General features: G+C 71.1%; 51 protein-coding genes and 6 pseudogenes (1 of these 57 running past the window's edge). 27 read left to right on the top strand and 30 right to left on the bottom strand.

The features are described 5' to 3' along the window. A protein-coding gene (locus IG99_RS31880) for a diacylglycerol/lipid kinase family protein (RefSeq protein WP_051866140.1) crosses the window boundary here: on the top strand, window positions 1-74 show its 3' portion. It extends 1318 nt beyond the left edge of the window; only the last 74 of its 1392 coding nucleotides appear in the window; its start codon lies beyond the left edge, outside the window; its stop codon occupies window positions 72-74. 81 nt (window positions 75-155) lie between these two features. Here the strand turns inward: IG99_RS31880 and IG99_RS31885 are convergent, their stop codons facing one another. Further along, window positions 156-1220 carry a winged helix DNA-binding domain-containing protein gene (locus IG99_RS31885; protein ID WP_051866158.1) on the bottom strand — a complete coding sequence of 355 codons (1065 nt, stop codon included), beginning with the start codon at window positions 1218-1220 and terminating at the stop codon, window positions 156-158. A 129-nt stretch (window positions 1221-1349) separates the two neighbouring features. Then, window positions 1350-3203, bottom strand: coding sequence for a peroxidase family protein (locus IG99_RS31890; protein WP_037680107.1), 1854 nt, complete (start codon window positions 3201-3203; stop codon window positions 1350-1352). Between the two features lie 210 nt (window positions 3204-3413). Between IG99_RS31890 and IG99_RS51475 the strand changes: the two genes are divergently transcribed. The 5 genes and pseudogenes from IG99_RS51475 to IG99_RS50675 all read left to right on the top strand — a co-directional run bounded on the left by IG99_RS51475 (window position 3414) and on the right by IG99_RS50675 (window position 8523). Then, complete coding sequence (locus IG99_RS51475; protein WP_037680109.1) at window positions 3414-5708, top strand: FUSC family protein; 2295 nt, start codon at window positions 3414-3416, stop codon at window positions 5706-5708. A gap of 105 nt (window positions 5709-5813) precedes the next feature. Next, window positions 5814-6644 carry an SIR2 family NAD-dependent protein deacylase gene (locus IG99_RS31900; RefSeq protein WP_037680111.1) on the top strand — a complete coding sequence of 277 codons (831 nt, stop codon included), beginning with the start codon at window positions 5814-5816 and terminating at the stop codon, window positions 6642-6644. Window positions 6645-6677: 33 nt separating this feature from the next. Then, window positions 6678-7535 (top strand): SDR family oxidoreductase, encoded by an 858-nt coding sequence (locus IG99_RS31905; protein WP_037680243.1) that lies wholly within the window; start codon window positions 6678-6680, stop codon window positions 7533-7535. Window positions 7536-8086: 551 nt separating this feature from the next. Beyond that, a pseudogene (locus tag IG99_RS51480) lies at window positions 8087-8230 on the top strand (macro domain-containing protein); the annotation flags it as partial. A gap of 125 nt (window positions 8231-8355) precedes the next feature. Further along, the gene (locus IG99_RS50675; RefSeq protein WP_234312040.1) at window positions 8356-8523 is read left to right on the top strand and encodes a macro domain-containing protein; all 168 of its coding nucleotides are present in this window, start codon (window positions 8356-8358) and stop codon (window positions 8521-8523) included. Window positions 8524-8612: 89 nt separating this feature from the next. On the opposite strand, the pseudogene IG99_RS46300 reads toward IG99_RS50675, so the two are convergent. After that, a pseudogene (locus tag IG99_RS46300) lies at window positions 8613-8845 on the bottom strand (LacI family DNA-binding transcriptional regulator); the annotation flags it as partial. Window positions 8846-8955: 110 nt separating this feature from the next. Here IG99_RS46300 and IG99_RS31915 point away from each other — a divergent pair. The 5 genes from IG99_RS31915 (at window position 8956) to IG99_RS31935 (ending at window position 16003) form a co-directional block, all read left to right on the top strand. Then, a complete protein-coding gene (locus IG99_RS31915; RefSeq protein ID WP_037680113.1) occupies window positions 8956-10134 on the top strand; it encodes a phytanoyl-CoA dioxygenase family protein in 1179 nt (392 codons plus the stop codon). A gap of 88 nt (window positions 10135-10222) precedes the next feature. Next, window positions 10223-11263: a LacI family DNA-binding transcriptional regulator gene (locus IG99_RS31920; protein WP_051866159.1), complete on the top strand. Its 1041-nt coding sequence runs from the start codon at window positions 10223-10225 to the stop codon at window positions 11261-11263. Window positions 11264-11498: 235 nt separating this feature from the next. After that, complete coding sequence (locus tag IG99_RS31925) at window positions 11499-13964, top strand: CBM35 domain-containing protein (protein WP_037680117.1); 2466 nt, start codon at window positions 11499-11501, stop codon at window positions 13962-13964. Window positions 13965-14158: 194 nt separating this feature from the next. Continuing rightward, window positions 14159-14413 (top strand): EF-hand domain-containing protein, encoded by a 255-nt coding sequence (locus tag IG99_RS31930; RefSeq protein ID WP_037680119.1) that lies wholly within the window; start codon window positions 14159-14161, stop codon window positions 14411-14413. A gap of 111 nt (window positions 14414-14524) precedes the next feature. After that, window positions 14525-16003: a glutamate--cysteine ligase family protein gene (locus IG99_RS31935; protein WP_037680120.1), complete on the top strand. Its 1479-nt coding sequence runs from the start codon at window positions 14525-14527 to the stop codon at window positions 16001-16003. A gap of 299 nt (window positions 16004-16302) precedes the next feature. Here the strand turns inward: IG99_RS31935 and IG99_RS31940 are convergent, their stop codons facing one another. The 3 genes from IG99_RS31940 to IG99_RS31950 form a co-directional block, all read right to left on the bottom strand. Further along, window positions 16303-16902 (bottom strand): DUF998 domain-containing protein, encoded by a 600-nt coding sequence (locus tag IG99_RS31940; protein WP_037680123.1) that lies wholly within the window; start codon window positions 16900-16902, stop codon window positions 16303-16305. A 57-nt stretch (window positions 16903-16959) separates the two neighbouring features. Further along, window positions 16960-17808, bottom strand: coding sequence for a YhjD/YihY/BrkB family envelope integrity protein (locus tag IG99_RS31945; protein ID WP_234312030.1), 849 nt, complete (start codon window positions 17806-17808; stop codon window positions 16960-16962). Between the two features lie 290 nt (window positions 17809-18098). Further along, window positions 18099-18434 carry a hypothetical protein gene (locus IG99_RS31950; RefSeq protein ID WP_037680131.1) on the bottom strand — a complete coding sequence of 112 codons (336 nt, stop codon included), beginning with the start codon at window positions 18432-18434 and terminating at the stop codon, window positions 18099-18101. A gap of 66 nt (window positions 18435-18500) precedes the next feature. On the opposite strand from IG99_RS31950, the gene IG99_RS31955 reads away from it, so the two are divergent. Together IG99_RS31955 and IG99_RS31960 are read left to right on the top strand one after the other, a co-directional pair. After that, the gene (locus IG99_RS31955; protein ID WP_324606151.1) at window positions 18501-19139 is read left to right on the top strand and encodes a gluconokinase; all 639 of its coding nucleotides are present in this window, start codon (window positions 18501-18503) and stop codon (window positions 19137-19139) included. Window positions 19140-19277: 138 nt separating this feature from the next. Further along, window positions 19278-21116, top strand: coding sequence for a glycoside hydrolase family 15 protein (locus IG99_RS31960; RefSeq protein WP_037680134.1), 1839 nt, complete (start codon window positions 19278-19280; stop codon window positions 21114-21116). 39 nt (window positions 21117-21155) lie between these two features. Here IG99_RS31960 and IG99_RS31965 read toward each other — a convergent pair whose 3' ends face one another. The 4 genes from IG99_RS31965 to IG99_RS31975 form a co-directional block, all read right to left on the bottom strand. After that, the gene (locus IG99_RS31965) at window positions 21156-22106 is read right to left on the bottom strand and encodes a cyclase family protein (RefSeq protein ID WP_234312031.1); all 951 of its coding nucleotides are present in this window, start codon (window positions 22104-22106) and stop codon (window positions 21156-21158) included. 40 nt (window positions 22107-22146) lie between these two features. Then, window positions 22147-22368, bottom strand: a complete 222-nt coding sequence (locus tag IG99_RS52105; protein WP_394298056.1) for a hypothetical protein — start codon at window positions 22366-22368, stop codon at window positions 22147-22149. Between the two features lie 68 nt (window positions 22369-22436). Continuing rightward, a complete protein-coding gene (locus IG99_RS46305) occupies window positions 22437-23036 on the bottom strand; it encodes a chloride channel protein (protein WP_394298057.1) in 600 nt (199 codons plus the stop codon). A gap of 63 nt (window positions 23037-23099) precedes the next feature. After that, a complete protein-coding gene (locus tag IG99_RS31975; RefSeq protein WP_037680138.1) occupies window positions 23100-23387 on the bottom strand; it encodes an SHOCT domain-containing protein in 288 nt (95 codons plus the stop codon). A gap of 288 nt (window positions 23388-23675) precedes the next feature. Between IG99_RS31975 and IG99_RS31980 the strand changes: the two are divergent. Then, window positions 23676-24155: pseudogene (locus IG99_RS31980) on the top strand (ATP-binding cassette domain-containing protein); the annotation flags it as partial. Window positions 24156-24202: 47 nt separating this feature from the next. On the opposite strand, the gene IG99_RS31985 reads toward IG99_RS31980, so the two are convergent. The 5 genes and pseudogenes from IG99_RS31985 to IG99_RS32005 all read right to left on the bottom strand — a co-directional run bounded on the left by IG99_RS31985 (window position 24203) and on the right by IG99_RS32005 (window position 30109). Next, entirely contained in the window at window positions 24203-25960 is a 1758-nt protein-coding gene (locus IG99_RS31985) for an amylo-alpha-1,6-glucosidase (protein ID WP_037680145.1), read from the bottom strand. Window positions 25961-26012: 52 nt separating this feature from the next. Then, complete coding sequence (locus IG99_RS31990; protein WP_234312038.1) at window positions 26013-26774, bottom strand: carbohydrate ABC transporter permease; 762 nt, start codon at window positions 26772-26774, stop codon at window positions 26013-26015. Window positions 26775-26830: 56 nt separating this feature from the next. Continuing rightward, on the bottom strand, window positions 26831-27817 hold the full coding sequence (locus tag IG99_RS31995) for a carbohydrate ABC transporter permease (protein WP_037680249.1): 987 nt from the start codon (window positions 27815-27817) through the stop codon (window positions 26831-26833). Between the two features lie 10 nt (window positions 27818-27827). Continuing rightward, window positions 27828-29069, bottom strand: coding sequence for a sugar ABC transporter substrate-binding protein (locus IG99_RS32000; protein WP_037680150.1), 1242 nt, complete (start codon window positions 29067-29069; stop codon window positions 27828-27830). A gap of 121 nt (window positions 29070-29190) precedes the next feature. Further along, window positions 29191-30109, bottom strand: a pseudogene (locus tag IG99_RS32005) (LacI family DNA-binding transcriptional regulator). Between IG99_RS32005 and IG99_RS50680 the strand changes: the two are divergent. The 4 genes from IG99_RS50680 to IG99_RS49115 all read left to right on the top strand — a co-directional run bounded on the left by IG99_RS50680 (window position 30042) and on the right by IG99_RS49115 (window position 35388). Beyond that, window positions 30042-30236 (top strand): hypothetical protein, encoded by a 195-nt coding sequence (locus IG99_RS50680; RefSeq protein WP_234312041.1) that lies wholly within the window; start codon window positions 30042-30044, stop codon window positions 30234-30236. The pseudogene IG99_RS32005 and the gene IG99_RS50680 overlap by 68 nt on opposite strands. Before the next feature lie 303 nt (window positions 30237-30539). Further along, window positions 30540-33188, top strand: coding sequence for a carbohydrate-binding protein (locus IG99_RS32010; RefSeq protein ID WP_037680151.1), 2649 nt, complete (start codon window positions 30540-30542; stop codon window positions 33186-33188). A 32-nt stretch (window positions 33189-33220) separates the two neighbouring features. Further along, a complete protein-coding gene (locus IG99_RS32015) occupies window positions 33221-35041 on the top strand; it encodes an RICIN domain-containing protein (RefSeq protein WP_037680153.1) in 1821 nt (606 codons plus the stop codon). A 185-nt stretch (window positions 35042-35226) separates the two neighbouring features. Next, complete coding sequence (locus IG99_RS49115) at window positions 35227-35388, top strand: hypothetical protein (protein WP_158973280.1); 162 nt, start codon at window positions 35227-35229, stop codon at window positions 35386-35388. 72 nt (window positions 35389-35460) lie between these two features. Here IG99_RS49115 and IG99_RS32020 read toward each other — a convergent pair whose 3' ends face one another. Continuing rightward, on the bottom strand, window positions 35461-36816 hold the full coding sequence (locus IG99_RS32020; protein ID WP_078948025.1) for an alpha-L-fucosidase: 1356 nt from the start codon (window positions 36814-36816) through the stop codon (window positions 35461-35463). A gap of 282 nt (window positions 36817-37098) precedes the next feature. Here IG99_RS32020 and IG99_RS32025 point away from each other — a divergent pair, with 282 nt between their 5' ends. Further along, a complete protein-coding gene (locus IG99_RS32025) occupies window positions 37099-37374 on the top strand; it encodes a hypothetical protein (RefSeq protein ID WP_037680157.1) in 276 nt (91 codons plus the stop codon). Between the two features lie 78 nt (window positions 37375-37452). Here IG99_RS32025 and IG99_RS32030 read toward each other — a convergent pair whose 3' ends face one another. Together IG99_RS32030 and IG99_RS32035 are read right to left on the bottom strand one after the other, a co-directional pair. Then, entirely contained in the window at window positions 37453-37656 is a 204-nt protein-coding gene (locus tag IG99_RS32030) for a cold-shock protein (RefSeq protein WP_037680159.1), read from the bottom strand. Window positions 37657-37972: 316 nt separating this feature from the next. Then, window positions 37973-38413, bottom strand: a complete 441-nt coding sequence (locus IG99_RS32035) for a hypothetical protein (protein ID WP_037680162.1) — start codon at window positions 38411-38413, stop codon at window positions 37973-37975. Between the two features lie 68 nt (window positions 38414-38481). Between IG99_RS32035 and IG99_RS32040 the strand changes: the two genes are divergently transcribed. Beyond that, the gene (locus IG99_RS32040; RefSeq protein ID WP_051866147.1) at window positions 38482-39189 is read left to right on the top strand and encodes a helix-turn-helix transcriptional regulator; all 708 of its coding nucleotides are present in this window, start codon (window positions 38482-38484) and stop codon (window positions 39187-39189) included. Here IG99_RS32040 and IG99_RS46310 read toward each other — a convergent pair. The 5 genes and pseudogenes from IG99_RS46310 to IG99_RS32065 form a co-directional block, all read right to left on the bottom strand. Then, a pseudogene (locus IG99_RS46310) lies at window positions 39161-39486 on the bottom strand (hypothetical protein); the annotation flags it as partial. The gene IG99_RS32040 and the pseudogene IG99_RS46310 overlap by 29 nt on opposite strands. Before the next feature lie 4 nt (window positions 39487-39490). Continuing rightward, the gene (locus tag IG99_RS32050) at window positions 39491-41059 is read right to left on the bottom strand and encodes an MFS transporter (protein ID WP_078948026.1); all 1569 of its coding nucleotides are present in this window, start codon (window positions 41057-41059) and stop codon (window positions 39491-39493) included. 226 nt (window positions 41060-41285) lie between these two features. Further along, entirely contained in the window at window positions 41286-41816 is a 531-nt protein-coding gene (locus tag IG99_RS32055; RefSeq protein ID WP_037680165.1) for a cupin domain-containing protein, read from the bottom strand. A gap of 91 nt (window positions 41817-41907) precedes the next feature. Next, a complete protein-coding gene (locus tag IG99_RS32060; protein WP_234312032.1) occupies window positions 41908-42825 on the bottom strand; it encodes a phosphotransferase family protein in 918 nt (305 codons plus the stop codon). Between the two features lie 132 nt (window positions 42826-42957). Beyond that, window positions 42958-43257: an NAD(P)-dependent oxidoreductase gene (locus tag IG99_RS32065; RefSeq protein ID WP_037680167.1), complete on the bottom strand. Its 300-nt coding sequence runs from the start codon at window positions 43255-43257 to the stop codon at window positions 42958-42960. A 28-nt stretch (window positions 43258-43285) separates the two neighbouring features. Here IG99_RS32065 and IG99_RS32070 point away from each other — a divergent pair, with 28 nt between their 5' ends. After that, entirely contained in the window at window positions 43286-43924 is a 639-nt protein-coding gene (locus IG99_RS32070) for a zinc-binding dehydrogenase (RefSeq protein WP_037680171.1), read from the top strand. A gap of 107 nt (window positions 43925-44031) precedes the next feature. Continuing rightward, a complete protein-coding gene (locus IG99_RS32075; protein ID WP_037680174.1) occupies window positions 44032-44946 on the top strand; it encodes a LysR substrate-binding domain-containing protein in 915 nt (304 codons plus the stop codon). A 137-nt stretch (window positions 44947-45083) separates the two neighbouring features. Here the strand turns inward: IG99_RS32075 and IG99_RS32080 are convergent, their stop codons facing one another. The 4 genes from IG99_RS32080 to IG99_RS32095 all read right to left on the bottom strand — a co-directional run bounded on the left by IG99_RS32080 (window position 45084) and on the right by IG99_RS32095 (window position 49255). Further along, window positions 45084-46262 carry an acyl-CoA dehydrogenase family protein gene (locus IG99_RS32080; RefSeq protein WP_037680176.1) on the bottom strand — a complete coding sequence of 393 codons (1179 nt, stop codon included), beginning with the start codon at window positions 46260-46262 and terminating at the stop codon, window positions 45084-45086. After that, window positions 46259-47491, bottom strand: coding sequence for a CaiB/BaiF CoA transferase family protein (locus tag IG99_RS32085; RefSeq protein ID WP_051866149.1), 1233 nt, complete (start codon window positions 47489-47491; stop codon window positions 46259-46261). Before IG99_RS32085 ends, IG99_RS32080 begins: the two co-directional genes overlap by 4 nt. Next, window positions 47491-47880: a PhlB family protein gene (locus IG99_RS32090; protein ID WP_051866151.1), complete on the bottom strand. Its 390-nt coding sequence runs from the start codon at window positions 47878-47880 to the stop codon at window positions 47491-47493. Before IG99_RS32090 ends, IG99_RS32085 begins: the two co-directional genes overlap by 1 nt. A 193-nt stretch (window positions 47881-48073) precedes the next feature. Then, window positions 48074-49255, bottom strand: coding sequence for a substrate-binding domain-containing protein (locus tag IG99_RS32095; protein ID WP_234312033.1), 1182 nt, complete (start codon window positions 49253-49255; stop codon window positions 48074-48076). On the opposite strand from IG99_RS32095, the gene IG99_RS32100 reads away from it, so the two are divergent. Then, window positions 49212-49709: a TetR/AcrR family transcriptional regulator gene (locus IG99_RS32100; RefSeq protein WP_078948032.1), complete on the top strand. Its 498-nt coding sequence runs from the start codon at window positions 49212-49214 to the stop codon at window positions 49707-49709. The genes IG99_RS32095 and IG99_RS32100 overlap by 44 nt on opposite strands. A 51-nt stretch (window positions 49710-49760) precedes the next feature. Here the strand turns inward: IG99_RS32100 and IG99_RS32105 are convergent. After that, window positions 49761-50167: pseudogene (locus IG99_RS32105) on the bottom strand (hypothetical protein); the annotation flags it as partial. Between the two features lie 144 nt (window positions 50168-50311). On the opposite strand from IG99_RS32105, the gene modA reads away from it, so the two are divergent. Genes modA through IG99_RS32120 form a run of 3 tightly spaced genes read left to right on the top strand, consistent with a single transcriptional unit; the run spans window position 50312 to window position 53327 of the window. Next, a complete protein-coding gene (modA, locus tag IG99_RS32110) occupies window positions 50312-51142 on the top strand; it encodes a molybdate ABC transporter substrate-binding protein (RefSeq protein WP_037680178.1) in 831 nt (276 codons plus the stop codon). Next, window positions 51139-51999, top strand: coding sequence for a molybdate ABC transporter permease subunit (gene modB / locus IG99_RS32115; protein WP_037680179.1), 861 nt, complete (start codon window positions 51139-51141; stop codon window positions 51997-51999). Before modA ends, modB begins: the two co-directional genes overlap by 4 nt. Beyond that, window positions 51996-53327: an ABC transporter ATP-binding protein gene (locus IG99_RS32120; RefSeq protein ID WP_234312034.1), complete on the top strand. Its 1332-nt coding sequence runs from the start codon at window positions 51996-51998 to the stop codon at window positions 53325-53327. The genes modB and IG99_RS32120 overlap by 4 nt, the downstream gene beginning before the upstream one ends. Before the next feature lie 4 nt (window positions 53328-53331). Here the strand turns inward: IG99_RS32120 and IG99_RS44395 are convergent, their stop codons facing one another. Next, window positions 53332-53802 (bottom strand): hypothetical protein, encoded by a 471-nt coding sequence (locus tag IG99_RS44395; protein WP_051866153.1) that lies wholly within the window; start codon window positions 53800-53802, stop codon window positions 53332-53334. 91 nt (window positions 53803-53893) lie between these two features. Beyond that, complete coding sequence (locus tag IG99_RS32130) at window positions 53894-54346, bottom strand: hypothetical protein (protein WP_037680180.1); 453 nt, start codon at window positions 54344-54346, stop codon at window positions 53894-53896. A gap of 101 nt (window positions 54347-54447) precedes the next feature. Between IG99_RS32130 and IG99_RS32135 the strand changes: the two genes are divergently transcribed. Next, the gene (locus tag IG99_RS32135; protein ID WP_037680181.1) at window positions 54448-55053 is read left to right on the top strand and encodes a cadmium resistance transporter; all 606 of its coding nucleotides are present in this window, start codon (window positions 54448-54450) and stop codon (window positions 55051-55053) included. The last annotated feature ends 283 nt before the right edge of the window (window positions 55054-55336 follow it).

Raw genomic sequence — 55336 nt, forward strand, 5'->3', positions numbered from 1 at the left:
GTACGGCGGTGCCCGGACGTACGGCGGCCCTTCCCGCGCCTCCGCCACGGCAGGAGAGCGAGCCACAGCGGTGATACGGAGGGCCGGCCGCCGCCGGACGGAGTGAGGCCGCCGACCGTCACCGCCGGACGGACCGGAGTTCACCGCCCCTTCGGTCAGGAGGCGGACGCGGCGATGTGGACCCGGTGGCTGTCGCCGTCGGAGAGGAATGACGCCAGCGCCCGTGCCTCCTCGGCGACACAGGTGCGGTCGGCTCGTGACAGGGCGCGCAGCGGGGCGACCGTCACGGTGTCGTCCTTGACGTCCCAGGTCGCGGCGACCCGGCCGTCCACCAGGACGACACGGGCTCCGGTGACCGACAGGCCGCGGTGGGCGTCGTCGATGATCCGGCCGCGGTCGTGGTAGCCGAGGATCGCGTTGTCGAACGCCGGGAGGAACCGCACGGGTGCGGGGATTCCGGGGTCGGGTCGTGGCGCGTCGGGGAGGTCGAGCAGCTCCCGGCCTCGCTCGTCGCGGAAGGCCACCAGCTCCTCGCGTAGCGCGGCCACCGCGGCCGGCAGCCCGGCGAGCCCGCACCAGGCGCGCAGGTCGGCCGAGGCAGCGGGCCCGAACGCGGCCAGGTAGCGCCGGACCAGCGCCTGACCGACGGGATCCGAGCCGTCCGGGGACGGCGAGTCCACCTCGCGCCCGAGCCAGGACGAGAGCAGGACGTTGCGCACTCCCGCCCTCGTGCGCCACAGCCCGCGCGGCGGCAGCTGGGCCATGGGGAGGAGGGCGGCGATCACCACCTCCCCCAGCGCCTTCGGGCCGGGCGTCGGCCACCGTTCGGAGAGCGGCCGCACCAGTTCCGCCATCGTGCGCGGCTCGGCGTCGGCCATGACGGCAAGGGCCGCCGCGGCGAGTTCGTCGAGGTCGACCCCGGCCAGTTCGCGGCGGTAGGTGCCGAGTACCCGTTGGCGCAGCATGGGGTCGTGGCGGGCCCGCCAGGCCAGGGCGTCGTCCGCCGTGACGAGGTGGACCGTGCGGCGCATGAGATGCGTGCGCACCACCCGTCGTCCGGTCAGCAGGCCCGACAGCACCGACGGGTCGAACCCGCGCAGCCGCGACCAGAGCCCGACGAACGGCTCCTGCGGTTCCTGCGCCTGCAGCCCGCCCAGGCGCGCGACCGCGCCGAGGACGGGAACGTCGGCGCGGTCGAGCAGCAACTGCCGGGCGAGCATGGCGCGGTTGAGCGCCCGGGTGTCCAGAACGGTCTTGTTCCCTGTGTTCAGCACGAGCCGACCGTCGCAGGAGAAGCGGTCAGGACGTGTCCGCGTCCCGCGCCGACGGCGGCCAGCCCGCCTCGACGCTCAGCCGGTCGGCCGTCCCGCGGTGTTCCACGGCACGAAGGCGTTCGTCAGGCCGGCGAGTGCGGTGCGCAGCTCCGGATGGTGGCGCAGCAGCACGGTGACCATGCTGTTGTCGTCGATCCAGGCCATTCCTGCCTTGGAGTACACCTCGGGCGTGTAGTACTCGTTGAAGAAGCGGTCGCTGTTCAGCCGGCGCGAGGCCATCAGGATGAAGATGCGGAACGCCGTGTCGCTGAACGCGAATCCCTTGGGCAGCTTCTCCGCGTACAGCCCGACCATGAGGTCGACCTTCTCGATGTCGCCCTCGTAGAGCTGCTCGATCTCCTCGGCCCAGGCCCGGTTCCCCGTGAGTTCCAGGAAGTTCGCCGCGGGCTTGAGCCGCAACAGCCTGCGGAACTCGTTGTAGCGGGGGACGCCCAGTTCCCGGGTGCGCAGGATGTCGGTGGCGGCGAGGTCCTGGAAGTGTCCGTCGGGTCGCTGGAACTCCTGGAGGAACTTGGGGAAGTTGTGCAGGGTGACCAGTCCCGGGGGGAGCGTGCCGAAGCTGTAGAGCAGGTCGGTCATGTCCGTGGACTCCAGGAACTTCAGCGCTCCCGGGCCGGAGATGTCACGCAGGGTGCAGTGGCGCAGGGTCGCGTCGTCGTCGGCGGAGCGCAGATGCCACTCGTCGCGGATGAGCGGGTGCATGCGGTAGACGGCGACGAACTCCTCGGTGAGGGCGTAGGGGACGCCGTAGTGGTCCGTCTCGCCTCCGGGGATGCCGCTGATGACCTCGCTGTCGCTGATCCGGCCGAACAGCTTGTGGACGCGTTCGCCCGCGAGGCCCCACCAGTTGGCGCGCAGGCCGGTGACGGTGGTGGGGTGGCTGATCACGGCGGGGGTCCACTCCACGGTGTGGATCTTGGCGAGGAGTGCGGCGTTGACCAGGCGGGCGCGCTGGAAGAGCTCCTCGTCGTCCCAGGTGGGGTAAGCGGCGTGCAGATGGTCGCAGATGGCGTTGTGCTCCCGCGCGAACAGGTCGTGCATCATGGCGAGGCCCAGCCAGAAACCGGGGACCTTCGAGGGGTCGCGGGAGGGGTCGGAGGGGACCGGGGACTGGTGGCCGTCCCACAGGCGCAGCTTGCCCAGCTCGCCGGTGCGCGCCTGGAGCTGCTCGGTCTCGTTCGACCCGTAGATCTGCGAGGCGTCCCACCAGTGGGAGGACGTGTTGACTCGGGTGTCGGGCGTTCCGGCGGGTGCCTGCGGGTCGCGGGTGGGGTCGTCCGGTGTCCGCATGATCCGCATGGGCTGCTCCGGCCACGGGTCGTCGTCCATGAGCGGGACTTCCCAAGGCCGGTCGGCGGGGCTCGTACCGTGGCTGAACCAGTCTCGGATCATGAACTGGAGCCAGGCGGCGACCAGGGAGTTGACCGATTCGGCGGCGACCAGTTCGTCGCGGGTGAGCAGGGCGCGGCTGACGTCGCGGGGGTTCGGCCGGGAGAGTACGTCCTCGGGGGTGGCCGGGGCGATCCGGTCCAGCGGGATGTTCCGGCCGAAGCGGGTGCCCGCCATGCCCATCCGCGGCTCGCCGAGGTCGTTGTGGCTGCCGTCGGGGGTCCGGTTGACCTTGTGGTTCCCGGAGGGGGGCGCGGGGTCGGGCACGTCGACCGAGGGCAGGTGGCCGGTGTCGTGGAGGTTCTTCTGCCGGAGACTGACGCGCAGTCCGAGGAGCGTCAGCAGGCCCGGGAGCACGGGCAGCTTGTCCCAGCCGACGCGTCGGTCCACGTACTGGGCGGAGCTGGTGACGATCCGCCAGGGAAGTGACGTACGGTATCCGGCCGTGGAACGGCGGGCGCCGCGACGTTGATCGCTCATGGGGTACTCCAGGGGTGGGCAGAACACCGGGAAGCCCCCCGAGATCACGTTAGGCGGACCTCCCCTCCCCCGCACCTCGAGTGGCCGGGGACGGTTCGCGGAGGGTGTCGGCAGCCGAGGGCTGCGCGGGGCGCCGGTCGACCGGGGACGGCGGATACTGAGCGTATCGACGGACCGTACGGGCACGGCGCTGACGGAAGGTCGCGGCGTATGCGGGCAGTACCTGGCTTCAGCCTGCTCGGGAGGGTCCCGGCGTGGCTGCGGGCGCACGACCCGGAGCTGGCCGCGACCCGTAGGGCCGTGCGTGCCGCGCTGGTGATGCCCGCGCTGTTCGCCCTGTGCGGTCAGGTGCTCGACGCACCGGTGATGGCGCTCTACGCCGCGTTCGGTTCGCTGTCGATGCTGCTGTTCGTCGACTTCACCGGCCCGATGGTGCAGCGGCTGCGGGCCCACGTGGGTCTCGGGGTGGCCTGGTTGCTGTTCATCTGTCTCGGTACCTTCGCCGCCCGGGTGACCTGGGTCGCGGTGGCCGGCACGGTGATCGTCGGCTTCCTGGTGCTGTTCTCCGGTGTGGTCAGCTCCGTGCTCGCCGGGGCGTCGACCGCGCTGCTGCTGGCCTTCGTCCTTCCGGTGAGCACGTCCGCGCCGGTCTCGGAGCTGCCCGCGCGGCTCGCCGGCGCCGGCCTCGCCTCGGTCGCCGCGACGCTCGCGATCTCCTTGCTGTGGCCGCGGCCCACCACGGACCCCCTCAGCGCCCCCGCCGCGCGGGCCTGCCGTGCCGCGGCGGCACAACTGCGCACCGACGCCTCCTGGCTCGCGCACGACCACGGGGCGGCGAGCGTGCACGCCTGCCGGGAGACCGCCGCCCGGGCCGCCGACGCCGCGACCGACCTGCGCCGTGCCTTCGCCGCCACTCCCTACCGGCCGACCGGGCTGTCCACCAGCTCGCGTGCCCTGGTGCGGCTGGTCGACGAGCTGACCTGGCTCAGCACCATCGTGGCCGACAGCGCTCCCCCGGCCGTGGAGCACCCGATGTGCGACCCAGAGGCCCACGCGGTACGGCGGGCGGCAGCGGTGGTCCTGGAGCGTACCGCCGACCTGCTGGACACATCGCAGCAGTCACCCGAGGCGCTGCGCACGGCCATGACGGGGCTGCGTGCGGCCATGGCCGGCATGGAGCTCGGGGCCACCGCTCGGCTGCCGGTGAGCCTGCCCCGGCCCGGTGCGCAGGCGGACGTCCACGCCTTCATCGGGGCTCTGGACCTGTCGTTCCGCGCCCAGGAACTGGGCTTCGCGACGCTTCAGATCGCCGGCAACGTGGATCTGGCGGCAGCGGCGGAACGGCGCAGCTGGCCGGAGCGGCTGCTCGGCCTCGAACCGGGTGGGCCCGCCCGGCCGCTGGCCTCGGCGCGGGAGCGGGCCGTCGCCCATCTGCGGCCGGGCTCGGTCTGGCTGCACAACAGCCTCCGGGGGGCGGTGGGCCTCGGCATCGCGGTCGGCCTGGTGAAGGCGACGGACGTGCAGCACTCGTTCTGGGTGCTCCTGGGCACCCTCTCGGTGCTGCGCTCGAACGCGCTCAACACCGGCCAGAACGCGGTCCGCGCCCTCGGCGGCACAATCGTGGGATCCGTCGTCGGAGCCGTGCTGCTCCAGCTCATCACCCATCACGGCACCGCGCTGTGGTTCCTGCTGCCGCTCGCCGTGCTGATCGCGGGCATCGCTCCGGCCGCCGTGTCGTTCGCCGCGGGGCAGGCGGCCTTCACCCTCACGCTGGCCATCCTGTTCAACATCGGCAAGCAGCCCGACTGGCACATCGTGCTGCTACGCATCCAGGACATCGCACTGGGCTGTGCGGTGAGCGTGCTCGTGGGCCTGTTCCTGTGGCCGCGCGGCGCCGCGGCGGCCGTCCACCGGGCCCTCGCCGAGGCGTACACGGACAGTGCCCGCTATCTCGCGGGGGCCGTCGAGTACGCCGTGGGCCGCTGTGGCACCCACCCCTCCCCGGCGGGCGCGCCGCTGACGCAGAGCCGTGAGGCGGCGGCCGCCGCGCGCAGGCTCGACGACGCCTTCCGGGGCTTCCTGGCCGAGCGGGGCGCGAAGCCCCTGTCGCTGGCGGACATGACCACCCTGGTCACCGGCATCGTTGGCCTGCGGCTCGCCGCCGACGCGGTGCTGGGGCTGTGGCAGCGTTCGCGCGAGCGGCACGCGGGGACGGACCGCGCCGAGGCACGACTGGTGCTCCAGGGCGCGGCGGGCCGGGTGACCGGCTGGTACGCGGACCTGGCCGTGAGCCTCGCCGGGCACGCGGCCGTCCGGGACCCGATGCCGCGCCACCCCGTGGGCGAGGCGACGCTGGTCGCCTCACTCGACCGCGATCTGCGCGACGACGACGGGAGGGCCTCCGACACGGCGGTGCGCATCATCTGGACCGTCGACCACCTCAATGCGGCGAGACGACTTCAGCCGACTCTGGCGGCCGCGGCCCGGTCCGACGGTGCAGGGTGACGCCGGTGTCGGGTTTTGACCATCGCGCGTCGCGATCCGGCCCCGTCCCGCGCGGGGCTTCCTCCTAGGTTGAGGGGAGGAAGTGTGCCGAAGGGAAGGCGACAGATGACCGCCGAGAGGGTTCGCAGCCGGCTCGACGAGGCCGACCGGGTCCTGGTCGCGGCCGGTGCCGGACTGAGCGCGGCCGCCGGGTACGACTACGGGGACGCCGAGCGCTTCAAGGAGCTGTTTCCGGCGCTGTACCGGCTCGGGCTGCGCTCGCGCTATCTGCTCGGCGTCCCCCTGCCGGCCGACATGATGTGGGGCTACTGGGCCGTCCACATCGACGACATCCGTTACGGGTCCCGGCCCAACCCCCTCTACGGACACCTGCGTTCGCTGGTCGGGGAACGCGACCACTGGGTCATGACGTCGAACGTCGACGCGTTGTTCGCCCGCAACGGCTTCGACCCGGACCGGATCTTCACGCCGCAGGGCGACTACGGACGGCTCCAGTGCACTGTGCCGTGCACCCAGGAGACCTGGCCCGCAAAGCCGGTCTACGACCGGATCCTCACCGTGTACGACCGGGACACCGGGCGGGTGACCGACCCGGCCGCCCTGCCCGTCTGCCCGAACTGCGGAGCGGACGTCTTCCCCAACGTGCGTGTGGGGCCCGAGTTCATCGACGGCCCCTACCTGCCCGCCGGGGACCGGCTGGCCCGCTGGCTGGGCGACGCACCCGACGGCGCACGCCTGCTCGTCCTGGAGATCGGCGCCGGATTCAACACTCCGGGCGTGATCCGGTGGCCGATGGAGAACCTCGTCCGCCGCACCCCCGGGGCACGGCTCGTGCGGATCAACCCGGACCACCCGGAGGTCCCCGCGGACCTCGGGGACCGCGCGCTGTCCGTGCCGAGCGCGGCGGACCTGCTCCTCGGCGCGCTCACGGCCTGACCCCCACCGACCGAACAGGAAGTGATCCCGACCATGGCCGAAACACGCACACCGACGGTGACGGTCACCGGAGCCACCGGACGCCTCGGCGGCCGCGTCGCTCACCGCCTGGCCGAGCGGGGCCTGGCGCAGAGGCTGCTGGTGCGCAGCCCCGAGCGGGCTCCCCGGCTGCCCGGCGCCACCCCGGTCCGTGCCGAGTACGGCGACCGCGAGGCCGTGCTGCGCGGTCTGAGCGGTACGGAGACCGTGTTCATGGTGTCCGCCTCCGAGAGCGCCGACCGGCTCGCCCAGCACCGGAACTTCGTCGACGCCGCCGCGGAGGCCGGCGTACGGCACCTGGTGTACGTGTCCTTCTACGGCGCCGCGCCCGACGCCACGTTCACCCTGGCCCGCGACCACTTCCACACCGAGGAGCACATCCGCGCCAGCGGCCTGGCGTACACGTTCCTGCGGGACAACTTCTACGCGGAGTTCGTACCCGACCTGGTCGGCGCGGACGGTGTGATCCGCGGTCCGGCCGAGCGGGGGCGTACCGCGTTCGTCTCCCAGGACGACATCGCCGACGCCGCCACCACGATCCTGACCCGGCCCACCGACCACACCGGCGCCGTCTACGACCTGACCGGCCCCGAGTCCCTGACGCTGCACGACGCCGCGGCGGTCCTCACGGAGGTGCTCGGCCGCACCGTCACCTACGAGCCGGAGACGGTCGAGGAGGCGTACGCCTCACGCGCTTCGTACGACGCCCCGCAGTGGCAGCTCGACGCCTGGGTGTCCACGTACACCGCCATCGCGGCCGGTCAGCTCGACGGCGTCAGCGACGCGGTGCGGACCCTCACCGGCCACCCCGCCACTCCCCTCGCGGACGTCGTCCGTGCCCTCCGGGGCTGACCGTCCCGGTCGGCCCCGCACCGCCGCGCCCCGGGCTGTCGCACCGGCGCCGTCACGAAGGAGACCCGGACCGCAGTGTTCCCCCTGGCCGGCTACCGCACGGCGATAGCCCTGGACGCCCCCTTCCGGCCCTCGGCGGCGCCCGCCCCGGCCGAAGGGCTGGACGAGCACGTGCGTACGGCGCTGAGGCTGCTCGCCCACGACCCGGCTGTGTCGCGGCTCGGCCTGCGAGCGGACTTCCCGCGAGAGCTCGGGGATGCCGACGCGACGACGGCGCGGCGCATACTGCGCGCCCTGCTGACCGTTCGGCCGCCCGGGCCGCTGCCCGACGGCGCCTCCGAGGCGCTGGACGCGGTCCTCGGCGCGGAACGTCTCCTGCGTCCCACGGTCCGGGCAGAGCAACTGCCCAGGAGGAGTTCCCCGACAGCGCCTTTCCGGCCGCCCGTCGCACGGCGCTGTGGCGGGGAGACATCACCACCCTCGCGGCGGACGCCGTCGTCAACGCCGCCAACAGCGCCCTGCTCGGCTGCTTCCGACCCCTGCACCCCTGTATCGACAACGCCATCCACAGCGCCGCCGGGCCCCGGCTGCGTGACGACTGCCATGCCGTCATCGCGCTTCAGGGCGCCTCCGAGCCGACCGGCACCGCCAAGATCACGCGGGGCTACCATCTGCCGGCCCGCCACGTCCTGCACACCGTCGGCCCGGTCGTCGACGGCCTGCCGAGCACGCGGGACGCGGAGGCGCTGGCCTCCTCCTCCGGGCCTGTCTCGACCTCGCCGCCGAGGTCGGGACGATCCGCACGCTGGCCTTCTGCGGTGTGAGCACCGGCGTCTTCGGCTACCCCAAGGACGAGGCCGCCCCGGTCGCCCTGCGCACCGTCGCCGACTGGCTCGACGCCCACCCCGACGGGTTCGACCGGGTCGTCCTCACCGTGTTCGGTGCCGACGACGAGACCGCCTACCGGCGCGCCTTCGGCGGACGCTGACAGCTCGTCAGCCCTCGCGACGGTGGCGGCGGCCGCGCACCTGACGGTCGGTGAGCCGTCGGCTCGCAGGACACGGATCCCGACGAGGTCGGCGGCGGGTCCGCTCTCGCGGAAGTGGAACCGGGAGCGGACGAGCGCGGGGGTGCACGGTGGGCAGTTCGGCCTCGGGGGCGTCGCGTACGGCGGTCGAGAAGCGCTCCGGGACCCGCGGTGCCGATGTCGCCTCCCGCACACCGCCGCGGCCGTTGAGGACACGGTCGACGGTGGCCGCACTCGGTCCGGCCCGACGGGCGATCTCCTTGAGCGTGCAGGGGTGCCGCACGCCCGCTTCCCGCGATGTGCTGATGTGTTTTTGATGTGTTTTCGCGCATTGAATGATGGGTTCGGGTTCCCCAGACTGACAGAGGAGCAAGGACGGCGAAAGGACCAGGAATGTCCCTCACAGGTGCGGGAGCACGGACCTGGCTGACCGAGGCGGACTGCGATCTCGAGGCGTTCCGCTCCCTCGTCGAGCAGCGCACCGACCCGGCCGACCACCCCTCGGCCGAGCGGGTCGAGCAGAACGTTCCGCTCTACGACAGCGAACGACTCCGCTCCCTGACGGCCACCCCGGAGGGCCGCCGGACGGTGCAGGGCGAACTGATCCGCACCCTGCTGGACGGGCCGGGCATCGTCGTCCTGCAGCGGGCCTTCACCGACGCCGGTGCCGTGGACGGCATGTCCCGGGTCTTTTGGACCCTGATCGAGGAGGAACGTGCCTCCGGCGCGGCCCGCGGCGACCACTTCGCCGAGCCCGGCGCCAACGACCGGCTCTGGAGCGCGCTGGACAAGGTGGCCGTGCGGGCGCCGGAGGTGTTCGCCGACTACTACGGCAACGACATGCTGGAGCTGGTCGCCGAGGCCTGGCTCGGCCCCGCCTACCAGGTCACCTCACAGGTCAACGTGGTCAACCCGGGTGGCGCGGCACAGAGCGCGCACCGTGACTACCACCTCGGCTTCCTCACCCGGGAGCGCGCCGCCGCCCACCCTGCGCACGTCCACCGCCTCTCCCCCGTACTGACGCTGCAAGGCGCGGTCGCCCACTGCGACATGCCGGTGGAATCGGGACCGACGCTGTATCTGCCGCACTCGCAGAAGTTCGAGCCGGGCTATCTGGCCTGGCGGCTCCCGCGGTTCGTCGCGTACTTCGACGCCCATCACGTCCAGCTCCCGCTGGACAAGGGAGACGCGGTGTTCTTCAACCCCGCTCTCTTCCACGCGGCCGGACACAACCGCTCGGCCGGCATCAGGCGCATGGCGAACCTGCTCCAGATCTCGTCCGCGTTCGGCCGTGCCATGGAGACGGTGGACCGCGAGGCGATGGCGAACGCGCTCTTCCCGGTGCTGCTGCGCCGCAAGGCCGAGGGCGCCTCGGAGGACTGGCTGCGCCGGGTGGTCGCGGCCACCGCCGAGGGCTACCCCTTCCCCACCGACCTGGACCTCGACCCGCCCGTCGACGGCCTCGCCCCACCCTCCCAGGCCGACATGGTCCGCCGGGCCGTCGACGAGGAGTGGGCCCCCGAACGCCTCCGCCAGGAACTCCAGGCGGCGACGAAGCGTCGCCGGACCTGACGAGGACGTCGGGGCCGGCGCGCGTCAGACAGGGGTGTCTCCGTTACGATCTCTTGACTCACTCCGTGTGACCGGTCACAATCTCGGCATGAATATGACCGGTCACACAAAGCGTCCCGCGAGCATCAGGGACGTCGCGCGGGCCGCCGGGGTCTCGTACCAGACCGTCTCCCGGGTGATCAACGATCACCCCAGTGTCAAGCAGTCCACCCGGGAACGGGTAGTCGCCGCCATCGACGAACTCGGCTTCCGGCGCAACGCCACCGCCCTCGCCCTCGCCAGCGGCCGCACCAAGAGCGTGACCGTGCTCACCTCCAACACCACCCACTACGGCTACGCCTCCATCCTCCAGGGCATCGAGGAGGCCGCCCGCGCCGCGTCCTACGCGGTCGGGATCGGAGTCCTGGAATCCGACGAGGACTCCGCCGTCGCCGCGGAGGTGCAGCGGGCGGCGGACGCCGGCGGCGGACTGATCGTGATCGCCTACGATCCGGCCGGGGTACGGGCACTGGGCGCCGTCCCCGGTGACCTGCCGGTCGTCGGCGTGGTCGAGACTCCGGCGACCCCGCCCGGCGGCGACCGCCCCTGGGTGTGGACCGACGACCGCGAGGCCGCCTACCAGGCGACACGGCATCTGCTGTCCCTCGGCCATGAGACCGTGCACTACGCCGCCATCCCGTCCAGCACCCGGCGCACCAGCGCCCGCACCAGCGGCTGGCGCCAGGCGCTGCGGGAGGCCGGGGCACCGGAACACCGTCCAGTGCAGGGCAGTTGGGGCCCGGCGGGCGGTCACGCGGCGGGCCGGCAACTGGCGCAGGACCCGTCCGTCACCGCGATCCTCTGCGGCAACGACGACCTCGCCCTCGGGGTACTGCGTGCCCTGTACGAGGCCGGCCGGTCCGTCCCCGGCGAGGTCAGCGTCGCCGGGTTCGACGACGCCCCGCACGCCGCCTATCTGACTCCGTCCCTGACGACCGTACGTCTGGACTTCACCGGCCTGGGACGGGCCGCGTTCGCGCTGCTGCACGACGTTGTCGAGGAGTCCGCGCGAATCGCGCCGCACCCCGTCTCCGTTCCGGAGCTGGTCGTGCGGGAGAGCTCGGGGCCGCCGCCGTCCACCGATCACTGAACGTCCCGCCCGCGCCTGGAGCGGCGTCCGCTACGCCTTCTTCGTCCTGGCTGCGGTGCGCGGGCCGCCCTCCCGCCCAGCCTTTGCCGCCCTCCCGCGCAACCTTTGAACATCGTGTCCGGAATCGCCAGTGGAGCCGTCAAACGACCGGAGGTCCTGCAGCGTGATCGCCCCCACCCGTACGCGTCCCCATTTCAAAACCGCTCTTGTCACCACCGCACTTGGAGTCGCCGTCATGGCAGGCACCCTCCCCACCGCAGGACCGGCGGCAGCAGCCGGCCCCCAGCGCCTCACCGTCGATCTTGCCTCCTCCGAGGGGCCGGTGATGCTCGGGGCCAATGGCGCGCTGTACGGCCTCAGCGACGACGGGGTGCCGAGCGAGGCCGCGCTGGCACCCCTGAAGATCACCAGCGTCTCGCAGAAGCCGGAGGGCGGCGCGCAGCATCCCAACGGGGACGCGCTCACCGTCTCCAAGTCGTTCTTCCGCAACGGCGGCGGTGAGGTCCTGGTGATGATGCAGGACACCTACGCCAAGTGGCCGTACGAGGACCTCGGTATCGACGACTACCTCCCCAAGGTCGACAAGATCGCCAAGGAGGTGGCGGCCGATCCGAACAGCGACCGCTTCGTCTACATCCCGTTCAACGAGCCCGACCAGATCTGGTACAAGCTCGGCGTCTCCGATCAGGCGCAGTACGAGGCCAACCGCGACCGGTTCTTCAAGGACTGGAAGACGGTGTACGAGCGCATCCGAGCGATCGACCCCGACGCGAGGATCGCCGGTCCCAACGAAGCCGGTTACCACTCCCGCCTGTTGAAGGACTTCCTCGCCTTCGCCAAGCGCGAGAACGTGCTGCCCCAGGTGACGACCTGGCACGAGCTGGACTCCGGCTCGCTGCGCGACTTCCAGGCGCACTACGACGACTACCGGTCGATCGAGCGTGCGGTGGGGATCGCTCCCCTGCCGGTCAACATCGACGAGTACGCCAACCGTCGCGACCTGTCGGTACCCGGGCAACTCGTGCAGTGGGTCTCGATGTTCGAGCGGAACAAGGTCTTCGCCAACCAGGCGTACTGGGACGCCGCCGGCAACCTCAGCGGCAATGTGGCGCGCTCCAACATCCCCAACGGCGGCTGGTGGTTCTTCCGTTGGTACGCGGGCCTGACCGGTGACACCGTCAAGGTGACCCCGCCGCAGGCCAACACCATCGACACCCTCCAGGGCCTCGCCTCCCTCGACACCTCGCGCCGCCAGGCCCAGGTCCTGCTCGGCGGCTCGGACGGTGACGCGGACGTCGTGGTCGAGAACGTCTCCGGGTCCCTCTTCGGCCGCACGGTCACCGCGACCGTCGCCGAGGCCGCCTGGTCCGGCTACGAGGGTCAGCACCGGGCGCCCCGCGTCCTCGCCCGCACGAAGGTGAGGGTCGCCGACGACGGCACGGTGAGTGTCCCGCTGCGCGGCCTGCACAAGATGTCCGCGTACCGGATCGTCCTCACCCCCGGCGGTTCGGGCACTCCGGCCGCCGCGTCCGTCCCCTGGTCGGCGTCCCACGAGGCCGAGGACGCGGCCATCACCGACGGCAAGGTCTACACCCAGGGCACGGTGAGCAACGCCAACGGCTACGCGGCCTCCGGCACGAAGGACGTCGGCTCCCTCAACGCCGCCACCAGCAAGGTGGACTTCACGGTGAACGTGCCCGAGACGGGGACGTACGACCTGGCGATCCTGTACGGCAACCAGTCCGGAGCGCCTGCCACCCAGAAGCTGTCGGTCGACGGCGGGGAGCCGGTCATCGTCACCTACCCGTCCACCGAGAACTGGACCTACCGCGCCAAGAAGGACGTCACGGTACGGCTCACCGCCGGCACCCACGTGCTGTCCCTGGCGAAGGGCGACGCCGAGGTCACCCTGGACCGCGTCGACCTGACGGCACGCACCGGCAGGCCGTCCACGTCGTACGAGGCCACGCTCGCCGACATCAGTGGCAGGCCGTCGTACGACTACTCCTCGTCGGCCGGGGTGGGCACGGGTGCCCTCGTGCTGCGCTCGGGCGACAAGGCGGTCTTCGACGTCTACGCGCCGCGCGACGGCTACTACACGGTGGTGCCGCGGGCTTCGGCGGCGCTCCAGCTGGCGTTGCACGGGGAGAAGGTGGCCGCGGCGCCGGGCCGGACGCTCAGGCTCTACCTGGTGGCGGGCAACAACCGGGTCGCGGTGACGGCCCGGCACGCCGCGGTCCGCTCCCTCGACGTCTCCGGCGACGGATCCGACACCGGCACGCTCTCCTACGAGGGCGCTTCCGCGACCCTCGCGGGCGGCGCCAAGCTCGTCGGCTCGGCCCACGCCTCCTCCGGGTCGTACATCGGATGGCTCGGCAACAGTGCCGACAGCACCGCCGAGTTCACGGTGAACGCGCCCAGGCCCGGGCGCTACCTGCTGGTCGTCCACTACGCGCACAACGACCGCCGCGACAACGGCCACGCCTACAACACCGACATCATGTCCCGCACCGCGGACATCGCGGTGGGGAGCGGTGCCCCGCGGAAGGTCACCTTCAAGAACACCTGGAGCTGGGACGACTACTGGACGGTGGGCGTCCCCGTCGACCTCGTCCGGGGCTCCAACACGGTGACGTTCGGCAATGCGACCGCGTGGGCCCCGAACATCGACCGCATCGAACTGGGCCGCGTCGTCGGCTGAGCCGTCGGCCCGGCACCTCGGCGGGTGCCGGGCCTCGCCGGCCGTCCGGCCTCGTCCAGCCCTGCTGCGGACACCTCCCTGACAGGACAGGCACCGCCGTCCCCGGCGGGGAACGTGCGGGGCCGCGGAGGCGTTGACGTCTGAGAGTGGGGTGGGCCGGCCCGCCCCGCCGGTGAAGGAACGAGGACGCCAAGATGAGCGAGAAGGCCCGGAAGCTGTTCGAGGCGCTCGACCTCGACCACAACGGGACCCTGACCCGCGACGAGGTGATCATCGCGCTGCGGTCGAAGGGCCCGGATCTGGCCGCCTCGGGGGATCTGCCGTTCTGGGCTCTGGGGGACGCCGACGCCTCCTCCGCCCTGTTCGACGCCGCCGACCAGAACGGGGACGCGCAACTGACCCTGGAGGAGTTCGCGGCTGTGGTGGACCGCCGTTTCGGCTGGCACTGACCCCGGAGCGGCCCCCCTTGGACACCGACCGCTCGTCTGGTGGGGGCGGCAGGGTGGTGCGACGCTGGAGTGGAGAGGTGTCGTCCGAGGAGGGGCACCCCGGGAGGACCCATGGGACGGGACGTCCCGGCGCTGGTCTTCACCCGTGAGGACCGGCGCCGTTACCGGATCAAGATGCAGGAGTGCCTGGACGCCTTCGCGCAGATGCTGCGCGAGGCACGCTTCGAGTCGGAGCGTCCCCAGGTCGGGCTGGAGATCGAGCTGAACCTCGTCGACGACGCGGCCGAGCCGACGATGCGCAACGTCGACGTGCTCGAGGCGATCGCCGACCCCGCCTGGTCCACCGAGCTGGGCCGGTTCAACCTGGAGATCAACGTGCCGCCCCGCCGTCTCACGGAGGGCGGCCCCGACGCCTGGGAGTCCGAGATCCGCGCCGCGCTGAACCACGCCGACCAGCGCGCACGGTCCGTCGGGGCCCGGCTGCTCATGATCGGCATCCTGCCCACGCTCCGCCAGGAGGACATCGGAGAGAGTGCGCTGTCGGAGAACCCGCGCTACCGGCTGCTCAACGACCAGGTCTTCGCCGCCCGGGGCGAGGACCTGCGCATCGAGGTGGACGGCGTGGACCGGCTGCGGACCTACGCGGACACGATCACCCCCGAAGCCGCGTGCACGAGCACCCAGTTCCACCTCCAGGTCTCACCGGAGGAGTTCCCCGCCTACTGGAACGCGGCCCAGGCCATCGCCGGGGTCCAGGTCGCGCTGGCCGCCAACGCGCCCTTCCTGTTCGGCAAGGAGCTGTGGCACGAGACCCGTATCCCGCTCTTCGAGCAGGCGACCGACACCCGCCCGCAGGAGATCAAGGAGCAGGGGGTACGGCCCCGGGTGTGGTTCGGCGAGCGGTGGATCAACAGCGTCTTCGACCTCTTCGAGGAGAACCTGCGCTACTTCCCGGCGCTTCTGCCCGTCTGCGACGAGCAGAACCCCGTGGAGACGCTGGACCGGGGCGACATACCGGAACTCGCCGAGCTCACCCTGCACAACGGCACCATCTACCGCTGGAACCGGCCGGTCTACGCCATCGCGCACGACAAACCGCATGTGCGGGTGGAGAACCGGGTGCTGCCCGCCGGCCCGACCGTCGCCGACACGCTCGCCAACGGCGCCTTCTACTACGGCCTCACCCGCGCCCTGGTGGAGGAGGACCGGCCGGTGTGGTCCCGGATGTCCTTCTCGGCCGCCGAGGAGAACCTGCACACGGCGGCACGGCACGGTATCGAGGCACCGCTCTACTGGCCCGGGATGGGTGAGGTGCCGGTGCCCGAACTCGTCCTGCGGCGCCTGTTGCCGCTGGCCCATCGGGGGCTGGAGCACTCCGGCATGGACGCGGCCTGGCGGGAGCCGCTGCTGGGCATCATCGAGCAGCGGTGTGTCGCCGGCCGCAACGGAGCGGTCTGGCAGAAGGAGATGTTCCACCGCCTGGCCGCCTCCAGCGGGGCCGGCCGCCACGAGGCCCTGCGGCGCACGACGCAGCTGTACATCGACTACATGCACCTCAACGCCCCGGTGCACACCTGGCCCGTCGACTGACACAGGCGCAGCCCGGGGACCGTTCGCGACCGGGCCTGCGGAGGGTAGGGACTGTCCGGCGGATCAGGTCGCAGGAAGGCAGCGGTGACTCATCGACCCGGGTGAGCGGGGTCGTGGGGGTCCCCCCGCGCGAGCGAAGCCGAGCGTGGGGGAACGTCCAACTGCAAGGCGGAGGAGGGCGTCGACGCGATGGGGCCCCCGCGAGCGAAGCCGAGCGTGGGGGGAGTCGGCAACCGACGACAACGCCGCAGGTGGACGGGCCAGACCCCGCGTCTGCGGCATGATCCGCCGGACAGCCCCTAATCCGGGAAGCTCTCGCCGTCGGCATGGCGGAGGCAGGACGTGACGACCACGAAGGGCCACAGGGACTGGATGGACGTCACGACCCGTTCGGCGACCCCGGCGGCGCCGTGCCCCTGCATCTCGATGACGAACCAGGCCGCGCCGACGCCCATCAGGAGGGTCACCGCCACGGAGGGCACGGGCCGCAGACCCCACGGTGCCGCTCGACCGCGCTGGGCGGCCAGCACCGGCCACACCGCCAGAAGGGTGAACCCGACCACGGTGACGGATCCGTGCCGGAGGGAGCCGCCGTTGCTGGGTGCCGGAAGCACGGCCACCACCAGCGCCGTCACTCCACCGGCCCCGAGTGCCACGCGACCGGCGAGCGCGGCCGCCCGCAGTCCCCAGGCGGTGAGCAGGTGACAGGCGCCCAGGGCGACCAGTGCTCCGGTCATCACCCAGAACCCGGCAGCGCCGTAGGCGGCCAGGACGCTGATGGTCTGGGTGACCGGGTCGTAGGCGGGCCCTTCGATCAGCCCCGCGACCGTCCAGCCGACGGCCAGGAGGACCGGCGCACACCCCGATGAGAACAGGGCCCACTTAGGCACGACTCGCATCGAACCACCGTAAAACAGCCCAACGCCGTGCGGCGTCGGGACCCGCGAGCGGTGACGTCACTCCCGCGCGGCCTCGCCGCGTGCGGACGTCGCAGTGCCGAGTCGTCGCGCCATGAAGGGTTCCTGGGACATGACGGCGCCGACGCTGATGCCGACGGCGACGGCCACGCAGACCACGATCAGCCAGGAGAGCAGGACGAAGACCGAACCGGCGGAGCCGTACTCCTCCAGGGCCCGGTTGATGGCCCGTGGCATGTAGAAGTGCGCGGTCGCGGACAGGGCGGTGGCCGCGATCGCCGTGAGAGCGGCACCCGGCAGAAGGGGAGGCCAGCGGACGACACCGTTCAGCAGGAGGTGCTGGGTCCACCACCACAGCGCCGTCTGTGCCACGAGGGTGATCGGCAGCCCCAGCCACAGGCCGAGCCCGAACCCGTCGCGCAGCGGTTCCTGCAACACCAGAACGACGAGCCACACGGCGATCCAGACCAGCCACCGCCAGGGCGCGAGGCTCGTGCCGGCCCGGGGCGTCCGCCAGGCCCGTCGGCACAGCCGCTGCACCGCGCGGCTCACGGCGGTGGCCGACAGCAGCACCATCAGTCCGCCGATCACTCCGGTGGCCTGCTGGAGATCGCCGCTGTGGGGCTGGAACGCCTGCTCCAACTGGGACTTCGCTGCCCCGGTCAGACCGAAGACGGCGCTCACCGAGGCGATGAGCTGCTTCTGCACGGACGTCGGGGCGTACGCGCCGACCACGAAGACCAATGGCACGGCGGTGAGGAAGCACTGGGCGGCGAGGCGGGTGGCGGAGTCGAAGATGTTCACCGAGACCATGCGGTCCACGAGGCGGGTGACCACCGGGAACCGGGACTCGACCCGGGCGTGGAACACCTTCGCGGAGGCGGCCACGCCACTGGCCCGGCCTCGCCACCACGACCCGCGTGGCATCAACCGCCGACGGGGACGACGCCTGGGCACGGCAACCGGATTCCGACCGCCGGCGGCACCCGCGCGGAAGTCTCCATGGAGCTGCTCCTTCCCACGTCCAGAGTGCGCGCAGGCGAGCGCCCCGGCACGTTCTGACCGCAACCGCCCGGCGGGCGCCCGCCATGAGACGCGGGTGGGTCGCACCCGCGCGTAGGCTCGACTCGTTCCGTGCACGATGGGTGGGAGCATCTACCAACTGACGGGATGACGGGTCAGTTGACGACGGTGTAACTGCGCCACAGCGCCTCGGAGGGCACCACGCCGTCCTGCGTCTGGGTGGCCAGATAGACGCTCGCCCCGCCCCGCGGCTCGGTGCAGTCGGCAGTCGGGTAGAGGACGATGTCGCTCTGTGTCCAGTTGGCGACATGGGTCACCGCCGCGCTGAAACGGTGGCACCCGTCGACCCCCGGGTTGGTGATCTTCTCGACACGCTCGCTCGTGTGGCGCGCCTCGATCGTGCCCAGGGCCTGCTTCTCCGTGCAGGCCGTCAGTGCCATACCGAGCACGACGATGCCGCTGAGGGCCATCATCGACCGTGAAACGGACATCGAGCCTCCTGTGCCCCAGCCGGGCGCCGGCCGGACGTCGTACGGCACCAATATCCGTCAGATTCGGTGAGCGCGCCCGACGAGGCGCCGTACGGCAGAACGGGCGACAGTGGACTGATCGCGGCGTTCTGGTCGCGGCGTCTGGCCGCGGTGTTCCACAGCACTCGGGGAGGCACGTTGGCCGGTACGGTCGGCAGTTCGCGGGTGGTGATCGTGATGGGCCCGTCCGCGTCCGGGAAGTCCACCGTCGGAGCACGGCTCGCCGGCCTGCTCGGTGTGCCGTTCCTGGAGGGTGACGACCTGCATCCGGCGTCCAACCGCGCGAAGATGGCGTCCGGGCACCCCCTCTACGACACCGACCGGCGCCCGTGGCTGGCGGCTCTCACGGAGTGGATCCGCTCCACCGGGGCGACGGGGCACGGGGGCGTGGTGGCGTGTTCGGCGCTCAAGCGGGTGTACCGGGACCAGTTCCGAGGGACGGGCGCGAACGTGTGGTTCATCTGCCTGGACCTCGACCGGGCGGTGGCCGCGGAGCGAATCGCGCGCAGGCGAGGGCACTTCATGTCACCGAAACTGCTCGACTCCCAGTACGCGGCCCTTCAGCCGCTTCAGGCCGACGGGCCGGGCGTCACGATCGACGCGTCGGGCAGCACGGAACACGTCGTGGCGGCGGCGCTGCGGGCGGCGACCGCGCCGGGCCCCTGAGCGGCCCGGCGAAGCGGGCGTTCCGGACCCGCGCCGAGCGACTCGTCGCGCCGAACAGGGAACGGCGGCCTAGGCTTGATTGGTGCATTCAGGTGAGCAGCACCGGACAGCGTGAACAGCGCCGAAAGGGGAGCGTCCATGGACGACTACCCGCTCATCGAGAACCACGGACTCCTCGGCGATCTGCAGACCGCGGCACTGGTGACCACCGACGGGACGGTCGACTGGCTCTGCCTCCCCCGGTTCGACTCACCCAGTGTGTTCGCCGCGCTGCTCGACAAGGACAAGGGCGGCCACTGCACGGTCCGGCCGAGGGGCGCGACGTACGCGACCAAGCAGCTGTACCTTCCGGACACGGCGATCCTGGTCACCCGGTTCATGACCGAGGCGGGTGCCGGGGAGGTGCTCGACTTCATGCCGGTGACGGGCCGGACGGCGACAGCCCGGCACCGGCTCGTTCGCATGGTCCGATGTGTGCGCGGCACCATGACCTTCGAGATCTCGATCGCCCCGCGGTTCGACTACGGACGCCGCTCGCACCAGCTGCACCTCGCGGAACACGGCGTGGTTTTCGAGGCCGACGACGGCACGACACTCACGGTGCACCCCATCCGGGAGCCGGAGGACGAACGGCTGCTGGACATCCTCACCGACAAGCACAACGACCTGCACCTCACGCTGACCCTCCAGGCGGGCCAGCAGCGCGGGCTGGTGCTGGAGTCGGGCGCAAACGGGCCGCCGCACCAGCTCCGTCTCACCGAGTACCAGCAACTCTTCGAGGAGAGCGTCACGTTCTGGCGGTCCTGGCTCAGCCAGTCGCAGTACACGGGACGTTGGCGGGAGACGGTGGAACGTTCGGCGATCACGCTGAAGCTCATGACCTACGCGCCCAGCGGCGCCCTGGTGGCCGCCCCGACGGCGGCACTCCCTGAGCAACTGGGCGGCGAACGCAACTGGGACTACCGGTTCACCTGGATCCGCGACGCCTCCTTCTCGGTGTACGCCCTGCTGGGACTGGGCTTCACCGAGGAAGCGCGGGCCTTCATCCAGTGGCTGAGCGACCGGGTCAAGGAGCGGGCGGGCAGCGACGGCGACGCCGGCCCGCTCAACATCATGTACAAGGTCGACGGCTCCTCCGACCTGGACGAGCAGATCCTCGACCGCTGGGAGGGCTATGCCCGTTCCGCACCGGTGCGCATCGGCAACGGGGCCGCCACACAGCTCCAGTTGGACATCTACGGCGAGGCGTTGGACAGCATCTACTTCGCGCACCGACACGGAATCCAGGTCGGCCACCGGGGCTGGACCTCGCTGCTGACGAACCTCGACTGGCTGGTCGACCACTGGGACCAGGCGGGAGAGGGCCTGTGGGAGACCAGGGGCGGGCGCAAGGACTTCACCTACGGCCGGGTGATGTCCTGGGTGGCGTTCGACCGTGCCCTGCGACTCGCCGAAGCGAACGGACGACCGGCCGGGGCCGCCCCATGGCAGGCGGCGCGCGACGACATCTACGACCAGGTCATGAGCAAGGGGTGGAGCCAGGGCCGCCGGGCCTTCGTACAGCACTACGGCAGTGACGTCCTCGACTCGTCACTGCTGCGCATGGCGACGGTCGGGTTCATCACGCCCGAGGATCCGATGTGGTCGTCGACACTGGAGGCCATGGAGCAGGAACTGGTCAGCGACAGCCTGGTCTACCGGTACAACCCCGAGGCCTCGCCCGACGGCCTGCGCGGCTCGGAGGGCACGTTCTCGCTGTGCACGTTCATGTACGTCGACGCCCTGGCGCGCGCCGGACGCCCCGACCGGGCCAGGCTGGTCTTCGAGAAGATGATGGGGTACGCCAACCATCTGGGCCTGTACTCGGAGGAGATCGACCCCACGGGCCGTCAACTGGGCAATTTCCCACAGGCGTTCACCCATCTCGCCCTCATCGACGCCGCCATCACCCTGGACGCGGCACTAGACCCGAAGTAAGTCCGGCCCGGGTTCAGCCGGTCGGCCCCCTCGCCCGGCTCACAGGACGGCCAGCGGATTCACCGGGGAGCCGGTGGCGGCGGGCAGCCGCAGTGGGGCGATCACGCACAGGAAGTGCCAGCGGTCCAGTCGTACGCACTCGGGCACCAGGTCCTCGAAGTCCAGGTAGTCCATGAGGTGCACGCCGAGGGCGTTCACGGCCAGGACGTGCACGGGAAAGGGGACCTCGGGCACCGCGCTGGGTGCCGTGTCGTTGTTGCCGTCCGAGCCGAGGGCGGCCACGCGCCGCTCGGCGACGAAGCGCATCGCGGCCGGGTGCAGACCGGCACGGGCCCCGGCCGCGTTCCAGGCGCCGAGGTGCTGCCGCCGGCGGCGATGTCCGACGCGCACGAACAGCAGGTCGCCCGGTCCGACCGTGACGTCCTGCGCCCGCTCCGCGGCCTCCAGGTCGTCGGCGGTGACATGGTCGCCGGGTTCGAGCCAGGGCACGCCCCGCAGGCGCGGGATGTCGAGAAGGACACCGCGGCCCACGATGCCGTCCCGTACCAGGTCCAGGGTGAGTGTGCCGGCGCCCCGCGGGGTCACCGAGCTCGCCGGGGCACCGTCGTAGAGTTCCCCGTCGAACACCACGTGGCAGAGGGCGTCGAGGTGGCTGTCGGCATCGCCGTGCACGTTCATGGCGAACCGGTCGCGGGCGAACTGCACGCCGTGCATGTCCAGTTGGCCGTACTCCGGTGCGATCATCTTGTGGGACGCGGGCTGCGGGTCGTCAGGCCCCGGTGTGGTCTCGATCGGGGCGGCCAGCGACACCGTGCGTCCGTGCCGCACCTGGGAGGCGGCGGCCACCACACGCTCGGGTGTGAGCAGGCTCAGCGCTCCGCGCTCGGGGTGCCCGCCGTCAGCCGCCACCTGGTCGCGGAACCGGCGGTACAGGGCTCGGAAGTCCGCCGTGGACATGGTTGTCGTGCGCTGTTGTGTGTCGTACGTCATGGGGGTCTCCTCGACCGACGGTCGGTGGCGTGGGTCTCGCTCACGGCGGCCCGGACGGGTTGCCGTGCGCCGTTGCCGGAAGGCCGAACGGTTGGCCCGCCGGCGGTGCCCGGCGGCCGGACGGCAGGAGCTGGACCGTCACGAAGGCCGCCACGGCCGCGAGGATCACCACGGGGATCATCGCGGCGCTGCCCAGCACCAGGACGATCAGCACCACGCTGCTGACGGGCAGGTGCAGCGCGGCGGCCGAGGCGGCTGCCATGCCCGCCGCCATGCCTGGCACGACCCCGAGTCCGGGCAGCGGCGCGAGCAGGACTCCCGCGGCGGCGCTCAGGAGAACAGCGCGGGGAAGGTGGGTCCAGACGGCACGCCCAGCTTCAGGGTCAGGCTGCCGGTGGACAGACCGGTGCAGCGGCCGAAGCCGGTGAAGACCAGCGATCCGACGCCGCTGGACAGGAGCGCGGGCAACATGACCGCGAACAGTTGCGAGCCGCCGACACCGGCCACCTCCATGAGGATGACGGCGCCGATCAGGCGGTTGCCGAAGATCGCGGAGAGGGCCGCGGCGGAGCCGGCCGCGCCGAGGAGGGCCGTGCTCTGCGGCGTCGTAGGGGCACGCGCCGGCCGCGCGAAGAGAGCCGCCAGGCCGCCTCCCAGCGCGATCAACGGTGCCTCCGGGCCGAGCGTGGCGCCCAGCGTCGGACTGACCAGCGCCGCGATGATCACGCCCGGCAGGGCGGCGGGTGCCGTTCCCGGGGCGTGCAGCCCCAGGGCGGGGACGTGACCGCCGACGCCCGGCAGGTACCGGACGACCAGGCCGACGACGAGACCGGCGACGGTCAGGAGGGGCAGCGGCCACCACCAGGGAGGCCTGTCCCACCCGAAATGCTCCGGCCAGTCGGTCCACAGCAGATTCTCCAGCTCGTGCAGCCCGGCGAGAAACCAGAACGCGGCGAGGGGACACCCCCGCCTGCCCGTCCCAGCCCTTCCGCCTCAGCCGAGGACCCGGCGCTTCTGGGACTCGAACTCCTCGTCGGTGAGGACGCCCTGCGCCTTCAGGTCGGCGAGTTGCTTCAGCTGATCGATCTTGTCGGTCATCTCGTCGGCGGCCGGCTGCGATGTGGCGACCGGGGTGCCGGCGCCCTGTGGCGCCACGGCCTGCTGTTCATCGTCCTGCTGAGCCCATCGGCCCGCCTGACGTCGCGACACGCGGTTCGACACCGCGGTGGCCGTTCCCGAGATCACTGCGGTGCGCGCGACACCGCGAAGGAGTCCTGGCATGCTCGCTCATCTCCCGTGGGGCGCCCTGGGCACCGGACACGACGGACAGTCCCTCCAGCCATTGCAACACTCGCGCGAACACCCCGCATGTCCGGCGAGGGGAAGCGGTGTGTCGGCCATCGGCGGGCGGTGGGCGTTCGGGGCGGGGCAAGGGTCGGTGGCGCCTACATGCCGTGTCGGTCCCGCCGTCCCGGGGCCACCGCCTTCGTCCGAAATGCCTGTGTTCGATGTCGGACATCACGTCGTTGACCTCGTTGTCGCCACGGCAGGCGTCCAAGTCGACGACGGAGCCGGTGGCCGCTGCGGGTCCGGGAGAACGTCACGCTCGGGCAGCCCCGCACCCGCGACGACGGACCCGTGTGGGAGGCGGTCGACGCCGTCGGCATGCGCGAGGCCGTCGAGGGCCTGCCCGCCGGGCTGGACACCCTCCTGGCCCGTGAGGTGTTCGGGGGTGCGGAGTTGTCGGGCGGGCAGTGGCAGCGGCTCGCCTGCTCCCGGGCCCTGTACCGCCGGCCGGCCCTCCTGATCCTGGACGAGCCCACCTCCCAGATGGACCCCCGCGGCGAGCACCAGATCTTCGAACGCATCAAGGCCATCGCCGCCGACCGCATCACGATCGTCGTCACCCACCGCCTGGAGAACACACGGGTCGCCGACCACATCGTGGTGATGGAACAGGGCCGCATCACCGAGCAGGGCCACTACGACGACCTGGTCCAGGCCGGCGGCACGTTCGCCGAGCTTCTGCGGCTGTCGCAGGACCGCTGAGCCGCCTCACCGCCGAGCGGGCCCGGGTGCGATGGGTCCCGGGCCCCTCACGGCGTGGCCGAGAACATGGGCGACGCGGACCGGAGCGCGTGGGCCTCGGCAAGGAGCAGATACGCGGCGGCGGTCCAGGTGTAGGCGCGGTCGCGCAGGCCGGTGCCGGTGAGGGCGTCGAAGTTCTCGGCGAAGCCGTGGGTTTCGCACAGGTGCCGGAAGCGGGCACTGACCTCGTCGGCGAGGCGCTGGTGCCCGGCGCGCCGCAGTCCGTCCTCGACGAGCACGGTGGCGGGCGCCCAGATCGGGCCGCGCCAGTAACCGTCGGGGCGGTAGTGCGGCGATTGGGGCAGTTCGGTGGCGAGACCGTACGGGGTCAGGTGGGCCTCGATCCGGGTGGCCAGCGTCGTGGCGACGGACTCGGGCAGATGCTCGCCCAGGGTGATCGGCATCAGGTCGAGGAGGCTGGAGCTGCCCCACATGTCGCCGCTGTCGGCACCCCGGGCGACGAACCGCTCCCCCGTCCACAGCTCGTCGAGCATCGCCGCCTGGGTCGCCTCCGCGGTGCGCTGCCAGCGGCGGGCGTCGTCGGCGCGGCCGAGTTCCGTTGCCAGGGCGGCGAGTTCGTGCAGCTGGAGCACGAGGAACGCGGCCAGGTCGGCGGTGACGACCACGCGCTCGGGGTCGAAGGTGGTGGCGTTGTCCCAGCCGCTGTCGTTGCCGTGCTGGTAGTGGGGCAGGGTGGCGTCCGGTGCGCGGCGCACGGTGAGCCAGAAGTCGGTCCAGCGTGTCAACCGGTCGTAGATCTCGGTGAGTTCAGTGCTGCTGAGAGGTTCGGAGAGGCGTCTGCGCAGGTGGGAGAGGGTCCAGCCGTGGATGGGCGGTTTGACGAAGTTGTACAGGACCTCCGAGTGCGTCACCGAGTCGGGCAGCGCCCCGCTCTCGTCCTGGTGGTCGAACGGCAGTGAGAACTGGTCCCGTGCCAGCGAGGGCGCTCCCGGTGCCAGGGCGAGGGCGTTGAAACAGTGGTCCCAGCTCCAGACCTTGTCCATCCAGTGCTTGGACATCAGCACGGCGGGCCGGGTGACGAGCCCCGCCGGGTTCACCGTCGCCGACCACAGGACGTACGCGGCGAGTTCGGCGGCGGGGGTGCCGGGCGAACGCCACGGTGCCACCATGCCGGCGAAGGCGGCGAAGGACCGCTCCGCCGCGGCCACGACCTCGTCGAACGTCGCCCGGGCACGGTAGGGGCGGCGCGCGCTGTCGATCTCCTCGACGGCGGCCTCCCAGGTTCCGTCGCCGTCCGCGCCGAGCGTGAGTCCGCGGTCGGCACCGCCCAGGGCCTGCCCGCCGGTCGCGTCGGCCACGCTGCCCGACAGCACGGTGACCCGGTAGCGGCGCCCGGTCTCGTACGAGGTGAACACGTACGCCCCGTCCACCGGGTCGCGGAAGGAGTACGTGCCCGTGAACGGCGTCAGGGCCGCCGCCGCCGCCGTGATCCGCAGACCGAGCCCCGTCCCGCGCAGCCGGACGGTGTCCGGGGTCTCGTAGGCGAGGTCGATGTGTCCGTGTCCCTGGGTCCAGGTCAGGAGGCTCGGTGTCGCCACGGTGTGGGTCTCGGCCCGCTCGCCGGTCGTGGGGTCGAGGGGAACGAGACGCAGGACGGGGTGCATGCCGTTCTGGTGGGAGACCAGGTGGAGATCGTCGGCGTAGGTCTTCTCCGCCAGCACCGGGGAGATGTCGAACCAGGAGCCGTGGGTGCTGAACGGGATGTCGTGGAGGGAGAAGGCCGGGCCGGAGGGGGCGGCGGTCATGAAGGAGTACTCGTTTCTTGAGCAGGGGTCACCGGTGGTCGGACCGGAGGGGTCAGTCCTTGACGGCTCCGGCGGTCACGCCGGCGGCGACGTAGCGTTGGGCGAGGACGAGGATCACCGCGGCGGGCAGTGAGGCCACGACGGCGGTGGCCATGATGGCGTTCCACTCCTGGTTGTTGTTGCCGATGTAGTGGTAGATGCCGAGGGTGATCGGCTCGTGCGCGCCACCGCCCGCGAGGGTGCTGGCGAAGACGAAGTCGGACCAGGACCACAGGAAGGCGAACAGCGACACCGTGACGACGGCGTTGCGGCTCATCGGCAGCACGACCGACCGGAACGTGCGCAGGGGCCCCGCTCCGTCCATCTGAGCGGCCTGGAGCAGCTCGCCGGGGACCCCGGACATGAACGCGGTGAAGATCAGTACGGCGAACGGCACGGCCAGGGTGGAGTCGGCGACGATCAGGCCGGGGACGGACTGGAGCAGGCCGAGCTGGAGGTAGATGGCGTAGAAGCCCATCGCCATGATGATGCCGGGGATCATCTGGGCGACCAGGAAGAGGAAGCTGAGCAGGCCGCCGCCGCGGGGGCGGAGTTTGGCGAGCGCGTAGCCGGCGGGCGCGGCCAGTGCCACCGTCAGGAGGACCGTCCCCAGGCCGATGACCAGGCTGGTGCCCAGGTAGGGCAGTTGCTGGTCGAGGACGGCGCGGTAGCCCTCCAGGGTCCCGTGGACCGGGAACAGAGCGGGCGGGGACTTGCGCATGTCCTGGTCCCGGGTGAAGGACACATTGATCATCCAGTAGACCGGGAAGAGCATGAGGGCGGTGAGGACGAGGCCGGTGGTCGTCTTCCACCACGTTCGGGAGATTCCGGTCACGACAGTGCCTGCTTTCGCTGGACTCTCAGGTACACCAGGCCGAAGACCAGGGCGGCGACGACGAGCAGGTTGCCGACGGCCGCGCCGGGACCGAAGGCGGGCAGCAGGTTGCCGAAGCCGAGCCGGTAGGACCAGGTGGCGAAGGTGGTGGACGAGTCCGCCGGGCCGCCCTTGGTCATGATCCAGATGATGTCGAAGACCTTGAGCGTGTAGACCAGGCCCAGCAGAAGGGTGATGGCGGACACCGGTCGCAGCAGCGGGAAGGTGATGCTCCAGAACCGCCGCCAGGCGCTCGCGCCGTCCAGTGCGGCCGCCTCGTAGAGGCTCGTCGGGATCGACTGGAGCCCGCTGTAGAGCACCACGAGGTTGAACGGAACGCCGATCCAGATGTTGGCGATGATCACCGAGGTCAGCGACCACTCCGGCGAGGTCAGCCAGTTCACCGGGCCGATCCCGATGGCGCCCAGCAGGGAGTTGACCACACCCGAGTCGCTGTTGAGCATCCACGACCAGGTGGAGGCCGACACGATCAGCGGCAGCAGCCATGGCACCAGGAACAGCGCCCGCAGGGTCGCGGAGAGCTTGAAGTTCTGGTTGAAGAAGACCGCGAGGGCCAGGCCGATGGCGTACTGGAAGAGCAGGCACACGGCCGTGAAGACCACGGTGTGGGTCAGCGCCGGCCCGAAGGTCGGGTCGTCGAAGACCTTCCGGTAGTTCGCGAGGCCGGTGAAGGGCGCGTCGCCCTGGACGAAGGAGCGGACGGTGTAGTTGCGCAGGCTCAGATCGAGGTTGCGGTAGAGCGGATAGGCGTAGAAGAGGGCGAGATACAGGGTGACCGGGGCGAGGAAGGCCCAGGCCGCCCACTGCCGCGAGCGGGGGCGGCGGCGGCGACGGGACGCGGTACGGACCGGGGGCGGGGCGGCGGTGGCCGCCCCGGCCCGGTCGAGCAGCCGGGGGTCCGGCGGGTGTGTCGTCTGCTTCATCGGGTCCACGTCACTTGGCTGCGGCCTGCGCCGAAGCGAGCGCGTCCTTCGGGGACTTGGCTCCGCTGAGGGCGGTCTGGACGGCCTTCCACATCTGCTCGGAGATCTTGGGGTACTTGGTGCCCAGGTCGTCGCTGGTGCGTCCCTTGGCCGCCTTGACCGCCTCCACCCACGGCTTCAGCTTGGCGTCCGAGGCGACCTGCTTGTCCTGCACGGCGGCGGTGGGTGCCACGTAGGACAGCGTGGTGTCGGTGGCGTAGAGGTTGTCGGTGCTGGTCAGGCAGGACACCAGCTTCTGCGTGGTGGCGTAGCGGCCGGTGTCGCCCTGGACGGGCATGGTGACGAACTCACCGCCGGTCGGGGCCGCCGCGTTGCCCCCGCCCGCGGCGGGGATGGGCAGGACGCCGTAGTCGAAGCCGGCCTTCTCGGCGTTGGCGAGCTGCCAGGTGCCGTTCTCGGCGAAGGCGTAGTCCCCGCTGGCGAACTCCTGCCAGCTGGTGGTCTGGGTGTTGTTGATGACCGAGTTGGGGGCGTAGTCCTTCTTCAGCCAGTCGGTCCACAGCTTCAGGGCCGACACGCCCTGGGCGGAGTCGAGTTCCGTAAGCTTCGCGCCCGAGCCCCAGAACCACGGCAGGAACTGGAAGCTGCCCTCCTCCGTGCCGATCGCGGAGAAGGTGATGCCCTTCTTGCCCGCCTTCTTCACCTTCGCCAGCGCCGCCGTCAGCGACTTCCAGTCCTTGACCGAGGCGACGTCGACACCGGCCTTCTTCAGCACGTCCTTGTTGTAGTAGAGGGCGAGGGTGTTGGCGCCGATCGGGGTGCCGTACGTCTTGCCGCCGGACTGGCCGGCCGCGAGCAGGTTGGGGTCCACCGTGGAGGTGTCCAGCTTGGTGTCGTCGGTCGTGGTCAGCACGCCCGCCTCGGCCAGCGTCGAGACCACCGGGTTGTCGACGATGAGGACGTCCGGCGAGTTGTTCTGCTGCGCCGCCAGCAGCGCCTTGTTCGTCAGGTCGCTGGTGTCGAACGCCGTCCGCTTGACCTTCACACCCGCCTTGGTCCCACAGCCGTCCAGCAACTTCGCCCACGCCGAGTCCTTCGCGAACTGCGGGTAGGGGTCCCAGATGGTGTACGTGCTGCTGCCCTCGTCCTTCGCGGACGTGCTGCCGCCGGACGAGCAGGCGGTGGTGCCGGTGGCGACGGCGATGACGGTCAGGGCCGCGGCGGTGATCCGCCGTCCGGTGGGTCTGTTCATGGTGCGTTCCTTAGTGATGCCACATGCATTTGAACATGGGCATGCCAAATAGAGGTGAGGGTGGTGATCGACCCCGGAGGGCCGTTGAAGGAGGAGTGCTCAGCGAGACAGCGCGAAGGCGTCAGGCGTTCGGGGTGGAACCGGGATCCGACTGGAGATGGGCGGGCCCGGTGCTGGCGCGGAGGGAGATGGGTGGTGCGAGCAGGTGGTGCCGTGGCGCCGCGTCGGGATGGTCGAGCCGTTCGACGAGCAGGTCGACGGCGAGGCGTCCCATCTGCTCCGCCGGCACGTCCGCCGCGGTGAGCTGCGGGGTCACCGTCTCCGCCCACCGGCCGGCCACCACCCCGGTGACGGAGAAGTCGCGCGGCACATGACGGCCCGCCACGGACAGCCCCCGGTAGAGGCCGCCCAGCGCGGCCTCGTTCAGCGTGACCAGGCCCGTGGTGGCGGGATCCTCGTGCAGGATCCGCTCCAGACAGGCCTGGCCCGAGGCGGCGTCGTCCCCGCAGCCGTAGGTGCGGACGGTGAGCCCGCGCTCCGCGGCGGCCTTGGTGAAGCCGTCGAGACCGCGGTGCGCCGACTCGTAGCCCGCGTGCAGCAATCGCTCCGGCCGGTTGACCAGGGCGATCCTGCGGTGCCCCAGGTCGGCCAGGTGGTGGACACAGGCCGCGGCCAGCGCGGTGTGATCCAGACCGACCCACCAGTCACGCTCGGGGCTCGCGGTGCGGCCGATGCAGACCGCCGGGAAGTTCTCGGCGAGAAGGTGGTCGACCCTGTCGTCCTGAAGCCTGATCTCCATCAGGATCGCGCCGTCGACCCGCCGCTCCCCCAGCAGCCGCTGGAACGAGCGGTCGCTGTCCACACCGCTCGGAGAGAGCAGCACGGGCCGGCGGGAAGACCAGACCGATGGTGCTGGTCCGGCCGTTGGCCAGGGCACGCGCGCTGGCGTTGGGCCGGTAGCCCAGTTCGTCGATGACCCGCTGGATCTTCTCACGGGTGTCGTCCGACACCGGACGCTTGCCACTGAGGGCGTACGACACGGTGCTCCGCGAGACACCGGCCCGCTTGGCGATCTCACCGATGTTCACGGGGGACTCCTTCGTCGAACTCATTCAACCTCATCGAACCGGTTCGATCCTCTACCAGCTGTCGAACCGGTTCGCGTGAAGGGAAGGTAGGAGTGGTCGGGGGCGGCTGTCAATGCCCCTCGCGCAATTCCGTGCGACAGCGGACGGATCCGTGTCGGAGGTATTGCTGGCGGGTTTCGGGCGGTGCTAGCTTCCGGCGAACCGGTTCGACGCAGGCGCTCCAGATGCGCGATGGCTCGCGCGTCAGTCCGCGTATGCCCTGGCGCGCACCGTGTGCCCTTGATCGAACCGGTTCGCATCACTGACGGGACGGACCACCCCCACGGAGACCTCAGTGTCACGCAGAAGCAGCACGAGAACAGCGGGCGCCGGCGCCACGGCCGTGACGGCCCTCGCCGCCCTCCTCGCCGTACCGGCCGCCGGTGCGGCCCACGCGGCGGAACCGGAGCAGCTCACCATCGACCTCGCCACCGACACCGGCGCGTTCCACGGCGGCGCCTCCGGCTCCCTGTACGGGGTCTACGGCGACGGTGTGCCGAGCCGCAACGTCCTCGAGGGCATGCACGTCCGCACGGTGTCGACGAAGGCGCAGGACGGCCCCCAGCACCCGGGCGCGGACGCCCTGGAAATGCTGCCGCCGTTCGTGGACTCCGGCGGCAAGGACGTCTACATCTACATGACCGACATCTACCGCGGCTTCCCCTACCAGTGGCCCGGTGCCGACGGTCCGGCGCGGCTCACCGGCTTCAAGGAGAAGATCCGCAAGCAGGTCCAGCAGGTCCTGACCATGGGTGACTACAAGGACCACGTCGTCTACGTCCCCTTCAACGAACCCGAAGGGAACATGTTCGGCACGGGTGAGTGGAGCTACAACAAGGTCTCCTGGCTGAACGACCCGCGGTACTACTTCGCGGCCTGGAAGGAGGTCTACCACCTCATCAAGGGCCTCGACCCGGACGCCCGTGTCGCCGGCCCCAACACCAGCGTGCTCTACGACCAGGTCAAGGGCTTCCTCCAGTACGCCAAGGCCAACGACGTCGTGCCGGACGTGATGACCTGGCACGAACTGTCGTCGCCCGCCGCGGTCCGCACGAACGTGGCGAAGTACCGGCAGATGGAGAAGGACGTCGGGGTCGGCCCGCTGCCCGTCAACGTCAACGAGTACGGGCACAACTACCACCTCTCCGTGCCCGGCCAGGTGGTCCAGTGGGTCTCCGCGATCGAGGAGTCCAAGATCGACGCCGACCTCGCCTACTGGAACATCGACGGCAACCTCAACGACTCGGCCGTGGAGGCCAACAAGGGCAACGGCCAGTGGTGGCTGTTCAACGCCTACGGCCGGATGACCGGGCACACCGTCGAGGTGACCGCCCCGCACCCCAACCAGCAGTACACCCTCCAGGGCGTCGCCACCCTCGACGAGGCGAAGAAGCAGTCCAGGGCGCTCTTCGGCGGCAAGAGCGGCGACGCGGACGTCGTCTTCAAGAGCGTCGACCCCGAGCTGTTCGGCACGACCGTGCACGCCACCGTGCAGGAGATCCCCTGGAGCGGGCAGGTCGGCGACTCGGCCCAGCCGCTGCGGCTGTCGGACCAGGAGGTCGCCGTCGGCGCCGACGGCACCGTCACCATCCCGATGACCGGCATGAACGAGATGTCGGCGTACCAGGTCATCCTCTCCCCCGGTGGCAACGGAGGTGCGGCGGTCGAACCCTCGGTGAGCTGGCGCAAGACGTACGAGGCGGAGAACGCCACGTACACCGGCGGCGGCTACTCGAAGAACGGCCCCGAGGGGACGCCCTCCAACGTCGGCGGGTTCGCCACCTCCGGCACCTACAACGTCGGCGGGCTGCGCACCGGCTCCGACGGGACGCTCGCGTTCGACGTGGACGTGCCCCAGGACGGCACCTACGACCTGAGCGTGTTCGCCAACTCCTACAACCTCTACGGCCTGGTGAAGGAACAGGGGCCCACCAACGTCTTCCTGCGTGTCGACGGCGAGAACCCGCAGGAGCTGCGCCTCCCTCTCGGCTACAAGTGGGTGGTCTGGGGCCACACGGACACCACGGTACGGCTCACCGCCGGCAAGCACCGGCTCACACTCGCCGCGAAGGACCCCGACCTCGGTGTCACCAAGGGCGACGCCATCATCGACAAGATCGACCTGTTGCTGCGGGACGCGCACGTGACCGCGCCCGCGGTCTACGAGGCCGAGTACGCCACGCTCGCCGGGGCCCGGCCCAGCTACACGCACCCCGGTGCCTCGGGACCCGGCGCCGTGCCCCTGGCCCAGGGCGACTCCGCGACCTTCTGGGTCCACTCCCCCACCGACGGCGAATCGACCCTGTACGTCGACCACTTGGGCGGCGGCCGGGCGACCCTGTCCCTGAACGGCGAGAAGCTGGACGTGCCCAAGGTCGGTGGCGGCAAGAAGGGCACGGACAGCGTCCGGATGTTCCTGTCCGGCGGCATCAACAAGATCACCGTCACCGGTGCCGCACGTGAACTGGTCCTGGACCGGCTGCGGGTCGCGCCCGCCGACGGCGCCCTGGAGACGAAGGTGTACCAGGCCGAGGACGGCACCCTCACCGGCGCCGCCAAGGTGACCGACGCCTACACCTTCGCCTCCAACGGAAAGGCCGTCACCGACATCGGCGACGGCAAGGACAACGCCCTCAGCGTCGACGTCGTCGCCCGGCGGTCCGGGCGGCACGCGGTGACCATCCGCTACTCCAACGCGGAGCAGGCGCCCGCCACCCACTACAACCCGGACCCGATCGCCCGGCACGCCGACCTCTCGGTCAACGGCGGACCGGCCCGCCGAGTGCTGTTCCCGACCACCTTCCACTTCAACAACTTCTGGGAACTCACCGTCCCGGTGACGCTGAGGAAGGGCACGAACCGGCTGACGTTCACGGCGGACGAACTGCCCGACTTCAACGGCGACACCCACAACCAGTACGCCCAGCGTTCCGCGTACGCGCCGGTCATCGACCGCATCGCCGTCACCCCCCTCGCACAACAGCAGTCCTGACGTCCCCCCTCGAAAGATCTCGGAGTCGCACCATGCGCCACCGTTCACCACGCCTGCTGTCCACGGCCGCCCTCCTCACGGCCCTGGCGGCCGGTCTGCTGCCCGCCACCACCGCGCACGCCGCCGACACCGCCGTCACCGTGGACTTCGCCACCGCCGGCGGAGCCCCGACCCACCACGCCTCGGGCACGATCTACGGGATGACCCCGGGCGGTTCACTGCCACAGGACCACTTCTTCAAGGACATCAAGTGGCACTTCATGCGGGCCGGCGGTGCCCAGCTCAACAACGGCGGCTACGCCACCAGCCTCGCCGCCTACCAGACCCGCTGGAACTCCACGCTGGCCCAGTACAAGCGGACCGCCGCGCTCGGCGGCACGTTCGTCCTGCTCCCGCACGACCTGTGGGGCGCCGACGGCACCACCAGCCAGGGCTGGCCCGGTGACAACGGCGACTGGACACAGTTCGACAACTTCGTCACCCAGCTCATCAACGACGTCCGCGCCAACAACATGACCGTCCAGTGGGACCTGTGGAACGAACCCGACGGCAGGAACTTCTGGGGCGCCTCGCAGAGCCAGTACCTCCAGATGTGGTCGCGGTTCTACGCCCGTGTCCGGGCCGCGTTCCCGAACCAGCTCATCGTCGGACCCAGCATCGCGGGCCAGCCGAACTCGTCCAACACCTGGTGGACCACCTACCTCAACTACATCAAGGCCAACAACGTCGCCCCCGACATCTACAGTTGGCACGACGAGCCCGGTGACCCGGTCACCGACGTCGGCCGCGCCAACTCGACGCTGGCCGCGGCGGGCCTGACCAACACCCGGCCGTACCAGATCAACGAGTACGCCACCCTGTCCATGCAGTCCCCGGGCGGCGGCGCCTGGTTCATCGGCCGCCTGGAGCGGGCCGGCGCCGACGGCCTACGCGGCAACTGGGCCTCGGGCACCAACCTGCACGACTACGAGGCCAACCTGCTCACCAAGAACAGCGCCGGGCAGTACCTGCCGCTCGGCGAGTGGTTCATGTACCGCTACTACGGCTCGCAGTCGGGCAACATCGTCAACCTCGTGCCGGGCACCGGCACCGACGGCCTGGCCACCAAGGACAACACGGCCAGAAACGCGAAGGTCCTGCTGGGCAGCAGCGGCAACACCGGCACGGTCACCGTCAACCTCACCGGCCTGAACACGACGTCGGTGGTGGAGAACAGCCAGGTCCGGGCCGTCGTACAGCGCGTCCCCTGGAACAACGGCGGCGCGGTGGCCGGGCCGGAGACCATCTCCGACACCACCCTCAACGTCAGCGGCAACTCCGCCTCACTGACCCTGCCCTGGTCGAACGCCAAGGACGGCTACACCGTCACCCTGCTCCCGCCGTCCAACACCACCGCCTCCACCGTCGCCGTGAGCCAGAACAGCGGCCAGTGCCTGGACGACACCAACCTCAGCACCGCCAACGGCACGCAGTACCAGCAGTATTACTGCGAGGGCGGCTACCAGCAGATGCTCGACCTCAAGCCGGTCGCCGGCCGGACCAACACCTACACGGTCGTCAACGAGCTCAGCGGCAAGTGCCTCGACGTGGCCGGTGCCTCCACGGCCGACGACGCGGCCGTCCAGCAGTACACCTGCAACGGCCAGACCAACCAGATGTTCACGCTCAACCCCGTCACCGCGCTCGGCAACAGCCACGACTACCAGTTGGTCGCGGTTCACAGCGGCAAGTGCGTCGACGTCTCCGACGTCTCCACTCAGCCCCGGGCCCTGATCCACCAGTGGACCTGCGACCCGGCGAGCGCTCTCAGCACGAAGAAGAACCAGATCTGGAGGCTGCTGGGCAGAGCCTGAGCCGAGCCGCCGCTGGAGCGACCGACCCCGATCGGCCGTTCCGGCGGCGGCACAGCGCGTTCATCGGCCGGAGTGGTCCGGAGTGGTGGCGGGCCCAGCCCTCGATCGTCGTGGCATTCCGCGGTTCGGCCGATACTCCGCGAAGCCCTTGAGTTCGTCGCCGGCCGGTCCACTCCAACCCCGCCATGGCCGAGCTGGTCCCGCTCGCCGAGACCTCCCAGGTCAGGGCCCGCGAGGACGCCACCGGCAAGGGCAAGGAAGCCGCGCTGAAGGCCGCCGCCCGACCCGGCCCACGGCGCTGGGTCACCGACCGTTGCCGTACTGCTCCGTCGCGGCCCTGCCGGTGAGCGCCACCCTGAGGCGGGGAGTCACGATGTGCTCGGCCCGCGTGAGGTGCCCCCACCGGGGCGGGGCGCTCTTCATGAGGCCGCTGCGATCGCGGCCGCGCGCGCCAGGACGGGGGTGTCGCGCGCCTGCGCCACCTCGATCAGCACGGCGTCGACCTCCGTCGGCGGGAACATCAGGACACGCTGGTGGCCCACCGCGTTCGCCTCGGCGAGCGTCGTCCACCGGCCGTCCCGGTGGCCCCGTACGACGACGTGCTCGACGCGCTGTCCCTGGGTGATGTCCTCGCCGAGGACGACCGCCTCGACCCGGTGGAGCCGCGCGAACACGAGGGTCACCCCGGGCAGGGGATCCGCTTCGTCGGGCCGCCACGGCGTACGGCCCGCGGCGCCGGGCCAGGCGGTCGCGATGTCACCGACGTTCCCGGAGGAGACCGTCGCGGTCGCCTCGACGCGCCGCGACCGGAAATCCGCGATGCGCCGCCCGAGTCCCTCCAGCACCGCCACGTCGGTGTCCCGGATGCGCCCGTCCCGGGCCGGCGGGACGTTGAGCAGAAAACAGGCGTTGCCGCCTACGGTACGCAGATAGACGGTGAACAGCTCGTCCACGGAGCGGACTCGGGTGTCCTCGGCCGGATGGTGGAACCAGCCGGGGCGGATGGAGGTGTTGACCTCGGCCGGGTACCAGACCAGGTCGTCCTCGTGCCCGGCCAGCGCGGCGCGGCTGCCGAAGTCGCGGTCGTCGCTGCGCACGAGCCGGACGAACGTCGTGTCGTCCGTCTTCTGTGAGCGGTCCGCCGTCCGTTCGGCGTCCTGAAGGGCGCGCGGTACGACACTCCACTCGTCGGGGCGGGTGTGCCCGGCCTCGTTGCCGCACCAGCGGACGTCGGGCCCGCAGACGCTGATGACCGCGTCCGGCTGGAGTTCCCGGATCACCGCGTAGTACCGCTCCCAGTCGTACTGCTGGACACCGCCGCCCGGGCCCTCGCCGTTCGCGCCGTCCAGCCACACCGAGAACACCGGTCCGTAGCGGGTCAGCAACTCGGTGAGCTGGGCGACGTAGAAGTCGTCGTACCCGGTCCCGGAGCCGTAGGAGGCCTCGGTGCGGTCCCAGGGCGAGAGATAGACGCCGAACCGCAGTCCGTGGCGCCGGGCCGCGTCGGCGACCTCCGCGACCACGTCACCGTCGCCACCCCGCCAGGGCGACGAGGCGACCGAGTGGGAGGTGACGTCGCTCGGCCACAGGCAGAAGCCGTCGTGGTGCTTGCAGGTGAGGATCACGCCGGTCATCCCGGCACTCTTGAGCGCCACGACCCACTGGTCGGCGTCGAGTCCGTCCGGGGCGAAGGCGGCCGGGTCCTCGTGCCCCTCGCCCCACTCCCGGTCCGTCATGGTGTTCATGCCGAAGTGGAGGAACCCGTAGAACTCCATGTCCTGCCAAGCGAGTTGGCGTGCACTGGGCCTTACGGCAGCCAACGCCCGACCGAACCCGGCCCGACCGGGCTCCGCCGCCGCGCCCGCGGTCAGCGGAGCCCCCGGTCGTACGAGGAGTTGACGGCCGGGCGGTTGCGCACCGGGCACGCGGAGTTCTTCGTGACGGTCATGGCGATTTCCGTTCCCCTCACCTCGCGGCTTTACGGCGCCTCCGCGCGTCCGGCCTTTCCCGCTGTGATGAACTGATCTTTTGATCACCAGTGACGCGGGGGAGAGACGATGGCAGACGCAGAGCAGCAGTTCCGCCAGGACGGGCACCGGATCGAGAAGTGGTCGATCGGCTGGATGCTGATGTCACTGGCGATGTGGGTGTGGTTCGGCTACCGGTTCCTACTGGACGACGACCAGGGCACCTTCGCACGGGCCGAAGACGGCCGGGCCTTGGTGGGCATACTCGCGCTCGCGGTCATCCCGACGATCATCACGGCGGCGACCCTCGTGTACGCCCGGGTGCTTTTCTGCCTGGCTCGTCGGACCGGGGCAGAGGGCGGGTGAGGGATCCCGGGTTCAGCCCTGTGCGCCGACACCCGGCGTTCCGCAGGGGAACGCCGGGTGTCGTCGGAGTGAGTGCGGTCAGGCCGGGCGAATGTTCTCCGCCTGCGGACCCTTCTGGCCCTGGGTGACGTCGAACTCGACCGTCTGCCCCTCCTGCAGCTCGCGGTACCCCTGGCCGGTGATGTTGGAGTAGTGCGCGAACACGTCGGGGCCGCCGCCCTGCTGCTCGATGAAGCCGAAGCCCTTCTCGCTGTTGAACCACTTGACTGTGCCCTTGGCCATAACCGTCTCCTTCGAGGGAAACCGAGCTCGCACCCTGCGCGCCCGGGAGGTGATCGCCCTGGTCCGGAGAGGTGCTGAACAGCAAGAACGCCCGTGATGGCGATCACGGGCGAACGAACTTCGGAACCACGACTGCTGATCACAACGCTATCTCGGCTTGGCTGCCGTCGCTACTCAAAACGCGCCAGCGCGGAGTTCTGCCTGTCGTTGCTGGCCGGTTGTCGGCCACACTTCCTCCGGGTCGTCGGAGCGGTGGGAGGCGGATGAGCCTCTGGCGCTCACCCGCCTCCACGCCAACCGTGCCCTGCGGCTTCCGTCAGTGCGACTGCGGCTTGCCGTGGTAGCGCTGGGCGAGCCGGGCCAGGGCGATCGCGCCGAGCAAGAGTCCGAAGTCGCGCAGGGCGATGTCGTAGTGGCCGGGAATGCTCAGCAGGTTGACGATGATGCCGCCGAGCCAGGCGGCGACCAGCCATCCTCCGAAGCGAGGGGCCAGGCCGACTACGACTCCTGCCACGATCTCGATCACACCCACCCCGTACATGGCTGCCTGGGCGCTGCCCGGCACCACGTCGTTGATCCACGGCGCGAGGTAGGCGGGCCAGTCCACGAGCAGGTTGGCGAACTTGTCCAGCCCGAACAGGATCGGCGCGACCGTGAATCCGGTGCGCAGGATGACGAACGCCTGGTAGCCGGGGTCGTTACGAAGAACGGCCCGCCGCGGGGTGGCGGGGGTGGTGCTTGTCGTTGCGGACGTCATGACGCACGCCCTTTCCTTCTATAGACAACTCTCACTATTCATAGAAGCGTGGGCATCTTCTTTAGTCAATGGCTACGGGTTTTACACTGGTGTTCGTGGATCACTCCGAACCAGCACCCCGCACCGGCGTCTCCGCCGTAGCCGCCCTGGACGAGCCGACCCGCAGGAGGCTGTACGAGCACGTCGTGCGGCAGCCGGGCCCGGTGAGCCGTGACGAAGCCGCGGAGGCACTGGGCCTGGCCCGGCAGACCGCGGCCTTCCACCTCGACCGCCTGGCCGACGAATCACTGCTCGATGTCGTCTACGAGCGGCGCAGCGGACGCACCGGACCGGGAGCCGGCCGGCCCGCAAAGCTCTACAAGCGCTCCGCCCAGCAGGTCACCGTCAGCCTGCCCGAGCGGCACTACGAACTGGCCGGGCGGCTCCTCGCCCAGGCCTTGGAAGAATCGGAAGCCACCGGTGAACCGGTGCGGACATGCCTGCGCCGAAAGGCCAAGGAGCTGGGCACACGGCTCGGCGCCGAGGGCCAGGCAGACGCGTTCGACCTGCTGGAGCGGTACGGATTCGAGCCGCGCCATGAGGGCGACGCCATCTTGCTGGGCAACTGCCCCTTCCACGCCCTCGCCCGGGAGCACACCCAGACGGTGTGCGACATGAACCTCCACCTGCTCGGCGGTGTCCTCGACGGGCTCGGCGAAGGCGGCCTCCAGGCGCGCCTGGCCCCCGGCCCCGGCCACTGCTGCGTCCGTCTGGAGCCGGCTCCCTTCGTGGGGTGAACTGCCGCACGACGTCAGGCTCAGCCGGCTCCTTGCCGTCGTGGGCCGCCCTGACCTCTGCTGCTCCTGCCGGGTCACGCCAGATGTTGACCCCATGCAACGGGGGGCGCTACGTCCCGACCGGAGGCGCGGTCGCACGCACTACGTGCAGCCGGGCCGCCGGAAGACGATGGGCGGACCGTCGACCACGCTGCGGCGCCGCGCCTCCAGCGCACCGAGGGACCTCGGGAAGATCAGCGGCGAGTTCACGCCCGCGAGCAGCACAAGCACCGATCGCCCAGTCGGCTCCCCGCTCATTCGGTCATCGGAGACCGTCGCTCCGCCCTGCCTTCTTGTTCGCTTCCGTCGGGCTGAGCGTGGCGTCCAACGCCTCGGCAGCACCCGGCTCCCGGCCCGCGGGGTGGCGCAGGGCGCAGAGGAAGCCGATGCCGAGGGCGATCGCCATGCCGTAGAACACCCACTGGTTGGCCTCCGCGAAGTCCATGCGGATCGAGGACATCGCGTCGCGCATGGCCGTCGCCACGGGTCCGCCGCCGGTGGGGGTACGGGCATCCGCCTGGCCGGTGATCTCCTGCGCCACGTTCCCGGCCACCGAGTGCGCGGTGCCGGACGGGACCCCGCGCGCCTGGAGCGTTTCCGCGACACGGTCGGTCATGGCGTGCGTCAGGATCGTGCCGAAGACGGCCAGGCCGACGCTGGCCGCGTAGTTGCGGACGGTCTGGGTGATGCCGGTGACCTCGCCGTAGGAGGCGTCGATCGAGCGGTTGACGGCGTCCGTCGAGGCCGGGGCGAGGATGAAACCGATGCCCGCTCCGGCGAGGGCGGCGTAGGGCCACTGGTCGTGCATGGACAGGTCGGTCAGTTTGCCGGCCCACAGCGCGAACCCGACGGCGCCGAGCACGCACCCGATCTTCAGTGCCGGGCGGGCGCCCTGCTTGTCGAGGATGCGGCCGCCCCACTGGGAGGCGATGGCGAACCCGGCGAAGAAGTACAGCAAGTACAGCCCTGCCTGGTTGGGCGAGGCGCTGAGCGAGACCTGGGCGTAGACCGAGGCGAAGAAGAACACGGGGACGAACGCCAGCATGGCGAAGAAGAGCACCAGCGCGTCCACCGTGAAGGCGCGGTCGCGGAAGACCGACAGGTTGATCAACGGGTGGCTGGTGCGCAGTTCGTAGCGGCAGAAGACGTACAGCACCGCGAGGCCGCCGACGATGCAGGCCCAGGTCGCCGCGCTGTCCCAGCCCCAGACCGACGCCTGCTGGAAGCCGAGGACGCTCGCGCCCATGCCGACCGCGATCAGCAGCGCGCCCGTGACGTCCAGGGGCTCGTCGCGCCGCCGGTCGGAGACGCGGGCGAGCGCGGTGAGGATCAGCGCCACGACGGCGACGGGGATGTTGACCCAGAAGATCGCCCGCCAGGTCCAGCTGGTCAACCAGCCGCCGAGCAGCGGCCCCAGGGCGGTGAGGGCTCCGGTGACGCCGAAGAACAGGGCCAGTGCGCGCCCCCGCCGCTCGACCGGGAACACGGCCACGACGACCGCGAGCGCGGCGGGGAAGAGCAGCGCGGCCCCGAGTCCCTGGGTGGCCCGGAAGACGATGAGCCAGGTCAGTGCGTAGCCCTCGGTGGGTACGCAGCCACACAGCACCGAGGAGATCACGAAGATCAGCGTGCCCGCCACGACGACGCGGCGGGGTCCCCACAGGTCGGCGAGGCGCCCGCCGACGGCGAAGAACGCGGCCAGGGACAGCAGGTAGGCGTTGACCACCCATTGCATGCCCGAGGTGGACAGGCCCAGTTCGGAGACGATGTCGGGCGCCGCGATCGACACGATCGTCTGGTCGATGAACGTCATCGCCACCGCGAACATCATGGCCGCGAGCGCCAGCGGCTGGGACGCCGCTCGTCCGGCGCCTAACCTGCTCCGGTCACCTGTGTGCGTACGGCTCACCCGGCCAGTCTGTGCCCGGACCGGTGACGGCGCATGTCGGAGGTCGATATCCCCGGCTTCGGCTCCGGCAGTCCGCCGTCTCCCCCGCACCCCGGCCCCCCGGCGCGCCGCGTTGCCCTTGCCTGCGGCTTCGTCCGGCTGCCGCCCGTCAGCGGTCGCGTTCGGCGCCGATGAGGACGAAGGCCATCGTGACCGGCTGGTCGCTGTGGTTGCGCCAGCCGTGGCGGGTGCCGTTCTGGATCACGACGTCCCCCGCCGACAGGTGGGTGTGGTGGCCGTCGTCGAGTTCGAGGACGATCTCGCCCCGCAGCACGATGCCGTAGTCCACGGTCGGCGTCGTATGCATGCCGTCGGCCTCCATCAGGTCCGCGAGACCGGGCGAGTCGGCCTGCTGCTCCCGGCCGTGGGCGACGGGGTCGAACGCCGGGTCGGCCATCGCGGTGTCCGGCGGCAGGGTCAGGACGATGAACCGGTTGCCGCCGGGCGCGGGGAGCAGGCTGGTGACCTTCGGCGTGGGGTCCGCGCCGGTCCGGCCGAGGGGTTCACCGGGTTCGGTGGCCCACAGCAGGCGGGACACGAAGCCCGGCAGAGTGGTGAACTCCCGGCTGCGCGGTACGGGACCGTCGCTGACGACGACGGATCTGCCGTTCTCGTCATGGCCGGTGACGATTCTGCGCATGGGTGCCTCCTGGGCTGGATCGGGGCGGGGCGGGTCGGGTCGCCTGCGGTTGAGTGCGGTGGGGCGAGCGGGGGCGACAGCGTCGGTCGCCTCAGTCGGGCAGACACCCGTCGGACTCCGTTTGGGCCCCGAGCGCGGTCGTCCAGGCGTCGAACAGGTCCGCCGTCGCGTGGGCCGGCGTCCGGAGCAGGGCCGCTGCCACCTCACGCACGAACAGCCGCTGTGCTTCGTCCGTGAGGTACTCCACCGGGGACTTGCCGTCCACACGGGCGAGCAGCAGCGCGGGCAGGAGTGACGCGGCACGTGCCTCGACGGCCGGCCGGGGCTCCCAGTCGACGTACCGGATGTACTCCTCGGCCAGTACGCGCGCGGATGACAGGAGTTCGGCGCGGCGACCGCGTACCACCAGGCTCTTGAGGAGCAAGTGGTTGAGGCAGAAGGCCAGGTCGAAGGCGGGGTCTCCGTACCAGGCGCACTCGGCGTCCAGCAGCACCGGGCCGGACGGTCCCACGAGGATGTTCTTCGGGCTGACGTCACCGTGGACCAGGGCCAGGTGCGTGGTGGCGGTGCGGTCGGCGAGGCCCTGAAGGACGTCGCTCAGGGTGGAGTGCGCGGCGGCGGTGGCCAGCAGATACGGCTCGATGCGCAGCGCGTGGAAGTTGTCGTCAGTGGCGAACTCCGCCGCGAGGGCGCTGTCCCCCGCGCTCCGCGCGTGCAGGGTGCCCAGCAGCTCTCCGACGGCGGCCGCGGTCGCCACCCGGACGTCGCCGTCCAGCAGCTGCGCCTTCCACATCGGGTACCGCTCGGGGGGCAGGTACGCCATCGCGAAGATCCCGGCTTCGACGTCGTGGGCCAGCGGTTCCGGCACGCTGTCGGGGCGGTGCCGGGAGGCGAAGCGCATCCACGCCCATTCGTAGGCGTTGCGCGAGAGGGGCGCCTGCCACTCGGCCGCGACCCGCAGCCGGGCCAGGGCCCGCTTGACGCACAGGGAGCGGCCCGGCAGGTCCACCCGCCACAGGTCGGACGAGACACCACCGGCCAGGGGCGTCCAGCGCGCGCTCGCCGGGGCGGGTGAGCTCGTGGGCGAACAGGAAGTCGGAGAGCGCGGGGTCCGGCATCGTAGGCGCGGAGCTCGGGCCCATCATCGGGCACCCGGCCCGGCGGTCGGGCCGCTGGGGCTGTTGCAGGGGTGGGCCGGCGCCTCGCCGGCCAGGATCCGTACGACCTCCTCCGCGGCGCGGCGGCGCAGTTCCGTCACCGAGGCGTCGGAGGAGAAGGCGACGTGCGGGGTGAGCAGGGCGCCCGGCTGGTCCAGGAGCGCGGCGGGGACGTGCGGTTCGCTCTCCAGTACGTCGAAGGCGGCGGCGTCCAGGTGCCCGCGGTCCGGTGCCTTGACCACCGCGTCGGTGTCGACGAGGCCGCCCCGGCTGACATTGACCACAGACCGCCGGGTTTCATCAGCTCCAGCCATGACGTTCGAGCAGGCCGGAAAACTCGGCTACATCGGCACCTCCTACGGCGCCCTCAAGCACGCCGGGGCCGGCCCCGGCCAGGTCGCGCTGATCGACGGGATCACCGGCACTCTCGGTGTGGCCGCCACCCTGCTCGCGCTGGCCTCGGGTGTCTCCAGGGTCCTCGGGACCGGCCGCAACGAGGAACTCCTCAAGCGGGTCAAGGAACTGGCCCCGGACCGCATCGAGGTCATGCGGCTGGGCGAGGGCTCCTCCGGCGCGTGGGCGAAGTCCCGCACCGGCGGCGAGGGGGTGGACTTCGTCATCAGCGCCCTGGGGGCGAAGGCCCCGGTGGAGACCATGCTGGACTCCATGCAGGGCGTCCGCCGCGGCGGCAGGGTGAGCAACGTCGGTGGTGTGGGCGACCCGTTGCCCGTGGACGTGAAGTGGCTGATGGACGAGCAGGTCCAGCTGATCGGCTCCAACTGGTTCTCCACCGCGCAGGGCCAGGAGATCGCCGACATGGTGGCCACCGGAGCCCTGGTCCTGTCCTACCTGATCACGAAGTCCTTCCCGCTGGAAAAGGTCAACGAGGCGATTTCTGGACGTATCACGGACCGCGACGGCGGCTTCAGCAACTACGTCGTGATTCCCTGAACTCCCCCGAACGCACCCCGCGGCGTCCTGTTCTGCCCTGACACCGCCGCGGGGTGTTTCCCGTCCCGTGCCCTCCCCGGCACGGGCCCCGCACCACGGAGGATCCGGTGGAACTGCGCTGGCTGGAATCGTTCGTCACCGTCGCGGAGGAACTGCACTTCGCGCGAGCCGCCGATCGTCTGCACCTGGCCCCGTCGGCACTGAGCGCCCAGGTCAGAGCGCTGGAGTCGCACCTGGGCGTGCGGCTGATCGACCGGGGACGGCGAACGCGCCCGGCGCTGACCAGCGCCGGGCGGCTGTTTCTCGAAGAGGCACGGCTGACCCTCGCCCAGGCCGCCCGGGCCGAGGCGGTGGGACGGCGGGCCGGGCGCGGGGAGCTGGGGCACGCCCAGATCGCATACGTCGCCTCCGCCGCGTTCTCCGGAGTGCTGACCGACGTCCTCACCCGCTGCGGGGGATCCGGCACCGAACTCACGCTCCAAGTACGCGAGTTGGAGACCCCCGCCCAGCTGGAGGCACTGGCCTGCGGGGACATCGACGTCGGCTTTCTGCGCTGGCGGCCGGAGTACCCGCCCGAGGTCACGGCCACCTGCCTGCTCACCGAGGACGTCGTCCTGGCCCTGCCGGCCGGCGCGCCGCTGGCCGCGTACGAGGCGGTGCCGGCGGCGCGGCTGCGCGACGAGTCGTTCGTGGCCCCGCACTTCGACGAGGAGTACGGCTGCCGTGACCAGATCCTCGAGGTGGCGCAGCGAGGGGGGTTCAGCCCGCGGTGCGCTCCGCCGGTGCGGGACTTCATCGCGGCCCTGACCCTGGTGGGCGGTGGTCTCGCGGTGGCCCTGGTGCCGGACTCGCTGCGGCGTGTACAGATCCCGGGCGTGGCCTACCGTCCCCTCGCGGACGTGGCGCTGACCACCAGACTCGTGGGCGCCTACCGCCGGCGCGAGACCTCGCCCGCGGTGCGCGCCGTGATCCGCCGGCTGCGGCAGGCCGCCGCGGCCAAGGTCACCGCCGACCGTCAGTGAGGCTCACCGCCCGCGGCGCGCCGGGGTCCGCTTCTTCCTCCGCCCCCTGTCGCTGTGCCCACTCGGCAGAAGGCCGGCACCGTGTACGCGCACGGTGCCGGCCTTCTGCCGTGGCGCCGGGAAGGGCGCCGCGGTGGTCAGCGGAAGGCCGCCTGGCCGGTGAGCGCCTGGCCGATCACCAGGGTGTGCATCTCGCTGGTGCCCTCGTAGGTCAGGACGGACTCCAGGTTGTTGGCGTGGCGCAGCGGCGAGTACTCCAGGGAGATGCCGTTGGCGCCGAGGACGGTGCGGCACTCGCGGGCGATGGCGAGCGCTTCGCGGACGTTGTTGAGCTTGCCGACGCTGATCTGCTCGGGCCTGATGCGGCGCTGGTCCTTGAGCCGGCCGAGGTGGACGGCGAGGAGGGCGGCGCTGCCCAGGGACACGCTCATGTCGGCGAGCTTCTTCTGGGTGAGCTGGAAGGCGCTGATCGGCTTGTCGAACTGCACCCGGGAGTCGGCGTACTCGATGGCCGCCTGGAGCGAGTCGCGTCCCGCGCCGACCGCGCCGAACAGGATGCCGAAGCGGGCTTCGTTCAGGCAGGAGAGGGGCCCGCGCAGACCCTCGGCGAGCGGGAGCCGCGCCGAGTCGGGAAGCCGTACGTTGTCGAAGGACAGTTCCGAGGTGATGGACGCGCGCAGGGACATCTTCTGCTTGATGTCCTGAGTGGTGAAGCCGGGTGTGCCGCGCGGCACGAGGAAGCCGCGGACGCCGTCCTCGGTCTGCGCCCACACCGTGGCGACATCGGCGATGCCGCCGTTGGTGATCCACATCTTGGACCCGTTGAGGACCCAGTCTCCCCCGCTGTCACGGACGGCCCTGGTACGCATCCCCGCCGGGTTGCTGCCGAAGTCGGGCTCGGTCAGGCCGAAGCAGCCGATCGCCTCACCGGCGGCGAGCCGGGGCAGCCACTGCTGCTTCTGCTCCTCCGAGCCCCACTTCCAGATGGAGAACATCGACAGTGAGCCCTGCACGGAGACGAAGCTGCGGAAACCGGAGTCCGCCGCCTCCAGTTCCATACAGGCGAGGCCGTAGCTGACGGCGTTGGTGCCCGCACAGCCGTAGCCTTCGAGGTGCATGCCGAGTACGCCCAACTTTCCCAGTTCAGGGGCGAGTTCGCGGGCGAAGTGGGCGTTCTCGAACCACTCCCCGATGTGCGGGCGGACCCGGTCGGCGAGGAACTTGGCGACGGTCGCCTGGATCTCGCGTTCCTCGTCACTGAGGGTGGAGGAGAGGTCGAGAAGGTCGAGGGGGTCCTTGATCGGCTTGCGGCTCATCGGGGGCTCCTGGTGGTTACGGGTGTCGGTACGGTCGTAGGAAGGTCGTTGAGGATCTCGGCGGTGTGCTGCCCCAGGCGCGGCGGCGGCAGTCGGTACCGCGCGGGGGTACCGCTCAGCGCGATGGGGTTCGCGACCTGGCGGGAGGGCTCGGGCTGGGCTTCGCCGGCGGACGCCGGGGGCGAGAGCGGTTCGGTGGGGATGTCGACGATGCCGGGCAGGCCGAGTTTCCGGGCGAATCCGAAGGCCTCGTCCAGGGAGTTGACCGGTCCGGCGGGCACCCCGGCGGCCAGCAGGACGGCCGACCATTGGTCGGCGCCGGCGGCCGCCAGTCGGCGGGTCAGCAGGTCGCGCAGTTCGGCGCGATGGGCGACCCGGTCGGCGTTGGTGCGGAAGCGGTCGTCGAGGGCGAGACCGGGGTCGCCCACGGCGTCGGCGAGCGCCGCGAACTGCCGGTCGTTGCCCACCGCGATCGCGATGGGACGATCGGCCGCCGGGAAGGTCTCGTACGGGGCGATGCTCGGGTGGGCGTTGCCCATCCGGCCCGGTACCACACCGGCCACGGCGAACGCCGACGCCTGGTTGACCATGGCCGACAGCAGCGAGGCGAGCAGGTTCACCTCGACGAGCTGCCCCTCTCCCGTGGCGTCCCGGTGCCGGAGGGCGGCGAGGATGCCGAGGGAGGCGTGCAGGCCGGTGATCACGTCGACCAGGGCCACGCCCGCCTTCGTCGGTTCCCCGGCCGCGTCCCCCGTGACGCTCATCAGACCGCCGACGGCCTGCACGAGCAGGTCGTATCCGGGGATCGCCGCGCCCTCTCCGCTGCCGAAACCGCTGATCGAACAGTAGATCAACCCCGGGTGCAGTGCCTGGAGTCGGCGGTGGCCCAGACCCAGCCGCTCCATCGTCCCGGGGCGGAAGTTCTCCACCAGGACGTCGGACTCGGCGATCAGGGCACGGGCCTGTGCGAGGCCGGTCCCGGTCGTGAGGTCCAGGACGACGGACCGCTTGTTCCGGTTGACGCTCAGGAAGTACGTCGACGTGCCGTCATGGTCGGCCGGCGGGTGCCAGGCCCTGGTGTCGTCCCCTACGCCCGGCCGCTCCACCTTCACCACGTCGGCGCCGAGGTCGGCGAGGAGCATCGTGGCGTAGGGCCCCGCGAGAACCCGGGAGAAGTCGGCGATCCGCAGCCCCTCCAGCGCGCCGCGCCCCGGCAGTCCGCCGGTCATCACCAGCGCTCCGCGGGCGATGCCGGGCGGGTGAGTTCGACGACGGGGACGCCCTGACCGAGGGGGCCGACGCCCCGTACGACCCGCACTCTCGATCCGACCGCCACCACGAAGGGTGCCGTGCCGGAGACCTGGCAGATCAGGGTGAAGCCCTCGTCCATCGCGACGAACCAGGTGTTCTGCTGGGCGTGCCCGTTGCGGCGCACGACCGCCCCGGCGCCCGCGCTGCGCTCTCGCCGGAAGGCGGCGGATCCGCAGGCCCGGCAGAACGAACGGCGGAAGGCCGGGGTGCCGCACCAGCGGCAGAGCTGGAAGAACAGCTCGTCCCCGCGTTCGTCCTCGCGGTCTTCCTGGCCCTCGGTGTGACCACGGGTGGGTGTCTGGAGCATCACGGCCTCCTGCACGCGGTTCGGTGCCCGGAAACGGGTCTGTGGACCCGATCTCGGGACCCGTTCTCGGAACCCGATGTGGCTCCTCCACCCTGGCTCTGCCGCGGATCGCCGGTCAACGACCTCCTGACGCACCTTTGTGCGCGGAAAACGTTCCGCGCGGTGATGACGGCCCGCGGCACGGCTGCCCCGTTCAGCCGCCGGTCGACTCCCGTACCACTACGGTGTAGGAGCTGACGAACTCCTCCTGGTCCCTGCCTCGTTCGTCCCGTTCCATGCGGTCGGCCAGGAGGTCGACCGCTCGCTGGGCCATCGCGTCGTGGTCCGGGTCGATGGTGGACAGCGAGGGGACGAGGAACTCGCTCTCCTCGACGTTGTCGAAGCCGATCACCTTGACCTGGCCCGGCACCGCCACCCCGGCGTCGGCGAGACCCCGCAGCACACCCATGGCCATGGTGTCGGTGGCGCAGAAGACGCCGTCGATGTCGAGGCCGCTCTCCACCATCTCCCGGGCCCGTCGCGCACCCGCGCGCATCGTGAAGGCGTCCATGCTCTGTACGAGAGCCGGGTCCACAGGCAGGCCCGCGTCCAGCAGTGCCTGCCGGTAGCCCGTGAAGCGGAGGCTGGAGACGTCGACCTCGTCTCCCAACGGCCCGCACACCATCGCGATGCGCCGGCAGCCGCGCTCGATCAGGTGACGGGTGGCCGCCCGGGACGCCTCGACGTTGGGCATGGCGACATGGTCCACGGGACCGCCGAAGATCCGCTCGCCGAGGATGACCACGGGGTAGTCCACCTTGAGCCGTTCGACGTCGGCCGCGCCCATGCCCACGGTGCTGAGGATCAGCCCGTCGTAGAGCCGGTTGCGGGACATGGACAGCACGTCGAGTTCGTTCTCGCGTGAGGCGCCGGTCTGCTCGATGCTCACCCGCAGACCGTGTCCCTCGGCGGCGGCGATGATGGCGGTGGCCAACCGGCCGTAGCTCTGCTGCATCAGCGTCTCGGTCCACTTGTAGTCCGCGTCGGACGCGCCCGAGGCGATGCGGTAGAGCTTGTTGTCGCCGTGGTCGCGGCAGTACGTGGCGTACTGGCGGGCCAGATCGGCGGAGTACTCGGCGCGCATGTTGCCGCCACAGCCCCAGGTCTCGTTGCCGATGCCCCAGTACTTCACCCGCCAGGGCTCGTCCCGCCCGTTGGCCTTGCGCAGCCGCACCATCGGGCTGTCGCCGTCGCGGGTGAGGTACTCGACCCACTCGCTCATCTCCTGGACGGTGCCGCTGCCGACGTTGCCGCTGATGTAGGGCTCGGCGCCGAGCAGTTCGCACAGGGCCATGAACTCATGGGTGCCGAGCGTGGAAGCGCCCGTACGCGACATCGCGACCAAGGCAGGTGTCGAGGTGGGGACGATCTACCGCCACTTCCCGACGCGAGCGGATCTCATCGTCGCCGTCTACCGGCACCAGGTCGACGCCTGCGCCGAGGCCGGTCCCGCCCTGCTGGAGGCCGGCGCGAGTCCGCACGCCGCACTGGAGCAGTGGATCAACCTGTTCGTCGACTTCCTGGTCACCAAACACGGACTCGCCGCCGTACTGCGGTCCGACAGCACCGGCTTCGAGGCGCTGCACACCTACTTCCTCGACCGCCTCGTCCCGGTCTGCGCCCAACTGCTCGACGCCGCGGCCGCCGCCGGCGAGATCCGCTCCGGCCTTCGGGCCTACGAACTCATGCGCGGCGTCGGCAACCTCTGCGTCGGCGCGGACGGCGACCCCGACTACGACCCACGCCGACTGGTCGAACTCCTCATCGCGGGACTGCGCCCACCACGCTGATCGCCGCCCCGCACCCCCTGTCCGGCTCAGCGTGGCTCTGCTCGCCGCCGGATGGCCGCCGTCCACCCGTAGCACCTGGACACCGCTGATGTGCCGGGCGCCACAGCGGTCCTGGGCGGGACGAGTTACGGGCCGGCGCGGTCGAGCGGGGTGTCGTCGACGGTGGTCGCGAGGAGGACGGGGGCACGGCCGAAGTCGGGGTCGATCTCCGCCCAGGACAGCAGGGCGTGGTGGCCATCCGCGCCGTGTACGGCGATCAGGAAGCGCAGGCGGTCCTCGCGGCGCACGGGGTCGAAGTGCGGACCGGCGGACGACAGGACGTCGTGGAGGAGCGGCCCGGTGAAGGTGTGGTGCTGGATGCCGCGGGTGGCGCACTCGACGCTGACCCGCGTCGGGTGCCGGGGCCAGGCGAGCAGTTCGGCGACTGCGAGGCGGCCCAAGCAAGCGCATATACCAATCCTATTTACTCAAGAGGCGCGCTCTTGCGATGAGACAGGGCCCTTTTCCCTCGCATGTGCGGCAGTATGATCGGCGTATCGGCGTATGCACCGCTCAGCGGCCACCCCGGGCCGTTGGACGTTCGTGAGAAGGAGTGCCCCGTGATGACCCGTACCGCGCGCCGGAGCCGCCGGTCCCTCCAGGTGGCCGGCGCCGGAGCCGTCGCGCTGCTGGCTCTGAGCGCCTGCTCCTCCTCCGACTCCGACGACTCCTCGTCGGGCTCCGACTCCGCCGCGTCGGGGTCCTCCTCCCCGAAGCTGTCCGGCACGGTCACCGTCTTCGCCGCCGCCTCCCTGAAGGAGAGCTTCACGACCCTGGGCAAGGAGTTCGAGCAGGCCCACCCCGGCACGAAGGTCGTCTTCAACTTCGGCGGGAGCGACAGCCTCGCCGCCGGCATCACCAGCGGTGCACCGGCCGACGTCTTCGCCTCCGCCAGCCCGAAGACGATGGCGATCGTGACGGACAAGAAGGACAACGCCACCGCGCCCGTCACCTTCGTCCGCAACCAGCTGGAGATCGCGACCCTGCCGGGCAACCCCGGCAAGGTCGCCTCCCTGAAGGACCTCACCAAGTCGGGTCCGAAGGTCGTGCTGTGCGACAAGACGGTGCCGTGCGGCGCCGCCGCTCAGAAGGCCCTGGAGGCGAGCAAGCTCAAGCTCACCCCGGTCTCCTACGAGGAGGACGTGAAGGCGGCCCTGAACAAGGTGGTGCTGAAGGAGGCCGACGCCGCCGTCGTGTACAAGACCGACGTGCACGCGGCGGGTGACAAGGTGCAAGGCGTGGACTTCCCCGAGTCGGCCGACGCCATCAACGACTACCCGATCGCTCTGCTCAAGAGCTCGCGGAACACCGGGACCGCCAAGGCGTTCATCGCACTGGTGCGGTCCGCCGAGGGCCAGAAGGTCCTGACCGAGGCCGGGTTCCTCAAGCCGTGACCTCCCCGCGCGACACGTCCGGTGCCGTGGCCGACACCCTGACGGGCGGGCCACGGCGCCGACGCGTCCGGAAACGCCCCCGGGGCGTACCGCTCCCGCTGCTCGTGCCGGCGCTGGCGGGCCTGGCGTTCCTGGTGCTGCCGCTGATCGCCCTGCTCGTCCGCACCCCCTGGAGCAACCTCCCCGATCAGCTGACCAGCCCGCAGGTGTGGCAGGCGCTCCAGCTCTCCCTGGTCTGCGCCACGGCTGCCACGGCCGTGAGCCTGGTCCTGGGCGTGCCCCTGGCCTGGCTGCTCGCCCGTGTCGAGTTTCCCGGGCGGGGCCTCCTGCGGGCCGTGGTGACGCTGCCGCTGGTGCTGCCTCCGGTGGTGGGCGGTGTGGCCCTGCTGATGGCGCTCGGCCGCAACGGGGTCGTGGGGCGCTGGCTGGACTCGTGGTTCGGGGTCACGCTGCCGTTCACCACCGCCGGGGTGGTGGTCGCGGAGGCGTTCGTGGCGATGCCGTTCCTCGTCATCAGCGTGGAGGGCACCCTGCGGGCCGCCGACCCGCGCTACGAGGAGGCGGCCACGACGCTGGGAGCCTCCCGCTTCACCGCGTTCCGCCGGGTCACCCTGCCGCTGATCGCGCCGGGCGTCGCGGCGGGCGCGGTGCTGGCCTGGGCGCGGGCGCTGGGCGAGTTCGGGGCGACGATCACCTTCGCGGGCAACTTCCCCGGCCGCACGCAGACGATGCCGCTCGCCGTGTACCTCGCCCTCCAGAGCGACCCTGAGGCGGCGATCGCGCTCAGCCTGGTCCTGCTCGCCGTGTCCATCGCTGTCCTGGCCGGACTGCGCGACCGCTGGATGACCGCCTCATGACTGACAACGAGAAGACCGACACCAGGACGACGCACACCGAGAAGATCGCGCACGGTGGTACGGAAGATGCCGCGCAGGCCGTGGAGGAGCCGGACGCCCCGCCGGCCGGGGCAGGGCCGGGCCCGCACCAGGCCGTCACGGCCGGGACAGCGCTGCACCCCGAGAAGGCCGTCACGGCCGGGACAGCGCTGCACCCCGAGAAGGCCGTCACGGCTGGGACAGCGCTGGACCCCGAGAAGGCCGTCACGGCCGGGACAGCGCTGGACCCCGAGAAGGCCGTCACGGCCGGGACAGGGCTGGATGCCCACCTCGTCGTCGAGCGCGGGCCCTTCCGCCTGGACGTCGCCCTGACGGCCGCGCCCGGTGACGTCGTCGCCCTGCTCGGCCCGAACGGTGCCGGCAAGACCACCGCCCTGCGCGCGCTGGCCGGCCTCGCCCCGCTCACCGGCGGCCATCTGCGCCTCGACGGCGCCTCGCTGGACCGTACGCCGCCCGAGTCGCGCCCGGTCGGCGTCGTCTTCCAGGACTACCTGCTCTTCCCCCACCTCAGCGCCCTGGACAACGTGGCCTTCGGCCCCCGGTGCCACGGCGCGACCAAGGCTGAGGCCCGCGCCCAGGCGGCCGCCTGGCTGGACCGCATGGGTCTCGCCGACCACACCGGCGCCAAGCCCGGCCGCCTCTCCGGCGGGCAGGCCCAGCGCGTCGCCCTCGCCCGCGCGCTGGCCACCCGACCCCGGCTGCTCCTCCTCGACGAGCCCCTCGCCGCCCTCGACGCGCGGACCCGCCTGGAGGTCCGCGCCCAACTCTGCCGTCACCTCGCGGAGTTCGAGGCCGTCGCCGTACTCGTCACGCACGACCCGCTGGACGCCATGGTCCTCGCGGACCGGCTTGTCGTCGTCGAGCACGGCCGGGTCGTCCAGGAGGGCACCCCGTCCGACATCGCCCGCCACCCGCGTACGGACTACATCGCCCACCTCGTCGGCCTGAACCTCTACCGGGGGCAGGCCGAGGGGCATGCCGTCCGGGTCGACGCGGGGCCGGTGATCACGATCACGGAGGACCTCACCGGGCCGGTCTTCGTCGCCTTCCCGCCGAGCGCGGTCACCTTGCACCGCGACCGCCCCACCGCGTCCAGCGCCCGCAACCTCTGGCAGTGCGTGGTCGCCGGCCTGGAGACCCACGGCGACCAGATCCGCGCCGACCTCACCGGCGCCCTTCCCCTCGCCGCCGACCTGACGACGGTGGCCGCGGCCGAGCTCGACCTTCATCCGGGGGCGGAGGTGTGGGCGACGGTGAAGGCCGCCCAGACGCACGCGTACCCGGCCTGACCTGCTACGCCGTATCGGCCCGGACGTACGTCACGTCGAAGTCCGGCACCCACGTCTCGCCGTCCTCGGACTGCTCCCAGCCGCCCTGGATCGTGTCGCCCCCGTCGCTGAAGGTGGCCGTGAACCGCTGGTGGAAACCGGGTGCGGCGCGCCACTGCCGCCATACGCCGTCGTCCATGCTCGTCCGGTACGTGCGCGCGACGCCTCGGCCGTCGGCGTACAGCGTCGTGAACTCCCCCGAACTGTCGTCGTAGCCCGTCAGCATCACGGTGGGGAACGGAGAGTGCGCACGCCATTCGGCCGGCAGGACCGACTCGTCGTCCGCGTCCGCGCGTTGCACGAGGAAGACGCCGCCCTCCAGCCACGCGACCTCCGTCCGGACCGGCCCGACGCTGCGGCCCACGGCCCACATGTCCCACTCGCCCACGAGCACGTCCAGTCGCCGCATCGCGCTGTGGGGCTCCGGTTGCCGCATGTGACCCTCCTCTTCCTCGTTCCTCGGTGTCGCCTCTTAGTGGTGATGACCGGAGCGACCGGCCGGACTCATCGGCCTGGTGGACGTTCCCTCAGTGGAACCAGACGACAAGCCGAACGTTCTCCGCGCCGTGGAGTGCGCTGAGCGTGCGCATCACAGCCCAGACGGGGCCCCAGTGGGTGTCGTCTCCCGCTACGGACTCGCGACTTCGCGTGCCGGAGCTGTCGGTCTCCCGCCAGTCGGCGGAGTCGAGCTCGGCCCAGCCGAGCCATGTCGTCCCGTGTACGTCGGCAGGGCCGCCGTACGAGGCGAACTGGCTGCTCAACTCCTCGGACGCGTCCTCCGGGAAGCCGCGGCCCTCGGACAACGGGCGGAAGCCGAAGGAGTTGCGGATGCCGAAGAGGCAGGCCAGGGCGTCGTAGGCGTTGCCGACGTCCAGGAGGAACAGATCGATCGCGGCGTGCCACACGGCATCCTCGTCGTCGGGGCCCCGGAGGCGGGCCCCCGGTCTGCACTCGATCATCCCGCCGAAGTCAGTGGACATGGCAGGATCCTCCCTGCACGGCTTGTGGTTCGGCACCTGCATTAGGACGAGCGGGGTGCGGATACTGTCGTCGGGCAACCGAGCAGGAAGAGTGGCCGTCTGTGAACCTGGGCGTTGTCGGGCAGGCCGCCGGCCTGTTCGCTGTGACCAATGTCGACGACATCCTGGTCCTGTCACTGTTCTTCGCCCAGGGCGCGGGGCACCACGGCTCCGGCCGGCGTATCGTGCTCGGCCAGTACCTCGGCTTCACCGCCATCCTCGCCGTAGCCGCCGCGGCGGCGTTCGGCGCGACGTTCCTGCCCGAGGCCGCCATCCCCTACCTCGGCCTGCTGCCCCTCGCGCTCGGCCTCAAGGCCGCCTGGCAGGCGTGGCGACACCGTGACGACGGAGACGACGGAGACGGCGAAAGCGAGACGGCCGGGGGCGGCCCGAGGGCGCTGGAGGTCGCGGCCGTCACCTTCGCCAACGGCGGCGACAACATCGGCGTCTACGTCCCCGTGTTCGCCACCGCCGGTGTGGGCGGGATGAGCGTCTACGCCGCCGTCTTCCTGGTCCTGGTGGCCGTGTGGTGCCTGGCCGGCCGCTACTTCGCCACCCGTCCCGTGATCGCCGGGGTCCTCAGCCGGTGGGGGCACGTCCTCCTCCCTCTCGTCCTCATCAGCCTCGGTCTGCTCATCCTCATCGAGGGCAACGCCTTCGGCCTGTGAGGGAGTCTTTCGCGACTTTCCGTAACCGTTGCCGTTCGTCCCGTTGACACCTCGCGTACCTCGCCTTAGCGTCGCGCCAGCATTCCGACCTGGTGACGACATCTCGAACGGTTGAAAGGCAAGTGCCCTGCGCATCACCGGAACCAGCACACATGTGGCCGGAACGCCGTACGGGGCCTGCCGTACGGACGTCCGTGCCCGCTGCGCGGACGCCGCTGCCCGATCTGCGTACGGGCGCACGCCGGCACGGGCTTCACGAGAGTCGCCGAGACCCGGATGCCCG

Origin of the sequence: Streptomyces griseus subsp. griseus (assembly GCF_000720255.1) — a bacterium.
In the GTDB taxonomy this organism is placed as follows: Bacteria; Actinomycetota; Actinomycetes; order Streptomycetales; family Streptomycetaceae; genus Streptomyces; species Streptomyces griseus_I.

Excerpts from the sequence above, each read along its gene's own strand:
- IG99_RS49115 (WP_158973280.1), top strand. The coding sequence starts at position 35,227 with ATGGCCGAGCTGGTCCCGCTCGCCGAGACCTCCCAGGTCAGGGCCCGC.
- IG99_RS31930 (WP_037680119.1), top strand. The coding sequence starts at position 14,159 with ATGAGCGAGAAGGCCCGGAAGCTGTTCGAGGCGCTCGACCTCGACCAC.
- IG99_RS31905 (WP_037680243.1), top strand. The coding sequence starts at position 6,678 with ATGGCCGAAACACGCACACCGACGGTGACGGTCACCGGAGCCACCGGA.
- IG99_RS32120 (WP_234312034.1), top strand. The coding sequence starts at position 51,996 with ATGACTGACAACGAGAAGACCGACACCAGGACGACGCACACCGAGAAG.
- IG99_RS31900 (WP_037680111.1), top strand. The coding sequence starts at position 5,814 with ATGACCGCCGAGAGGGTTCGCAGCCGGCTCGACGAGGCCGACCGGGTC.
- IG99_RS32035 (WP_037680162.1), bottom strand. The coding sequence starts at position 38,413 with ATGACGTCCGCAACGACAAGCACCACCCCCGCCACCCCGCGGCGGGCC.
- IG99_RS32055 (WP_037680165.1), bottom strand. The coding sequence starts at position 41,816 with ATGCGCAGAATCGTCACCGGCCATGACGAGAACGGCAGATCCGTCGTC.
- modA (WP_037680178.1), top strand. The coding sequence starts at position 50,312 with ATGACCCGTACCGCGCGCCGGAGCCGCCGGTCCCTCCAGGTGGCCGGC.
- IG99_RS52105 (WP_394298056.1), bottom strand. The coding sequence starts at position 22,368 with ATGGCAGCCGCCTCGGCCGCCGCGCTGCACCTGCCCGTCAGCAGCGTG.
- IG99_RS32020 (WP_078948025.1), bottom strand. The coding sequence starts at position 36,816 with ATGGAGTTCTACGGGTTCCTCCACTTCGGCATGAACACCATGACGGAC.
- IG99_RS31975 (WP_037680138.1), bottom strand. The coding sequence starts at position 23,387 with ATGCCAGGACTCCTTCGCGGTGTCGCGCGCACCGCAGTGATCTCGGGA.
- IG99_RS50680 (WP_234312041.1), top strand. The coding sequence starts at position 30,042 with ATGACCCGCTGGATCTTCTCACGGGTGTCGTCCGACACCGGACGCTTG.
- IG99_RS51475 (WP_037680109.1), top strand. The coding sequence starts at position 3,414 with ATGCGGGCAGTACCTGGCTTCAGCCTGCTCGGGAGGGTCCCGGCGTGG.
- IG99_RS32050 (WP_078948026.1), bottom strand. The coding sequence starts at position 41,059 with ATGATGTTCGCGGTGGCGATGACGTTCATCGACCAGACGATCGTGTCG.
- IG99_RS32040 (WP_051866147.1), top strand. The coding sequence starts at position 38,482 with ATGGCTACGGGTTTTACACTGGTGTTCGTGGATCACTCCGAACCAGCA.
- IG99_RS31940 (WP_037680123.1), bottom strand. The coding sequence starts at position 16,902 with ATGCGAGTCGTGCCTAAGTGGGCCCTGTTCTCATCGGGGTGTGCGCCG.
- IG99_RS31885 (WP_051866158.1), bottom strand. The coding sequence starts at position 1,220 with ATGCTCGCCCGGCAGTTGCTGCTCGACCGCGCCGACGTTCCCGTCCTC.
- IG99_RS32100 (WP_078948032.1), top strand. The coding sequence starts at position 49,212 with ATGAACTCATGGGTGCCGAGCGTGGAAGCGCCCGTACGCGACATCGCG.
- IG99_RS32070 (WP_037680171.1), top strand. The coding sequence starts at position 43,286 with ATGACGTTCGAGCAGGCCGGAAAACTCGGCTACATCGGCACCTCCTAC.
- IG99_RS31990 (WP_234312038.1), bottom strand. The coding sequence starts at position 26,774 with ATGCTCTTCCCGGTCTACTGGATGATCAATGTGTCCTTCACCCGGGAC.
- IG99_RS31965 (WP_234312031.1), bottom strand. The coding sequence starts at position 22,106 with ATGACGTACGACACACAACAGCGCACGACAACCATGTCCACGGCGGAC.
- IG99_RS31985 (WP_037680145.1), bottom strand. The coding sequence starts at position 25,960 with ATGACCGCCGCCCCCTCCGGCCCGGCCTTCTCCCTCCACGACATCCCG.
- IG99_RS32095 (WP_234312033.1), bottom strand. The coding sequence starts at position 49,255 with ATGTCGCGTACGGGCGCTTCCACGCTCGGCACCCATGAGTTCATGGCC.
- IG99_RS31915 (WP_037680113.1), top strand. The coding sequence starts at position 8,956 with ATGTCCCTCACAGGTGCGGGAGCACGGACCTGGCTGACCGAGGCGGAC.
- IG99_RS32030 (WP_037680159.1), bottom strand. The coding sequence starts at position 37,656 with ATGGCCAAGGGCACAGTCAAGTGGTTCAACAGCGAGAAGGGCTTCGGC.
- IG99_RS31890 (WP_037680107.1), bottom strand. The coding sequence starts at position 3,203 with ATGAGCGATCAACGTCGCGGCGCCCGCCGTTCCACGGCCGGATACCGT.
- IG99_RS31995 (WP_037680249.1), bottom strand. The coding sequence starts at position 27,817 with ATGAAGCAGACGACACACCCGCCGGACCCCCGGCTGCTCGACCGGGCC.
- IG99_RS32080 (WP_037680176.1), bottom strand. The coding sequence starts at position 46,262 with ATGAGCCGCAAGCCGATCAAGGACCCCCTCGACCTTCTCGACCTCTCC.
- IG99_RS32015 (WP_037680153.1), top strand. The coding sequence starts at position 33,221 with ATGCGCCACCGTTCACCACGCCTGCTGTCCACGGCCGCCCTCCTCACG.
- IG99_RS32085 (WP_051866149.1), bottom strand. The coding sequence starts at position 47,491 with ATGACCGGCGGACTGCCGGGGCGCGGCGCGCTGGAGGGGCTGCGGATC.
- IG99_RS31935 (WP_037680120.1), top strand. The coding sequence starts at position 14,525 with ATGGGACGGGACGTCCCGGCGCTGGTCTTCACCCGTGAGGACCGGCGC.
- IG99_RS31925 (WP_037680117.1), top strand. The coding sequence starts at position 11,499 with ATGGCAGGCACCCTCCCCACCGCAGGACCGGCGGCAGCAGCCGGCCCC.
- IG99_RS31920 (WP_051866159.1), top strand. The coding sequence starts at position 10,223 with ATGAATATGACCGGTCACACAAAGCGTCCCGCGAGCATCAGGGACGTC.
- IG99_RS44395 (WP_051866153.1), bottom strand. The coding sequence starts at position 53,802 with ATGCGGCAACCGGAGCCCCACAGCGCGATGCGGCGACTGGACGTGCTC.
- IG99_RS32090 (WP_051866151.1), bottom strand. The coding sequence starts at position 47,880 with ATGCTCCAGACACCCACCCGTGGTCACACCGAGGGCCAGGAAGACCGC.
- IG99_RS31950 (WP_037680131.1), bottom strand. The coding sequence starts at position 18,434 with ATGTCCGTTTCACGGTCGATGATGGCCCTCAGCGGCATCGTCGTGCTC.
- IG99_RS32000 (WP_037680150.1), bottom strand. The coding sequence starts at position 29,069 with ATGAACAGACCCACCGGACGGCGGATCACCGCCGCGGCCCTGACCGTC.
- IG99_RS32130 (WP_037680180.1), bottom strand. The coding sequence starts at position 54,346 with ATGTCCACTGACTTCGGCGGGATGATCGAGTGCAGACCGGGGGCCCGC.
- IG99_RS31960 (WP_037680134.1), top strand. The coding sequence starts at position 19,278 with ATGGACGACTACCCGCTCATCGAGAACCACGGACTCCTCGGCGATCTG.
- IG99_RS32025 (WP_037680157.1), top strand. The coding sequence starts at position 37,099 with ATGGCAGACGCAGAGCAGCAGTTCCGCCAGGACGGGCACCGGATCGAG.